The following is a 57,671-nucleotide window of genomic DNA, read 5'->3' as shown; positions in this document are numbered from 1 at the left end:
GTCCGCGGTCTCCTCGGCGTACAGCGCCTCGTACCAGGTGGCGTGTCCCTCGTTGAGCCACAGGTCGGACCAGGTGCCGGGGCTGACGCTGTTGCCGAACCACTGGTGGGCCAGCTCGTGCACCATGATCGACTCGACGTACCACTTGGGGTAGGCGGGCTCGGTGAACAGCTCCCGTTCGAAGAGGGAGAGCGTCTGGGTCTCGAGTTCGAAGCCGGTGGTGGCGTCGGCCATGAGCAGGCCGTACGTCTCGAAGGGGTAGCGCCCGACCTTCCGCTCCATCCACGCGATCTGGTCCGGGGTCTTCTCCAGCCACGGTTCGAGCGCCGCGCGGTGCTTCGTCGGCACGACGTCCCGGACGGGCAGTCCGTGCGGCCCCGCGCGGTGCAGCACCGTGGAGCGGCCGATGGAGACCTGGGCCAGCTCGGTGGCCATGGGGTGCCCGCTCCGGTAGGTCCAGGTGGTCGAGCCGCCGGTGCGGTCCACGCCCGTCGGCAGGCCGTTCGCGACGGCCGTGAGCCCGTCGGGGGCGGTGATGTGGAACGTGAACCGTGCCTTGTCGGAGGGGTGGTCGTTGCAGGGGAACACCAGGTGGGCGACGTCCGCCTGGTTGGCCATGGCGAGGCCGTCGGCGGTGCGCACCCAGCCGCCCTGGCGGTCCTCGGGGTACACGGGGTCACTGCTGTGCCGCACGGTGATCCGCGTCCACTCGCCCTCGTCGAGCGCGTCCTCGGGCGTCACGACCAGGTCCTCACCGGCGGTGGCGAAGGCGGCGGGCTCGCCGTCGACCTCGACGGAGTCGACCTTGCCGTGGGCGAAGTCGAGGTTGAGCCGGTCCAGGTCGGCGGTGGTCCGGGCGTCGATGGTGGTGACGGCCTTCAACGGTGCGCTGTTGCTGCCGGAGTAGGTGAAGGAGAGGTCGTACGCCGTCACGTCGTAACCGGGGTTGCCCAGCTGCGGGAAGAGGCGGTCGCCGACACCCAGCGGAGTCGGCGGGGCGCTCGCGGCGACCAGGCAGACGGAGACGGCGGAGGCGAGCAGCGCCGCGGCCCTGAGCCGGCGCCGGGAACGGGTGCGGGGTCGCGGAGTCGGGGGGTGAGGGGTGTGCAGCATCCCTCACGGCTATCAGCGCGCGCCCGCCCCGCGGCGACGGCGCGCGCCCGGGACACCCGAACGGGTTCCCGCACGGCGCCGCGGTTCAGGCCCCGGCCGGCTGCGGCTGGGCCCGGCTGACGTCGTACACGCCGGCCACGTCGCGCATGGCCCGCATGAGGGCGGGCAGCCGGGCGGCGTCCGGGAGCACCACGGTGTAGCTGTGCCGGACCCGCTGGCGGTCGGGTGGCTCGACGGTCGCGGAGACGATCTCGGCGCCTTCGAGGGCCATGGCCTCGGTGAGGTCGGCCAGGAGGTGCGGGCGGCCGAACGATTCGGCGAGGAGGGTCACTCGGCATCCGGTGCTCTCGCCCCAGCGCACACCGACCTCCGCGCGCCCGGCGCCTTTCATGCGCGCCACCACGGCGCACTGGGCGCGGTGCACGGTCACCACTCCCCCGCGCACGGCGAAGCCGGTGATCTCGTCCGGCGGTACGGGGGTGCAGCAGCCCGCCAGCCGCACGGTGGCGCCCGGCGGATCGACGAGGACGTCGGCGGAGGCGGGGCGCGCGGCCGGGCGCGGGGCGCCGGGGTGGGCCTCGGGTGCGGCGGGGCCGCGGGCCGGCTCCTCGACCTCGGGCGCCGGCTCCGGGTGGGCCGCGAGCCGGCGCTGGATGGCGATCCGCGCGGTGGGGGTGTGGGCGTGCTCCAGCCAGTCCCTGGACGGCTCGGAGGCGGGGTCCTGTCCCATCAGGAGCTGCACGGTGTCGCCGTCCCGCAGCACGGTGCTCATGGTCGCCAGGCGGCCGTTGACCCGGGCGCCGATGGTCGCGTGCGCGTCCTCGCCGTACTGGGCGTAGGCGGCGTCGACGCAGGTCGCGCCCTCGGGGAGGCCGAGGGTGCCGCCGTCGGGGCGGAAGACGGTGATCTCGCGGTCCTGGGCGAGGTCCGCACGGAGGGTGGACCAGAAGGTGTCGGGGTCGGGGGCGCCGCGCTGCCAGTCGAGCAGCCGGGACAGCCAGCCGGGCCGGGTCGGGTCGGCGCGCTCGCCGTCGCCCGGGCTCTGCTCCTCGGACGGCTGGGCGTACGGGTTGCCGAGCGCGACCACACCGGCTTCGGCGACCTTGTGCATCTGGTGGGTGCGGATGAGGACTTCGACGACCTGGCCGTCCTCCGTGCGGGCGACCGCCGTGTGCAGCGACTGGTAGAGGTTGAACTTGGGGACGGCGATGAAGTCCTTGAACTCCGAGACGACGGGCGTCATACAGGTGTGGAGTTCACCGAGCACGGCGTAGCAGTCGGCGTCCTCCTGGACGAGCACCAGGAGGCGGCCGAAGTCCGCGCCGCGGAGTGTGCCGCGCTTGCGGGAGACGCGGTGCACGGAGACGAAGTGGCGCGGGCGGATGAGGACCTCGGCCTGGATGTCGGCCTCGCGCAGCACCTCGCGCACCTCGTCGGCGACCGCGGCGAGCGGGTCGTCCGCGCGGGCGGCGTTCTCCTGGACCAGCTCCCGCGTGTGCGCGTACTCCTCGGGGTGCATGACCGCGAAGACGAGGTCCTCCAGCTCGGACTTGAGCGCCTGGACGCCGAGCCGTTCGGCGAGCGGGATGAGGACGTCGCGGGTGACCTTGGCGATGCGTTCCTGCTTCTCGCGGCGCATGACGCCGAGGGTGCGCATGTTGTGCAGCCGGTCGGCGAGTTTGATCGACATCACGCGGACGTCGTTGCCGGTGGCGAGGAGCATCTTGCGGAAGGTCTCGGGTTCGGCGGCGGCGCCGTAGTCGACCTTCTCCAGCTTGGTGACGCCGTCGACGAGGTAGCGGACCTCGGCGCCGAACTCCTCGCCGACCTGGTCGAGCGTCACCTCGGTGTCCTCGACGGTGTCGTGCAGGAGCGAGGCGGTCAGGGTGGTGGTCTCCGCGCCGAGTTCGGCGAGGATCAGGGTGACGGCGAGGGGGTGGGTGATGTACGGCTCGCCGCTCTTGCGCATCTGGCCGCGGTGCGAGGACTCGGCCAGGACGTAGGCGCGGCGCAGCGGGTCGAGGTCGGCGTCGGGGTGGTGGGCGCGGTGGGCCTCGACGACGTGGCCGATGGCGTCGGGGAGGCCCCGGCTGCGGGTGGCGGAACCGAGCAGGGCGGCGCGGCCCAGCCGGCGCAGGTCGATCCGGGGGCGGGCCTTCCTGCGGGGCGCCGGCGTGACGGCACCGGTTGCCGCGGGCGGCACGGGGCCCGGGGTCGCTGGATTCACGGCCTCCGCGTTCATGGGCACCTCCGGCTGCGCGGACCGGCGGACGGGGAATCCCAGGGCGGACACGGCTCAGGGGATGCTGTCGTTCCCCCGTCCGGGCCGGTGCTTGATGCTATCGAGCCCATCACGTGCGGCCGACCGCCTCTCGCCGAGCGTGAAACGGATCACCCATTCGAGCGATGGTCCGAGGGTTTACGTTTTCGTACTGAGTGTCATGGACCGGGCTGTGGTTCACCTCGGCCATGGTCACCGGGTCCTCGTTCAGGCGCGTACCCCCTCCAGCCAGGCGGAGTCGAACTCGCCCTCCGCGACGATCACCGCGGGCCCGGTCATCTCGATCTCGCCGTCCGGACGCTCGGTGATCACCAGGGTGCCGCCGGGCACGTCGACGGTGTACGTGGCCGGGGTGCCGGTGACCGCCGGGTCGACACCGTCGCGGCGGGCGGCGGCGACGGCGACGGCACAGGCGCCGGTGCCGCAGGAGCGGGTCTCACCGGAGCCGCGCTCGTGGACGCGCATCGCGACGTGGCCGGGGCCCCGGTCGACCACGAACTCGACGTTGACCCCGTCCGGGTAGGCGCCGGCGGGCGCGTGGGACGGCGGGGTGTACAGGTCGCCGGCGTGGGCGAGGTCGGCGACGAAGGCGACCGCGTGCGGGTTGCCCATGTTCACGTTCCGCGCGGGCCAGGTGCGCTCGCCCACGCGCACCTCGACGTCCCCCTCGGGCAGCAGCGCGCGGCCCATGCCGACGGTGACGTCGCCCGCGGCGGAGCCGCCCCCGGAGGGGGACTTGGCGATGTGCACGCGCTTCACTCCCCCGCGCGTCGCGATGGCGAGGTCGCCCTCGGCGGCGTGCCCGGCACGTTGGAGGTAGCGCGCGAAGACCCGCACGCCGTTGCCGCACATCTCGGCGACCGAGCCGTCGCCGTTGCGGTAGTCCATGAACCACTCCGCCTCGGCGGCCATGCCCCGGGCCTCGGGGTGCGCCGCGGACCGCACCACGTGCAGCAGTCCGTCCCCGCCGAGCCCCGCGCGGCGGTCGCACAGGGCGGCGACGGCGGCGGGCGGCAGGTCGACGGCGTTCTCCGGGTCGGGAACGATCACGAAGTCGTTCTCGGTGCCGTGACCCTTGAGGAAGGCGATCCGCGTGCTCATTCCTCGATCGTACGGGGTGGACGCGGTACGACGACGAGGGGCGGAGGACCCCCCCGGGCGCAGGGCGCCGTCAGCCCCGCAGGCGGGCGACCCGCCACACGGCCAGGACGACTACCGCGGCGACCGCCAGGGCGTACACCAGGATCGTCCGCCAGTCGGCACGGCGTCCCGACCCGCGCTGGGGCAGGCCCGGCCAGGTGTATCCGACCCGGCGGGCGGCCATCATGCCCCAGCCGGCCGCGCAGGAGCAGATCAGCAGGCCCAGCATCGCGATCACGGCGCCGCTGTCGCCGAAGTCGAAGGCGAGCGGGAAGGCGAACATCAGGGAGCCGAGCGCGGCCAGGCACACGATGGGGGCGAGCTGCCAGATCCGCAGGCGCCGCTGGGGACGCAGTTCGACCTCGACCTCGTCCCCGTACATCTCGTCGGGCGCGGGACCGTCGGCTGCGACGCCCTCCGGCGTCTCGTCGGGGCCGTCGGGGCTCAGGGCGCCGCCGTCGGGCTCCGGTCCGCCGGGGTCGGCGGTGCCGTGCTCGGTGCTCCGTGCGGTGTCGCGAGGGCCGGCCTCCATCGCCACGCGCCCTCCCAACTAGGACTCACTCGGTCGATCGAAGCTCGATGATGGCACGCCGCCGAAGGCCCGGATGACGGCCGGGGCGTCCCGATGCCATCACGTGATCAGGCTGTAACCGGTCGTTCGACCAACGACAGGGCGAGCTGCGGAAGTTCCGTGCGATCCGCCACACCCCCACTCAGCCAATGCACCCGCGGGTCGCGCCTGAACCACGAATCCTGACGGCGCGCGAAGCGCTTGGTGGCACGGACGGTCTCGGCGCGCGCCTCGTCGAGCGTGCACTCACCGGCGAGCGCCGCGAGGACCTGCTGGTAGCCGAGCGCGCGCGACGCCGTACGCCCCTCGCGCAGCCCCCGCGCCTCCAGCGCCCGGACCTCCTCGACCAGACCGGCCTCCCACATCCGGTCGACGCGCAGGGCGATGCGCTCGTCCAGTTCGGGGCGCGCCACGTCGACGCCGATCTGCACGGTGTCGTAGACGGAGTCGTGACCGGGGAGGTTGGCCGTGAAGGGCCTGCCGGTGATCTCGATCACCTCGAGGGCGCGCACGATCCGGCGCCCGTTGCTGGGCAGGATGGCCCGCGCCGCCTCCGGGTCGGCGGCGGCCAGGCGGGCGTGCAGCGCACCGGAGCCGCGCAGTTCGAGTTCCCCCTCCAGGCGGGCCCTGATCTCGGGGTCGGTGCCGGGGAACTCCAGGTTGTCGACGGCCCCGCGGACGTAGAGACCGGAACCGCCGACCAGGACCGGCCAGCGTCCCTCACCCAACAGCGCGTCGATCCGCTCCCGCGCGAGGCGCTGGTACTCGGCGACGGACGCGGTGACCGTCACGTCCCAGATGTCCAGCAGGTGGTGCGGTACGCCACCGCGTTCCTCGGGCGTCAGCTTGGCGGTGCCGATGTCCATCCCACGGTAGAGCTGCATGGAGTCGGCGTTGACGACCTCACCGCCGAGTCGCTCGGCCAGGAAGACGCCCAGATCGGACTTTCCGGCCGCGGTGGGTCCGACTACGGCGATGACGCGGGGGGCGGGGGGTGCGCTGCTCACCGCACCAGTCTCGCAAACCTCTCACCTCGCCCTCGAACGAGTTACGTGACGGTCCGCGTCCGGGGTCGTTGCCCGTTGCGAGGTTCCCGCTCCCCGGACCACCGGGTCATGGCCCCGGCCACGCAAACGGACGCACCGGATGCCGCGGGATTTCGCCCGCACGAGTAACGTATGGAGTTGATATGGGCGTTTTTGCACGGCTTTTTCGGAGGTCGAAGAACACCGAGGAGACGTCGGGCGCGGAGACGCGGACCGGCACCCCGGACACCGAGGGCGCGGCGGAGGTGAAGGCGACCGAGGCCGTGGAGACGGGCGAGACCGTGGCGACGGCCGAGGCCGGTCCCCGGAACACGGCGGAGACCGACGAAGCCGACGGGGCCGCCGCCGAGTCCGGCGACTCGGAGAGCGTCGGCATCCCCAAGCAGCAGTCCGCCGGGGAGGCCGTCGACAACGAGGCCGACAAGGGCGCCCGCACCTGACTGCCCCGTGAGGGAAGGCGAACCATGGGTCTCCTGGACAACTTGAAGGCCAGACTCGAACCGGCGAAGGGCAAGGTCTCCGACCTCGCGCAGCAGCACGGCGACAAGATCGATCGCGGTCTCGACAAGATGGCGCGGACCGTCGACGAGCGGACCAAGGGCAAGTACAGCGACCGGATCCAGACGGGCACGAGCAAGGCCAAGGGCGCCATGGACCGCCTCGCGCACAAGGACGACAAGGGCAGGGAAGGAGACGGCGACACGCCCGGCGGAGCACCCGGCGGCCCCCCTCCGGCGGGACCGCCCCCGGCCTCCTGACCGGGCGCACACCGTCGTGGGACGGCCTCGGAGCCGGAACGGTGGATCGACTCCGGGCCGTCCGCGGACTGAACGGCAGACCGGCTCGGACCGGCTCGGGACGGTCCGGGGTGCCGGACCGGTGGCCGCCCGCGGGCGCCTTGCCGCCTGGTCGTCATGACCAGGCGGCCGCGACGTACCCGACCCCGTAGGGCGCGTCCTCGTACAGCAGGGTGCCGGCGAGGTCCGTGTCCCCGGCCGCGCCCGCGAGGACCTGCCAGGGCGCCCGGCCGGACGCCTTGAGCTCGCGGGCCAGTACGACGTCCAGCGCGGCGAGCGCGGCCGGGTCCGCCGCTCCCAGGGCGCGGCCCACCTCCGCGTCGAAGGGCGCCGCCCGCTCGTCGAGGTAGCCGGGCGCCTTCAGCGAGCGGCACGCGCTGGCGTCGCCCAGCACCAGCAGCGCCGTCCGCCCGGCCCGCGCGGCGATGTCCCGGCCGAGGGCGGCGCAGCGCTCGGCGGACAGCGCGTCCCCGACACCGATGCCGTCGACGGGGACGCCGGTCCAGTCGGTCCGCCCGAGCAGCCAGGCGCCCACGGCGAACCCGTAGGGCAGCTCGGTCCCGTCCGCGTCGCCGCTGTCGGCGCTGTCGGCGCTGTCGGCGCTGTCGGCGCCCAGATACACGTCCAGGTCCACGCCGAAGCCGCGGAAGGAGCCCCGCGCCCCCTGCGGGTAGACCTCGGGCCCGGCGGAGTCGGCGGGTCCGACGACCACCAGCCGGTCGGGCCGGGACGCGGCGAGCACGCCCAGCGCGTCCGTGCACGCGACGCGCGCGGCGTCCAGCTCGGGTGCGGCACCCGCGGCGACCTCCGGTACGAGGAGCGGCGGGCAGGGGCAGACGGCGGCGGCGACAAGCATGATCGGCAGCGTATCCCCGTACCGCCGCCCCCTGCGGCAGCCCCCGCGGTCAGTCGCAGCCGCAGCCGCTCGCCACTGCCGGCTGGGGCTCGGGGACGCCGATCTTCGGCAGGCCGAGGAGCACACCGGCCGGCTTGGCCTGCTCGGCCGTGTTGCGCTTCTCCCAGGCGTCGCCCGCGCGCGTGCGGCGCACGTCGAGCACCGCGCCCTCGGCGAGGAGGTGGTGCGGCGCGGCGTAGGTGACCTCGACCGTCACCACGTCGCCGGGGCGGACCTCCTGGTCGGGCTTGGTGAAGTGCACCAGGCGGTTGTCGGGGGCGCGGCCGGAGAGGCGGTGGGTGGCGCCGTCCTTGCGGCCCTCGCCCTCGGCGACCATCAGCTCCAGGGTGCGGCCGACCTGCTTCTTGTTCTCCTCCCAGGAGATCTCCTCCTGGAGGGCGACCAGGCGCTCGTAGCGCTCCTGGACGACCGCCTTGGGGATCTGGCCGTCCATCTCGGCGGCCGGGGTCCCGGGCCGCTTGGAGTACTGGAAGGTGAAGGCCTGGGCGAACCGGGCCTCGCGCACCACGTGCAGGGTCTGCTCGAAATCCTCCTCGGTCTCGCCCGGGAAGCCCACGATGATGTCGGTGGTGATCGCGGCGTGCGGGATGGCGGCCCGCACCTTCTCGATGATGCCGAGGTAGCGCTCCTGGCGGTAGGAGCGGCGCATCGCCTTGAGCACCGGGTCGGAGCCGGACTGGAGCGGCATGTGCAGCTGCGGCATCGCGTTCGGCGTCTCGGCCATCGCGGCGATGACGTCGTCGGTGAAGTCGCGCGGGTGCGGGGAGGTGAAGCGGACGCGCTCCAGACCGTCGATGTTCCCGCAGGCGCGCAGCAGCTTGCTGAACGCCTCGCGGTCGCCGATGTCGGAGCCGTAGGCGTTGACGTTCTGCCCGAGCAGGGTGATCTCGCTGACGCCCTCGGCGACCAGGGCCTCGACCTCGGCGAGGATGTCGCCGGGCCGGCGGTCCTTCTCCTTGCCGCGCAGCGCCGGGACGATGCAGAAGGTGCAGGTGTTGTTGCAGCCGACGGAGATGGACACCCAGGCCGCGTACGCGCTCTCGCGCCGGGTGGGCAGCGTGGACGGGAACGCCTCCAGGGACTCGGCGATCTCGACCTGCGCCTCCTCCTGCACGCGGGCGCGCTCCAGCAGCACCGGGAGCTTGCCGATGTTGTGGGTGCCGAAGACGACGTCCACCCAGGGGGCCCTCTTCACGATGGTGTCGCGGTCCTTCTGCGCCAGGCAGCCGCCGACCGCGATCTGCATGCCGGGGCGGCTCGCCTTCTTGGGGGCGAGGTGGCCGAGGTTGCCGTACAGCTTGTTGTCGGCGTTCTCCCGTACGGCGCAGGTGTTGAAGACGACGACGTCCGCGTCGCCGTCGGCGCTCTCGGGGGCTCGGACGTAGCCCGCGTCTTCCAGCAGACCGGACAATCGCTCGGAGTCGTGGACGTTCATCTGGCACCCGTAGGTGCGTACTTCGTAGGTGCGCGTGCCGCCCACTGCCTGGCTCCGGTCGATGCTGCTCATGGCAACAAGAGTAGGCGGTCACGATCGCGCCCAGTGCCGCGCACATATTGACAGTACACCGTCAGACCCGCTCTCCTGTGGTGGGAGCGCTCCCATATGCCGTGTGGCGCTCACGCATTCCCTCTCCCGCACTGGAGGCACCCTGTGCGCACCCGAGTTCTCCGATTACTGCGCCGGCCCTGGACCGCGGCGGTGGCCGCCGTGGCGCTGGTCGTGTCGGTCCTGGTGGCGATGCCCGCGAGCGGTGCGGCGGCTGCCGCCTGCCGGGTCGACTACACCGTCGACGCGTGGGCGGGCGGCTACACCGCCCGGGTGCGGGTCACCAATCTCGGCCCCGCGGTGAACGACTGGCGTCTGACCTGGACCTACACCGGCGATCAGCAGGTGACGTCGGCGTGGAACGCGGCCGTCACGCAGTCCGGCGCGTCCGTCGTCGCGGTCAACACGGACTGGAACGGCACGCTGTCCACCGGCGGCACCGCCGAGTTCGGGGTGCAGGGGACCTGGCGGTCCGCCGATCCCGCGCCGGACGACTTCGCGCTCAACGGCTCCTCCTGCGGCGACGACGGGACACCGCCCACCACCACACCGCCGACCGGCACGCCACCGCCGACCACGCCTCCCGCCACCACTCCGCCGCCCTCCGCGGAGTGCGGGGACGCCGTGATCTGCTCGGGCTTCGAGGACCAGGCCGGCCCCGAGCCGTCCGGCGACTGGCGGTTCACCGCGCCCGACTGCCAGGGCACGGGCACGGTCGCCGTCGACTCGGCGGTGTCGCACGCGGGCGGCAGGTCGCTGCGCGTGGACGGCCGGGCCGGGTACTGCAACCACGCCTTCGTCGCCCATGCCGCGGACCTGTCGTCGGTCGGGCCCGTGCTGTACGGACGCATGTGGGTCCGGCACACCACCGCACTGCCCACCTCGCACGTCACCTTCGTGTCGATGCCGGACTCGGCGCAGGGCGGCCGGGCGCTGCGCGTGGGCGGCCAGAACGGCGCGCTGCAGTGGAACCGGGAGAGCGACGACGCCACCCTGCCCGCGCAGAGCCCGGCCGGGGTCGCGCTGAGCAGGCCGCTGCCGACGGACGGCTGGCAGTGCCTGCAGTTCGCGGTCGACACCTCGGCCGGTCACCTGGACACCTGGCTCGGCGACGAGCAGGTTCCGGGCCTGCACGCCGACGGGGTGCCGACGCAGGACGTCGACCAGCAGTGGCTCGCCCGCGGCAGCGCGCCCCGGCCGACCGCGCTGCGACTGGGCTGGGAGAGCTACGCGACGGGCGACGACACCCTCTGGTTCGACGACGTGGCCGTGGGCTCCGCGCCGATCGGCTGCTGACCGCCGGTGCGGGCGCCGGGTGCGCGGCTCACGGCTCGATGAGCCCCGCGCGGATCGCGTACCGGGTGAGTTCCAGCCGGTCGCGGACGCCGAGCTTCTGCAGGAGGTTCGCGCGGTGGCGTTCGACGGTCTTGGCGCTGATGAACAGCAGCTCGCCGATCTCCTTGGAGGTGTGGCCCTCGGCGACGAGCTTGAGGATCTCCTCCTCGCGCTCGGTGATCGGCCGCTCGGGCAGGCCGCCGCCGCCCTGCACGCGGTCCAGGTAGGAGCGGACGAGGGCCCGTTCGGCGCCGGGGTAGATGAAGGGCTCGTCGCGCACCGCGGCCCGGCACGCCTCGACCAGGTCGCGGTCGGCGACGGACTTGAGGACGTATCCGCAGGCGCCCGCCTTGAGGGCCTCGAAGAAGTACTGCTCGTTGTCGTACATGGTCAGGATCAGGATGCGCAGCTCGGGCAGGCGGCGGGAGAGTTCGCGGGCCGCCTGGAGGCCGGTCATGCGGGGCATGGCGACGTCCAGGACGGCCAGGTCGACCTCGGTGGCACGCGCGGCCGCGACCGCTTCGGCACCGTCACCGGCCTCGGCGAGCACCGTCAGATCGGGTTCGCCGTCCAGGATGAGGCGGACTCCGCGGCGTACGAGGGTGTGGTCGTCGGCGAGCAGGACGCGGATCGGGGGCCGTTGGGACATCAGGGGCTGTCTCCGGTTCGGTCTGCGGAACGGTCCCCGGGCGGCGCGGGGACGCGCAGGCGTACGTCGGTGCCCCCTCCGGGGGCGGGCTGGAAGTGGATGTCGGCTCCTATCAGCAGGGCCCGCTCCCGCATCCCGCGGATGCCGGCGCCCTCGGCGGCCGTGCCGAGGCCGGTGCCGTCGTCGCGGACGAGCAGTTCGACACCGCCGCCCTCGGACGGCGGCAGTGGGCGCAGCGTGAGCGCGGCGCGGGCGGCGGAGGCGTGGCGGGCGGTGTTGGTCAGGCCCTCCTGGGCGACCCGGTAGAGCACGAGTTCGGCCTCCGGGGCGAGCGGGGGCAGGTCACCGGGGATCTGGTGCTGGACGGTCAGTCCGTGGTGGGTGAACTCGGTGGCGAGCGAGCGCAGGGCGCTGGCCAGGCCGAGTTCCTCCAGGACGCCGGGCCGCAGGCGGCGCGCGATGCGGCGGATCTCGTCGAGTCCGGCCCGAGTGGCCTCCTGGGCCAGGGTCACCTCGTCGCGCAGGTCGCCGGGGACGCGGTCGGCGACGCGTTTGAGCTGGAGGAGGACGGCGGTGAGGGTCTGGCCGACCTCGTCGTGGAGTTCGCGCGCGATGCGGTGCCGTTCGCGTTCCTGGGCCTCAAGCGCCCGGCCGGCACCGGCGGCGCGTTCGGCCTGGAGCCGGTCCAGCATCGTGTTGTACGTCGCGATCAGCTGCGCCGCCTCGGCCGGTCCGGAGACCGTGGGCCGGGTTCCGGGCACCAGCAGGTCGGCGGTGGACATGGCCCGGCCCAGCCGGTGCAGCGGGGTGAGTCCGATGCGCAGGACGACCGCGTTGCCGACCAGCAGTGCCGCGAGGCCCGCCAGCAGGACGAGGGCCTCCCCGGCCAGCACGGGGGTCGACACGGTGACCGGTCCCAGCAGCAGTGCGGTGGCGACGACCAGGCCGGCGGCGTTGAGCGAGAAGATCCGCCAGAACAGCGACACGTTCCTCTTTCCGCTCCTCCCGGCCCGCTCGCACGACACCCCCGCGGCCAGCTTCGCCGACCGCGACCGGCTGCGTATATCCGTCACGACACCCATATCGCCACCGTACGTGCGGATGGCAGCATGGCGAGGTCGCGAGCACGGCACCCACGTGCACAGACGCAGCAAAGGGCAGCGAGCGACGCGGCAGCCAGCGCAGGACGAATGAGGGGAAAGCACGTGTCAGCTCCACGCCTGAGGGCGACGCCGCTCCCGGGTATCGGGGTCCAGTACGACCTGGTGACCCGCGAACACCGCCACCTGTCGGTGGTGGCCCACCGCGACGGCGCCCGCACGGTGAACGTGTACCGGTCCGACGATCCCGATTCCTGCGCCCACTCGCTACGGCTGAGCGGCCCCGAGGCGGGCGTGCTGATCGACGCGCTGAAGCCCTCCCACCACAGCGCGAGCCTGCTCTACACCACCGATCTGGGGCTGGTCGCCGAGCGGGTCGAGGTGGCCGCCACCTCCCGCTGGAACGGACGACTGCTGGGCGACACCCGGATGCGGACCGACACGGGAGCCTCGATCGTGGCGGTGCTGCGACGGGCCGAGGCGATTCCCTCGCCGGCCCCGGACTTCCGGCTCGTGGGTGGTGACACCTTGATCGTCATCGGCACCCGTGAGGGCGTCGACGCCGCCGCGGCGATACTCGGGCAGGAGTGAGCCGGTGCACTCCGCGGTTCTGCTGATCGAGTTCGGTTCCATCATCCTGGGGCTCGGGCTCCTCGGCCGGTTCGCCGGCCGTTACCGCCTCTCCCCCATCCCGCTGTACCTGCTGGCCGGTCTGGCCTTCGGCGAGGGCGGCCTGCTCCCGCTCGGCGCGAGCGAGGAGTTCGTCGCGACCGGCGCCGAGATCGGCGTCATCCTCCTGCTGCTGATGCTGGGCCTGGAGTACACGGCGAGCGACCTGGTCACCAACCTCAAGTCCCACTATCCGGCCGGCCTCGTCGACTGCGCGCTCAACGCGGTGCCGGGCGCGGTGGCGGCGCTGCTGATGGGCTGGGGTCCGGTGGCCGCCGTGGTGCTGGCCGGCGTGACGTGGATCTCGTCGTCCGGTGTGATCGCGAAGGTCCTCGGCGACCTGGGCCGGGTCGGCAACCGCGAGACGCCGGTGATCCTCAGTGTGCTGGTCCTGGAGGACCTGGCGATGGCGGTGTACCTGCCCATCGTCACGGCCCTGGTCGCCGGTGCCGGTCTGATGACCGGGAGCATCACGCTGGCGGTCGCGCTGGCCGCGGCGGGACTGGTGCTGTTCGTGGCGGTGCGCTACGGCCGGCTCATCTCCCGTTTCGTCTCCAGCGACGATCCCGAGAAGCTGCTCCTGGTGGTGCTCGGCCTGACGATCCTCGTCGCCGGTGTCGCACAGCAGCTCCAGGTGTCGGCGGCGGTGGGCGCCTTCCTGGTGGGCATCGCGCTGTCCGGGGAGGTCGCGGAGGGCGCGCACACGCTGCTGAGCCCGCTGCGGGACCTGTTCGCGGCGGTCTTCTTCGTCTTCTTCGGCCTGCACACGGACCCGGCCAGCATTCCGCCGGTCCTGCTGCCCGCGCTGGCGCTGGCCCTGCTGACCGCCGTGACGAAGATCGCCACCGGGTACTGGGCGGCGCGGCGGGCCGGGATCTCCGTCAAGGGCCGGTGGCGGACGGGCGGCGCGCTGGTGGCGCGCGGCGAGTTCTCCATCGTCATCGCGGGCCTCGCGGTCTCGGCCGGCATCGAGCCGTCCCTGGGGCCGCTGGCCACGGCGTACGTCCTCATCCTGGTCGTCCTCGGCCCTCTCACCGCGCGCTTCACCGAGCCGCTGGCGATGCGCCTCTTCCGGCCCCGCGACAACCCCGACCGTCCCGGCCCCGCCGAGGGGGCGCCCCGGGCGGCGGAGGCGGAGGCGTCGGTCGGCGACTGACCCCGGTGCCGGCGGCGTCCGCGCGCCCGGTGCCGGGTGCCGCGCGGTGCCGTGGTGCCGCCGTGTGAGCCCGGCCCTGGTCAGTGCGGGTGCCGCCTGGCAGGATCGCCCCCATGTCCACGCTGCTCTCCCGTATCGGCAGGCGCCGGGCCGTCCGGGGCGCGGTCGCCGGTGCCGTCGTGCTCGGGCTGCTGCTGTGGTGGCTGCTGCCGCTGGGCGAGAAGCCGCCGAGCGGGACGATCACGTTCAGCACGGGCACCCGCGCGGGCGTCTACCAGAAGTACGGCGAGCTGCTGCGCGCCGAGCTGCGCAAGGACATGCCGGACCTGAACGTGCGGCTGATCACCAGCGCGGGCTCGCAGGAGAACGTCGAGCGGGTGGCGTCCGGGAAGGCCGACTTCACCATCGCCGCGGCCGACGCGGTCGAGACGTACAAACTGGCCGGCAACCCGGGTGCCGAGGGACTGCGCGGGGTCACCCGGCTCTACGACGACTACGTGCAGCTGGTCGTGCCGAGTGACTCGGACATCCAGTCGGTGGCCGACCTGCGCGGCAAGCGGGTGGCCATCGGGCTGCCCAACTCGGGGGTGCGGCTGATCGCCACCCGGCTGCTGAAGGCCGTGGGCATCGACCCCGAGACGGACATCACGCCCCGGGCGGACGGGATCGACACCGGCCCCGGACGGCTCGGCGACGAGCTGGACGCGTTCTTCTGGTCCGGCGGCGTGCCGACGGACGGCCTCAAGAAGATAGCGGAGAGCTCCGCCTTCCGGTTCGTACCGATCGGCGACGACCTGGTCACCAAGCTGCACGAGTCGGGCGGCGCGACCCGCTACTACCGCACCACCAACATGCCGGAGTCGGCCTACCCCACCGTCCAGAACGGCGCGGTGGTGCCGACGATGGCGGTGTCCAACCTGCTGATGACCCGCGCGGACGTCGATCCGCGGCTCACCGAGTGGCTGACCCGGACCGTGCTCGACAGCCGCGACGGCATCGGCGCGCACGTGCACTCCGCCCAGCTGGTGGACCTGCGCACCGCGATCTACACCGACCCGCTGGAACTGCACGAGGGCGCCCGACGCTACTACCGGTCGGTCAAACCCTAGGGCCGCGGCTGCCGCGGCTCCGTCGGTGCCGTGCCGGTCCTGGGCACGGTGACCGTGACCCGCAGTCCGTGCGGCTCGTGGTGGCCGAAGGAGATCGAGCCGTCGCCCGCCGCGAGCAGTGCCCGGCAGATGGACAGGCCCAGGCCGGAGCCCTTGATGTTCTGGTGCCGGCCGCTGCGCCAGAAACGGTCGCCCACGCGCGCGAGCTCCTCGTCGGTGAGTCCGGGACCGTTGTCGGTGACGACGACGGTGGCGGCGTCCCCCGTGGAGGACACCACGAGCCGGACGGTCTCGCCGCGCGGCGTGAACTTCACCGCGTTGTCGATGACCGCGTCCAGGGCACTCGACAGACTCACCGGGTCGGCCCAGCCCGTGGTCGGCGGGCAGTCGCCGACCAGCCGTACGCCCTTGGCCCCGGCCGTCGGCGCCCAGGCCGCCACCCGCTCGGCGGCCAGCGCGCCGATGTCGGTGACCTTCAGGTCGGCCTGGCTGTGCTCGGCCAGCGCCAGGTCGAGCAGGTCGTCCAGGACCCGGGCGAGGCGTTTGCCCTCGGTCTGGACGGAGGCGATCTCCGGGTTTCCCTCGGGCAGTTCCAGGGCGAGCAGCTCGATGCGCAGCAGGAGTGCGGCGAGCGGGTTGCGCAGCTGGTGCGAGGCGTCGGCGACGAAGGCGCGCTGCTGCTCCAGCACGTCCTCCACGTGGTCGGCCATCTCGTTGAACGACCGGGCCAGGCGTCTGAGCTCGGGCGGCCCCCCGGACGGCGCGACCCGGGACTTGAGCCGCCCGGTGGCGATGTCGTGGGTGGTGGCGTCGAGCACCCGCACCGGCCTGAGCACCCAGCCGGTCAGCCGCAGGGCGGCACCGACGGCGAGCAGCATCGCGGCGAACTCCCCGGCGCCGATGACCAGCCAGCCGCGCAGGGTCCCCGAGCGCATCGAGTCGGTCGGCGACTCGGTGACGACGACGGCGACCACGTCTCCGTCCCGGATGACCGGCGAGGCCACCACGAGCCTGCCGTCCTGCCAGGGCCACACCTGCGCGGGGTCGTGGCTGCGGCGGCTGAGCAGCGCCTCGTCGAAGGAGTCGCGGACCTCGCCGGTCTGCGGCAGGAACCACGTCGTGGGCGCGTTGGCCATCGGGATGTGGTTGCGGTAGAAGACGCCCGCCTTGATGCCGTAGACCTCGTAGTAGCTGGTCAGCTCGGTCTGCAGGGTCGCCAGCCGCTCGTCCGTGTCCGTCTGGCGTGAGCCGCCCGTCCCGTCCTCGGTGACGAACTGGGCGAGCGCGGCGAAGCGTGCCGTGTCGTCGATGCGGTCGATGACGACCTGCTGCTGCTCCGCGCGGGCGACGCTGACGCCGAGCGGGACGCCGAGCGCGAGCAGTACGGCCGCCATCAGGACGATGAGCAGCGGGAGCAGGCGTGTGCTCACCCGGCCCCGCTAGGCGGTCGGGGCGACGAGGCGGTAGCCGACGCCGCGGACGGTCTCGATCAGCGCAGGCATGTGCAGTTTGGACCGCAGGGAGGCGACGTGCACCTCCAGGGTGCGCCCGGTCCCCTCCCAGCTGGTGCGCCAGACCTCGCTGATGATCTGCTCGCGGCGGAAGACCACACCGGGGCGCTGGGCGAGCAGGGCGAGCAGATCGAACTCCTTGCGGGTGAGTTGGACGACCGAACCGTCCACGCTGACCTGGCGTGTCGACAGCTCGATACGCACGGCGCCGAGGCGGACGACGGTCTCCGTGCCCCCGTTGGCCTCCTCGTGCACGGTGCGCCGGCTGACGGCGTGGATCCGGGCGAGCAGTTCCCCGGTGTCGTACGGCTTGACCACGTAGTCGTCGGCGCCGAGATTGAGGCCGTGGATGCGGGAGCGCACGTCGGAGCGCGCGGTGACCATGATGACCGGAGTGCTGGTGCGCTTGCGGATCTTGCCGCAGACCTCGTAGCCGTCCTGGTCGGGCAGTCCCAGGTCGAGCAGGACGACGCCGAAGCCGTCGACCTCGGGGACGAGCGCCTGGAGCGCCTCCTCGCCGCTGCGCGCGTGGGTGACGTCGAAGCCGTGCCGAGCCAGGATCGCGGACAGGGCGGCGGCCACGTGGTTGTCGTCCTCGACGAGCAGCAGTCTCATCCGGGCTCCCTTCGGTTCATCGGCCGTACGCTCGGCACGGGTAGAAATCGGGACGGGTCAGGGACGGGCACGCGCGCGTGCGTCCTGTGCAGTGACGCCGATGGAGGGGGACGGCGTCAAGAGGCTTCGGGTTGCGGCCGCTCGAAGTTATCCGGCCGATATGCGCCCAGCTCACAAGTGCTACGACTCGTGTCCGATTGCTATCGGATCGTGATGCTCAGATCTCGCTCAGATGTAGAGACGCGACGTGTCCCGGGTCACTACTGTCCTGCGAAACCCAGGAGGACGGAGCCCGAGAGCGATGACCGAAGTATCGGTGGCCAAGGAAGACAAGGCTGGGACCGGCGAACTGGTCGTCCTGAAGAGTGTCAACAAGCACTTCGGCGCGTTGCACGTACTCCAGGACATCGACCTGACGATCCACCGCGGCGAGGTCGTCGTGGTCATCGGACCCTCGGGGTCCGGTAAGTCCACCCTGTGCCGCACCATCAACCGTCTGGAGACCATCGACGACGGGTCGATCACGATCGACGGCAAGCCGCTGCCGGCCGAGGGCAAGGAGCTGGCCAGGCTGCGGGCCGACGTCGGCATGGTCTTCCAGTCGTTCAACCTCTTCGCGCACAAGACGGTGCTCGAGAACGTGACGCTGGGCCAGGTCAAGGTCCGCAAGGTCGACGCCAAGAAGGCCGAGGAGAAGGCCCGCGCCCTGCTCGACCGGGTCGGCGTGGGCGCCCAGGCGGACAAGTACCCCGCGCAGCTCTCCGGTGGTCAGCAGCAGCGCGTCGCCATCGCGCGGGCGCTGGCCATGGACCCGAAGGTCATGCTCTTCGACGAGCCGACGTCGGCCCTCGACCCCGAGATGATCAACGAGGTCCTGGAGGTCATGAAGCAGCTCGCCGAGGACGGGATGACCATGATCGTGGTCACGCACGAGATGGGCTTCGCCCGCTCGGCCGCCAACCGCGTCGTGTTCATGGCGGACGGCCGCATCGTCGAAGAGGCGACGCCGGACCAGTTCTTCAGCAATCCGCGCAGCGACCGTGCCAAGGACTTCCTGTCGAAGATCCTGCACCACTGAGACTTCGGAGCGGCTCCGGCGCCCCGCGCCGACCGCACCGGCGGCCCGCTCCCGGCGGCCGCATCTGATCGCCTGATCCTCTGATCGTCCGATCGCAGCTCGATCACAGCCAAAGGATGTTCACCATGAAGCTTCGCAAGGTCTCCGCCGCCTCGGCCGCCGTGCTCGCCCTCGCCCTGACCGCCACCGCGTGCGGCGGCGACGACAAGGACAGCGGCTCGTCCGGTGGTGGCGACGGCAAGAAGATCACCATCGGCATCAAGTTCGACCAGCCCGGCCTCGGCCAGAAGACCCCGGACGGCTACGCGGGCTTCGACGTGGACGTCGCCACGTACGTCGCGAAGAAGCTCGGCTACACCGAGGACCAGATCGAGTGGAAGGAGTCGAAGAGCGCCGACCGCGAGACCATGCTGCAGCGCGGTGACGTCGACTTCATCGCCGCCACCTACTCGATCACCCCGCAGCGCCAGGAGAAGGTCGACTTCGCCGGCCCCTACCTGCTCGCCCACCAGGACGTGCTGCTCCGTGCCGACGACGACAAGATCAAGTCGCCGGAGGACCTGAACAACGCGAAGCTCTGCTCGGTCACCGGTTCGACCTCGGCCCAGAACGTCAAGGACAAGCTGGCCCCCAAGGCGCAGCTGCAGCCGTACCCGACGTACTCGGCCTGCCTGCCCGGCCTGCAGAACGGTGCCATCGACGCGCTGACCACGGACGACTCGATCCTCGCCGGTTACGCCTCCCAGGCGCAGTTCAAGGGCAAGTTCAAGCTCGGCGGCTTCAAGCTGACGAACGAGAACTACGGCATCGGCGTCAAGAAGGGCAGCGACCTCAAGGACAAGATCAACAAGGCCCTTGAGGAGATGGTCGCGGACAAGACGTGGGACAAGGCCGTCAAGGACAACTTCGGCCCGGCCAACTACAAGAACGAGCCGGCGCCGAAGATCGGCGACATCAAGAGCTGAGGCCGGGCCTGACGAGGTGCGCCGCCCCACGGCAGGGGCGGCGCACCGGGGCGGGCATCCCTACACGCGGAAGCGCGGGAGATCGTGTTCGACTTTCTTCAGGATTACGACCTGGCGGGTGCCGTCTGGACGACAGTGCAGCTTGCTGTGCTCTCGGCCATCGGCTCCCTGATCTGGGGCACCATGCTGGCCGCCATGCGGGTCGGCCCGGTTCCGTTGATGCGCGCTTTCGGAACCGCGTACGTGAACATCGTGCGGAACATCCCGCTGACCGTGATCATTCTGTTCGCGTCGCTGGGACTGAACCAGACGTTGGGGGTCACCCTCGGCGGGGGGAACGACTTCGAGACGATCAACTTCCGGCTCGCCGTCCTGGGCCTGATCCTCTACACGTCGTCGTTCGTGTGTGAGGCGCTGCGCTCCGGCATCAACACGGTGCCGGTCGGCCAGGCGGAGGCGGCCCGGGCCCTCGGCCTGAGCTTCAGCCAGGTGCTCCGGCTGGTGGTTCTCCCGCAGGCGTTCCGCTCGTCCGTCGTTCCGCTGGCGAACGTGCTGATCGCGCTGATCAAGAACACCACGGTCGCCGCCGCCATCGGTGTGGCGGAAACGGCGCTGCTGATGAAGGAGATGATCGAGAACGAGGCTCAGCTGCTGCTCATCTCCGCGGTCATCGCTCTCGTGTTCGTGGTGTTGACGCTGCCGACCGGCCTGATCCTCGGCTGGGTGGGCAAGAAGGTTGCGGTGAAGCGATGAGCTCGATCCTCTACGACGCCCAGGGCCCCCGCGCCAAGCGTCGGAACATCCTCTTCACGGTCGTCTTCCTGGTCGCCCTCGCCGCCGTGCTGTGGTGGGTGTTCAGCACCCTCAACGACAAGGGCCAGCTGGAGTGGGCGCTGTGGAAGCCCTTCTTCACCGGTACCGAGGCGTGGTCGACGTACATCTGGCCGGGTCTGCAGAACACCCTGAAGGCCGCGGTCCTCGCGGTGGTCATCGCCCTGCCGCTCGGCGCGGCACTGGGCATCGCCCGGCTCTCCGACCACAAGTGGGTCCGGGTACCGGCCGCGGTCGTGGTCGAGTTCTTCCGGTCCATCCCCGTGCTGGTCCTGATGATCTTCGGTCTCGCGCTGTTCGCGGAGTACACGAACGTCAGCTCGGACGACCGCCCGCTCTACGCCGTCGTCACCGGCCTGGTGCTGTACAACGCCTCCGTCCTCGCCGAGATCGTCCGGTCCGGCATCCTGGCCCTCCCCAGGGGGCAGGCGGAGGGCGCGATGGCGATCGGGCTGCGCAAGGGCCAGGTCATGCGGCTGATCCTGCTGCCGCAGGCGGTCACGGCCATGCTGCCGGCCATCGTCAGCCAGCTCGTCGTGATCCTCAAGGACACCGCGCTCGGCGGCGCCATCCTCACCTTCCCCGAACTGCTCGCGTCGGCCAACACGATGAGCGGCTACTACGGCGCCAACGTGATCGCCAGCTACACCGTGGTCGCCGTGATCTACATCGCGCTCAACTTCGCCCTCACGAGCTTCGCGAGCTGGCTGGAGCGCCGGCTGCGGCGGGGGAAGAAGTCGACCGGTGCGGTGCTCCGTGCGGACGACGTCGAGACCGCCGACGCCGGAGCGGTCGGCAAGATCTAGCACATCTGACACACGGTCATCTCGTATGACCATCGACGGAGGCCGTGGCATGATCGCCACGGCCTCCGTCGCTTGACGCAAGCAGCGGCAATAGGTTGCATACGTTCTGTGACCGTGCACCCTGCTCCAATGTCCTGTTCACCCACGTCCCCCGGGACACCGCCACGGGCAGGGGGCGCCGCACCGTGGACCCGGTGATCATCACCGGAGCGGGGCCCGTCGGGCTCACGCTCGCCCTGGCGCTGGCGCGGCAGGAGGTGCCCTGTGTCGTCCTCGACGAGGGGCCGGGCAAGGACGAACCGCGCCCCGCGCGCACCGTCGTGCTGCGCGAGGAGGCCGTCGCGCTCGTCGAGCGGCTGACCGGCACACCGCTGACGGGGCTGGGTTCGCGTTGGGCCGGATGGCGGTCGGTGCGGCGCAAGCAGGTGACGCGCGAGGTCGTGTTCGGCGACGCCGATCCGGCGCCCCTGCACATCGCCCAGCACGAGCTGACCGGCGCCCTGCGCACGGCGCTCACGCGTGAGCGGCTGGTCAGGATCGCCGTGGACAGCCGGCTGGACGGCATCGAGCAGGAGAAGTCCGGCGTCACGGCCCACACCCGCGGCCCGGCCGGTACCTGGTGGCGCGGCAGTTACCTGGTCGGCTGCGACGGCCCCCGCTCCACCGTCCGCAAGCTCCAGGACATCCGCTTCCCCGGCCGTACGGCGGTGGAACGATACGCCGTCGCCGCACTGCGCACCGAACTCCCGTGGTCCGACGAGGCGCTGCTCCACCGCATGCCGCCGTGGCGGACGACCGGTCCGTGGGCCGGTGAGGTGGTCGGCCGCCCGCTGCCGGACAGCGTGTGGCGCCTGGACTGGCTGCTGCCGCCCGGCAAGGACCTGGTCACGCCCGAACTGCTCGTGAACCGGGTCCGCGAGACCCTCACCGGATGGGCCGAGGGCTCGACCCCGGCGTACGAGCTCCTCGACACCGGCGTCCACACGGTCCACCACCGCCTCGCCCGCCGCTGGCGGGCAGGCCGCGTGCTGCTCGCCGGGGACGCGGCGCACCTGCTGGGCGCGCTGGGTACGCAGGGCCTCGAGGAGGGGCTGCTCGACGCCGACAACCTCGCCTGGAAACTGGCCCTGGCCTGGCACCACGGGCCGCGCGAGGCGCTGCTGGACAGCTACCAGGAGGAGCGGCGGTCCGCGATCTCCGCGCGGCTGCGCGCCGCCGACCAAGTGCTCCCGCTGCTGCGCGGCGGCGGCGGACTGCGTTCCTACGTCCCCGGCGCGGCCCGCGGCAACGACGCGCTGCTGACGGACGGTCACCTCGGGCGCGGGACGCTGGGCGCGCCGGGGACGTACGCCGACTCGCCCCTCGCGCCCGAGAACCTCGCCGGTGAGGTGCCCGTGGGCACACCGCCCGGGACGCCCGTCACCGATGTGCGGGTCACGGCGGAGGACGGCACCTTCGTACGGCTGCGCGACCGGCTGGGGCGCGGGGCGCTGCTGGTGGTGCTGATCGCGCCGGGTACCGGGGTGTGGGAGCGCAAGCACTGGGTGACGGCCGGGATCATGCCCAGGCTGGCGGCCGCGGTGACGGCGCTGCCCCACCGTGCCGAGCTGCTGGTCACCGAGAGCTATCCCGGTGCCGCGGCGCACACCGTGCTGCTGGTGCGGCCCGACGGCCACCTGGTCACGGCGCTGAACGGGGTACGCCCGGCCGACCTCTACGCGGCCGCGGAGAGCGCGCTGGGCGGGGCGACGGCAGGGGCGGCGAACGAGGCCGAGGAGGGGGCGGGAGCGGCGGCCGGGTCGCGTTGAGCGGGCCGCCGCGCCGCCCGGCCGACCGCCGCCGGTCCCTCCTCTCCCGCCCCCGGTCGCCGGGGGCGGGACGTGCACTGTCCGCATGGTGACGCTGAGTTGACCGGCCGGCACCGTCATGGTCTACTCCGGATCGTGACCGACACCCATGTGCGCCTGTGGCGGAGGGTCCATATGGACCTCGTCCGCTATGCGGGCTGCGTGTGTCGTCCGTCCTGCTGAATTCGCCTTCCCTCTTCTTCGCGCGCGCCGCCGCTCGGACGTGCCGCCGCGCGCTCCCTCGCGAACTCCCAGGACGGTACCCGTGTCCCTCCCCTCCCTTTCTGCGGCCTCCGCCGCCCCTGCTTCCACGGCCGCCCCGACGCAGGCCGAGCTCCTCGACTTCGTACGGCGTGCCGCGGCCGACGCCGAACTGATCGCCTCGCTGCCGCTCGACCCCGAGGGCCGCACCTGGGTGCGGCTGGCCGGCCCGGGCGGCAGCGAGGCCTGGCTGATCGGCTGGCCGCCCGGTACGGGCACCGGCTGGCACGACCACGCCGACTCCGTGGGCGCCTTCGTCACGGCCGCGGGCGAACTCAAGGAGAACGCGCTCGCCGCCCGTCTGCCCACCGACGGCTGGAAGACCCTCGAACTCAGCGACGGTGTGGACCGGGAGCGCCGGCTGACCGTCGGCAAGGGGCGCGCGTTCGGCCGGCACCACGTGCACGAGGTCCTCAACGAGTCGACCGACCGCCACGCCGTCTCCGTGCACGCCTACTACCCGCCCCTGCCGCAGATCCGCCGCTACAGCCGCAGCGGGCAGACCCTGCGCCTGGAGCAGGTCGAGCGCCCGCAGGACTGGCAGTGAGCGGGCCCACGGGCATCGACGCCCTGCTGGAGCGCGTACGCGCCGGATACCGGCGGACCGCACCGGAGGAGGCGTACGACGCGGCCGAGGCAGGCACGGCGCTGCTGGTCGACATCCGGTACGCCGCTCTGCGTGAGCGGGACGGTGTGATTCCGGGCGCCCTGGTGGTCGAGCGCAACGAACTGGAATGGCGTCTGGACCCGCAGGGCAGCCACCGCCTCCCCGAGGCGGTGGACCACGACGTGCGGGTGGTCGTGGTGTGCGACGAGGGCTACGCCTCCAGTCTGGCGGCGGAGTCGCTGCACCGTCTGGGTCTGCACCGGGCCACCGACCTGATCGGCGGCTTCCAGGCCTGGCGCGCGGCGGGCCTGCCGGTGGCCGCCACCCGGTCCCAGTAGTCGGCGGGGCGGTCCACGGGGGCCGTGTCAGGACCCGGGATGACGAACGTCACGCGGGGCGGGGCGCCGGGCCTGGACGTCGCGGAGAGGCGCCCGTCCTTCAGCGCGACGAGGATCTCTTCGGTGCCATGGACCGTCACGATCGCGACGGTCAGCCCCGGCCACGTCGAAGGCCTGGTCGGCGGTGATTTCGCGCGGTCCTCGTCCGCCTGCCCGCCTGCCGGGCCGGTCCCCGAGTGCCCTCGGGCCGGGCACCGGCTCAGAACCCCTCGTCGCCGAGGTACTCCGTGTCCTCGCCCTCCTCCTCCAGCGCCTGGCGGACCACCCGCAGGGCCATGCCCTCGGGGTAGCCCTTGCGGGCCAGCATGCCCGCGAGGCGGCGCAGCCTCTTGTCGCGGTCCAGGCCCCGGGTGGCGCGCAGCTTGCGGGCGACCAGGTCGCGCGCGGTCTCCTCCTCCTGCTCGGTGTCCAGGCGGGACACCGCCGCGTCGATGAGCGTGGCGTCGACGCCCTTGGTGCGCAGCTCTCTGGCGAGGGCGCGCCTGGCCAGCCCGCGGCCGTGGTGCCGTGACTCCACCCAGGCCTCCGCGAAGGCCCCGTCGTTGATGAGGCCGACCTCCTCGAACCTGGACAGCACGTCTTCCGCGGCCTCGTCCGGGATCTCCCGCTTGCGCAGGGCGTCGGCCAGTTGCCTGCGGGTGCGCGGGGTCCCGGTGAGCAGGCGCAGGCAGATCGCCCGTGCCTGCTCGACCGGGTCCCGCGGAGGCTCCCCCTTCTCGGCCCTCGACGAGGAAGTGGCACCTCCGTCCTCGGCGGACGGCTCCGCCCGCTCGCGCCTGCCGCGCCCGCGCGCGCCGCCCGCTCCGCGGCCCCGCCCCCCGCCGCGGCGCGCCTCTCCGTCACCGTGGCGCGCCGTGCCGTCCTCGGGGGGACCCACGGCGGAGGGGTCCGTCTCGTACGAGGCCGCAGCCGCCCCGTACGCGTCGTCGCCCGGCCCGGCGGAGCCGCTCGTGTACTCGGCCCAGTCGGTTCGTCGGGTCACGGGTCAGCTCTTGGCTGCCGCGGCCTTGGACTTGGTGGCCTTGGCGGTCGTGGGCGCGGGCACCGCCGGTGCGGCGTCGGCCGGGGCGGCGGAGGCGGCGTCCGCGCCGGGCTCGGTGACCGGCTCCTCGGGACGCACGCCGACGCCCAGCTTCTCCTTGATCTTCTTCTCGATCTCGTTGGCCAGGTCGGGGTTGTCCTTCAGGAAGTTGCGCGCGTTCTCCTTGCCCTGGCCGAGCTGGTCGCCCTCGTACGTGTACCAGGCGCCGGCCTTGCGGACGAAGCCGTTCTCCACGCCCATGTCGATCAGACCGCCCTCGCGGCTGATGCCCTGGCCGTAGAGGATGTCGAACTCGGCCTGCTTGAAGGGCGGCGCGACCTTGTTCTTGACGACCTTGACGCGGGTGCGGTTGCCGACCGCGTCGGTGCCGTCCTTCAGCGTCTCGATGCGGCGGATGTCGAGTCGCACCGAGGCGTAGAACTTCAGCGCCCGGCCACCGGTCGTGGTCTCCGGAGAGCCGAACATCACGCCGATCTTCTCGCGGAGCTGGTTGATGAAGATCGCGGTGGTCTTGGACTGGTTGAGCGCGCTGGTGATCTTCCGCAGGGCCTGGCTCATCAGACGGGCCTGGAGACCGACGTGGCTGTCGCCCATCTCGCCCTCGATCTCCGCGCGCGGGACGAGCGCGGCGACGGAGTCGATGACGATGAGGTCGAGGGCGCCGGAGCGGACCAGCATGTCCACGATCTCCAGGGCCTGCTCGCCGTTGTCCGGCTGGGAGAGGATCAGGTTGTCGATGTCGACGCCGAGCTTCTTCGCGTACTCGGGGTCGAGGGCGTGCTCCGCGTCCACGAAGGCGACCTGGCCGCCTGCCTTCTGCGCGTTCGCCACCGCGTGCAGCGTCAGGGTCGTCTTACCGGAGGACTCCGGGCCGTACACCTCCACCACACGGCCACGCGGCAGGCCGCCGACGCCGAGGGCGACGTCCAGTGCGGTCGACCCGGTGGGGATGACCTCGATGGGCTCGTTCGGTCGCTCGCCGAGGCGCATCACGGCGCCCTTGCCGAACTGCCGTTCAATCTGTGCGAGCGCGGCGTCCAGGGCCTTCTCGCGGTCGGTTCCTGCCATGGGTTCCACCCGGTTTGCTTGATTCGATCGCTTCACGTCAAAGACGCTAATGCCTGCCACTGACAATGGGCCTCGATGCGGCTCCGGCCTGTGGATAACTCGGGTGCATCTCCCCCCGAACCCACTCGAATCACCCGCCACGAGCCCCGCCGGAGCCTCCATAAGAATGGATGTTCGATTTTCGTGTCAAGCGCACCACGCGGCACTTCCGAGCGTACGTCCCCGGCCCGGCGAGCCAGGTGGTTGGATGCGGATGCGGCACCGGGAGCGGGGACGAGAGGGGAACACCGTGGCCAAGGTCAGCATCAGTCTCGACGCCGAACTGGTGGTGGAAGTGATGGTGCTGGCCGGTGTCGGCTCGCCTCAGGACGCCGTCGAGGCGGTGGTGCGGGACTACATCGCCCGCGGTCACCGCACCGAGACGCGCACGGACTTCAAGGACCGCGGCCTGCGGGAGATCGACGCCAAGCCCCAGGAGCCTCAAGGCTGACCCTGCTCCCGCCGGCGTACGGGGAGCGTGCGCCCGTGCCTCAGGAGGAGGTGCCGCGGTCCCCGGGGCCCTCCGAGCCCTCTCCCTCCGGGCGGCGCCCCTGCTCCTGGCGCCGGGCCCACAGCTTGCGCAGGCGCGTGGACGTTCCGGACACCGCCCGGCGGTCCCGGCGCCCGTGGACGCGCGGATCGTCCGTGACGTCGTAGCGCTTGACGTACGCCCCGAGGAACGCCTGCAGCGTGGCGACCGCCGGGATGGCGATCAGCGCGCCGACGGCGCCGAGCAGGGCGGTGCCCGCGATGACGGAGCCGAAGGCGACCGCGGGATGGATGTCCACGGTCTTGGACGTCAGTTTGGGCTGCAGCACGTAGTTCTCGAACTGCTGGTAGACCACCACGAAGATCAGCACCCACAGCGCGTACCAGGGGTTGACCGTGAAGGCGATCAGCATGGGCAGGGCGCCCGCGAGATAGGTGCCGATGGTCGGGATGAACTGCGACACCAGGCCCACCCACACGGCGAGCGCGGGCGCGTAGGGCACCTCGAGGATCTCCAGGAGGATGTAGTGCGCGATGCCGGAGATCAGCGCCATCAGCCCGCGTGAGTACAGGTATCCGCCGGTCTTGTCCACGGCGATCTCCCACGCGCGCAGGACCTCGGCCTGGCGGGCGGGCGGCAGGATGGAGCAGAGTCCGCGCCGCAGCCGGGGGCCGTCGGCGGCGAAGTAGAACGAGAACAGCACGACCGTCAGCAGCTGGAAGAGGCCGCCCAGGACCTGGGCCGACACGTCCAGGACACCCGTCGCGCTGTTCTGCACGTAGTTGCGCAGCCAGTCGGAGCGGAGCAGGCCCTCCTGGATGTCGACCCGCCGCAGTTCGGTGTGGAAGTGGCCGTTGACCCAGTTGATGACGGAGTCGAGGTAGTCCGGGAAGTCCTCGACCATCTTGACGATCTGCCCGGCGAGCATGGAGCCGAGCAGCGTGACGAACCCCGCGGCGGCGATCAGGACGCCGAGGAAGACGAGGAAGGTGGCGAACCCCCGGCGCATGCCGCGCCCCGCCATCCAGCTCACCGCCGGTTCGATGGCCAGGGCCAGGAAGAAGGCGATGAGGACGTTGATCAGCAGCCCGGTGAGCTGGTGGAAGGCCCAGCTGCCCAGCTGGAAGGCGGCGATGAGCGCGAGGGCCAGCACCATGGCGCGCGGCAGCCAGCGCGGCATGCGGGCGCCCGGCCCGGCGACGGCCGCGTCGGCCGGGGGGCCGGTGGGCGGCGTGGTGCCGGCCTGGGATGCGTGCCGGGCGGTCTGCCCGGTCTCGTCAGTGGATGCCACGGAGCAAGTCTCACCCACGCCACGGACGGAGGAGCACGGTACGGCGATCTCCGTGAACCGTCACCGCTGTTCCCGCGGCACGTTCATGACGGTGCAGACCACTCGCCACACGTCCTTGGCGTCCCAGCCGGCGTCCAGCGCCTCGTGCACCGTACGCCCGCCCAGCTCCGTCATCACGTGATCGCGCGCGAAGGTGTCGGCGTATCCCGGACCGAAGTGATCCGTCATCCGCTCCCAGAAGACCGTCAACCGCATGCCCCCAGTATCCCGCCCCTGAGAGTGGGCCCTGAGCCGGGACCACCTGCCGGAACCGCTTTCCGGCCTACGGTCTGTCCCATGGCCGAAACCGGAGCGTCCCCACTCCCCGCGATCCCTCCGCCCGCGCCTCCGCGCACCCCGGACACGCGTGCACCGCTCGCGCGCGCGGAGCACTTCGTCTGGCTCACCGCGCGCGTACTGGAGCAGCGGTTGTTCGCGTACCACTTCCGCGGTGGGGACCCCGGCCCGGTGGAGACCGCGCTGGAGGCCTACCGCAACGAGGACGGCGGGTACGGCCACGCGCTGGAGCCCGATCTGCGCGGCCCGGCCAGTCAGCCCCTGCACACCGCGTGTGCCCTGCGCGTCCTGGACGCCGTCGGCCGCTGCGGCGGGCAGCGGGCCGAGCGGGTCTGCCGCTATCTGACCTCCGTGTCCACGCCCGACGGCGCCCTGCCGGTGACCCGTGCCAGCCGGGACGGGAACCCGGCCGCGCCCTCGGTGCCGGTCGCGGCCGCCCCTCCCGGGGAGCTGCTCGTCACCGGCCCGGTGGTCGGACTGCTGCACCGCAACGAGGTCTGGCACGCCTGGCTGTTCCGGGCCACGGACTTCTGCTGGCAGGCGGCCGAGTCGCTGGCGTCCCCGCACCCGTGCGAGGTCGAGGCCGCCGTGGCCTTCCTGGACAGCGCTCCGGACCGTCCGCGCGCGCAGGCCGCGGCCGACCGGCTGGGTCGTCTGGTGCGCGAACAGCGCCTCGCCGTGCTGGACCCGGGCGATCTCGGCGCGTACCGGGTCCCGCCGGGCCACGTCCGGGGCGAGCAGCGCTTCCCGCACGACTACGCGAGGGATCCGCGTTCGCTCGCGCGCGCGTGGTTCACGGACGACGAGATGGCCCGCTCTCTCGACTTCCTCGCCGCCGGGCAGGAGGACGACGGCGGCTGGCCGTCGCGCCGGCGCCGGGCACCCGTCCCGGCGCTGGAGGTCCGCGCCCGGGTGACGCTGGAGGCCCTGTGCACCCTCCGGGCGTACGGCCGTCCCCTCGGCTGACCGCGCGTGCGGCTGACCCGCCGCCTCAGCCGCCCACGGCCCGTACGCCCGCGGTGACCACCACGGCCGCCGCGACGACGAGCAGGAACGGCGCGCGCAGCAGCAGCGCGACGGCGGCCGCGGCGACCCCGGCGGCCCGCGCGTCCAGCACGAGCGTCTGCCCGTCGGCGAAGGTCTGCTGGGCGGTGAGCGCCGCGAGGAGGGCGACGGGCAGCAGCGCGGCGAGCCGTCGGACCAGCGGCCGTTCCAGGGCGCCCGCGGGTACCAGCAGCCCGAGGAGCTTGACCGCGTAGCAGCCCACCGCGGTGACGCCGATCGCAATCCACACGCTCATCGCTCGCCCTCCCCCTCGGCGGCCCCACGGACCGCGCCGTCCTCGGCACCGCCCGCGCGGCGTCCGCGCGCCCACAGGACGAGCGGCGCCGCCAGCGCGGCCACCAGGACGGGCACGCCCGCGGGCAGCACGGGCAGCAGGCCGAGGCCCAGGAGGACGGCCAGGGCGGCGACCGCGCGCTCGGTGGTGTTCTTGAGCATCGGCGCGAGCAGCGCGAGGAAGACCGCCGGACCGGCCGCGTCCAGACCCCACGCGTCGGTGTCCCCGATGGCCTCCGCGCCCAGTGCGCCGAGCAGCGTGGTGAGGTTCCACAGGACGTACAGGGTGAGCCCGGTGACGGTGAACCCGATCCGGACGGCGCGCCGGGTGGGCTGTGCGAGCGCCACGGCCGTCGTCTCGTCGATGACCCACTGCGCGGCGAACGGCCGTACCGCGCACGGGAGGGCCAGCAACTGCGACAGGCGCAGCCCGTAGAAGGCGTTGCGCACGCCCAGGAAGAAGGCTCCAGCCGCCGCGGTGAGCGGGTTGCCGCCGGCCGCGAGGGCGCCGACGAGCGCGAACTGGGACGCCCCGGTGAACACCAGGAGGCTGAGGGCGCAGGTCTGGGCCAGGGTGAGTCCGCTGCCGGCCGAGGTCACCCCGAAGGCGAACCCGGACAGTCCGACGGCGACTCCGACCCCGAGGGCGTCCCGTACGACGGCGGCGTCCGGCTTGGTGTCGGCCTCCGTGCCGGGAGCACCGGGAAGGGCTGTCTGTTCTGTCACGCCTCGAACGGTAGGAGCAGCCCTCGCCGCGCGTCTTGTACGTTCTTGCGCTCGCGCTGGTAGGCACCGGGCGGCACGCCGACGATCCGCGCGAAGTGCCGGTTCAGGTGCGGCTGGTCGGTGAAGCCGACGGCGACGGCGGCCTCGGCCGGGGAGGTCCCCGTGTCCAGCAGCCGCCGCGCCCGGCGCACCCGGGCGTCCGTCAGCCAGGTGTGGGGCGGCATGCCGTAGGCGTCCCGGAAGGCCCGCAACAGCGCGAACGGGCTGCTCCCCAGCTCCCCGGCGAGCCGCTCCAGGCTCGGCGGGTCGGCCATCCGCTCCTCCAGCACGGCCCGCGCGCGTGCCGCCGTCCTCGCCCCGGCCGTACGCACCCGGCGCCGGGGCAGCGGGCCGCCGTTCAGCCGCAGCAGCCGGGTCACGGCCACCCGCAGCAGGGTGTCGGCGGCGAGCGCGTTCCCGTCGTCGGCGGCCCGCAGCACGCGGTGCACCAGCTCGACGGTGTACGGGTCGTCGAGCACCGGCCGGACGAACCCGGGCGCCCCGCGCAGCGTCGTCGTCTCCGCCGCGATCCCGGCCACCAGCTCGGGCGCCGGGTAGACGGCCCCGTACCGCCATCCCTCCGGCACTCCGGCCCGCCCCGTGTGCGGGGTGTCCGGGTTGACCAGGGCGAGCGAGCCGGCCCCGGCGTACTGGTCGCTCCCGCCATGGTGGAAGACCTCCACACCGTCGGCGATGGCGGCGATGACGAAGTGCTCGTGCGTGTGGCGCACGAAGGTCTTCCGTATGTACTGGGCGCGGAGCAGGTCGACGTCGGGCAGCTCCGCGTACCGCCAGTGCCGCGCCCGTTCGCCCGATCCCGTCATGCCCCCATTCTCCGCCACGCCCGCACCGCCCCACCTCGCCCCCGGTGACGGCCCCGGGTCGGCCATCCGGGCGGCGGGCTCGACGACCGGCCCGGACGCCCCATGACGACCGGCCCGGACTGCCGACGGGGCCGACCGGTCTGGACGACCGGCGCGACCGCAACCCACGGCTGCCCGGCTCCGGCCACCGTCCTGGCGACCGAGCTCGGGACGCGCGGCGCACGCCCGCGACGCGTGGGGAGCCCGGGGCATGGTGGGCGCGGGGGGCGTGCGCCCCGCCCCCGGCTCGGGCAGCGTCGGTACCGGCCTCCGGCGGCAGCCCGGACGGCTCTCCGGCCGCCCCGGACGACCTGCCGACCACCGGCCTTGACTGTCCGGCTCCCGGCCGCGACGCGGCTCTGCTCGACGCGGATCGGCTCGGCTCGGACACCCGCGCGCGCCCGGCTCGCACGAGCAGTCCTACGTCCGGCCGGTCGGCGCCCGGCACCGACGAGGGCCGGCCGGTCCGCCCGGCTCGGGCCGATTGTCAGTGGTCGGGTGCACGATGGATCCATGGTCAGCTCCGCACACCGAGCCCTGGACGGCTTCTCACCCGCGACCCGCGGCTGGTTCACGGGGGCCTTCTCCGCGCCCACCTCCGCCCAGGCGGGTGCGTGGCAGGCCATCTCGCAGGGTTCGGACGTGCTGGTGGTCGCCCCCACCGGCTCGGGCAAGACGCTGGCCGCCTTCCTCGCCGCGCTGGACCAGCTGACCTCGACGCCCCCGCCCGCCGACCCCAAGAAGCGCTGCCGCGTCCTGTACGTCTCCCCGCTCAAAGCCCTGGCCGTCGACGTCGAGCGCAACCTCCGCAGCCCGCTGACCGGCATCCGGCAGGAGTCCGTCCGCCTCGGCCTGCCCGAGCCCGAGGTCAAGGTCGGCATCCGCTCCGGCGACACCCCGGCCGCCGAGCGCCGCGCCCTGTCCACCCGGCCGCCGGACATCCTGATCACCACCCCGGAGTCCCTGTTCCTGATGCTGACGTCGGCCACGCGCGACGCGCTGACCGGCATCGAGACGGTGATCCTGGACGAGGTGCACGCGGTCGCGGGCACCAAGCGCGGCGCCCATCTCGCGCTCACCCTGGAGCGGCTGGACGAGCTGCTGCCGAAGCCTGCCCGCCGTATCGGTCTGTCGGCGACGGTCCGCCCCGTGGACGAGGTCGCCCGCTTCCTCGCCCCGCGCGGCAAGGTCGAGATCGTCCAGCCGGAGTCGGGCAAGGAGTTCGACCTGTCCGTCGTCGTCCCGGTCGAGGACCTCGGCGAGCTGGGCGGCTCCCCGGTCGCGGACGGCAACGAGGGCGCGGAACGCCCGTCGATCTGGCCGCACGTCGAGGAGCGGATCACCGACCTGGTCCAGTCGCACCGCTCCACGATCGTCTTCGCCAACTCCCGGCGGCTGGCCGAGCGCCTGTGCAACCGGCTCAACGAGATCGCGTACGAGCGGGCCACCGGCGAACCCCTGGACGAGCACCACTCCCCCGCCGAGCTGATGGGCGGCTCGGGCGCCGCCCAGGGCGCCCCGCCCGTGATCGCCCGCGCCCACCACGGCTCGGTCTCCAAGGAGCAGCGCGCCCTCGTCGAGGAGGACCTCAAGGCGGGCCGGCTGCCCGCGGTGGTGGCCACCTCAAGCCTGGAGCTGGGCATCGACATGGGCGCCGTCGACCTCGTGATCCAGGTCGAGTCGCCGCCCTCCGTGGCCTCCGGCCTCCAACGCGTCGGCCGCGCGGGGCACCAGGTCGGCGCGGTCTCCACGGGCGTGGTCTTCCCGAAGTACCGCGGCGACCTGGTGCAGTCGGCCGTGGTCACGGAGCGGATGCGCAGCGGCGCCATCGAGGCCCTGAGGATCCCCGCCAACCCGCTGGACGTGCTGGCCCAGCAGCTGGTGGCGATGACCGCGCTGGACACCTGGCAGGTCGACGACCTCCTCGCCACCGTCCGCCGCGCCGCGCCCTTCGCCTCACTGCCGGAGTCGGCCTTCACCGCCGTCCTGGACATGCTCGCGGGCCGCTATCCCTCCGACGCCTTCGCCGAGCTGCGCCCGCGCGTGGTGTGGGACCGGATCGCCGGTACGGTCACCGGCCGCCCGGGCGCCCAGCGGCTCGCCGTGACGTCCGGGGGCACGATCCCCGACCGCGGGCTCTTCGGGGTGTTCCTGGCCGGTGCCGACCCGAAGAAGGGCGGCGGCCGGGTCGGCGAACTGGACGAGGAGATGGTGTACGAGTCCCGCGTGGGCGACGTCTTCACGCTCGGCACCAGCTCCTGGCGGATCGAGGACATCACGCGCGACCGGGTCCTGGTCTCCCCGGCGCCGGGCGTGCCGGGCAGGCTGCCGTTCTGGAAGGGCGACCAGCTGGGCCGCCCGCTGGAGCTGGGCCGCGCGCTGGGCGCCTTCCTGCGCGAGGTCGGCTCCCTGTCCAAGGAGGACGCCCGGCTGCGCCTGGTCACCGCGGGCCTGGACGCCTGGGCCGCGGACAACGTGCTGTCGTACCTCGACGAGCAGCGCGAGGCCTGCGGCCACGTCCCCGACGACCGCACCATCGTCGTCGAGCGTTTCCGGGACGAGCTGGGCGACTGGCGGGTGGTGGTCCACTCCCCCTTCGGCGCCCAGGTCCACGCCCCCTGGGCCCTCGCCCTCGGCGCCCGCCTGTCGGAGCGGTACGGCATGGACGCCCAGGTCATGCACGCCGACGACGGCATCGTGCTGCGGCTGCCGGACGCCGACCTGATGGGCCTGGACTTCCTCGACCAGGACCCCGCGAAGCCGGGCCTCGAGTACGACGCCGAGAAGGCGCCGGTGGGCGCGGCAGACGTCGTCTTCGACAAGGGCGAGGTCGACCGGGTCGTCACCGACCAGGTGGGCGGCTCGGCGCTGTTCGCGTCCCGGTTCCGCGAGTGCGCCGCCCGCGCGCTGCTGCTGCCGCGCCGCAGCCCGGGCAAGCGCACCCCGCTGTGGCAGCAGCGCCAGCGCGCCGCGCAGCTGCTGGAGGTGGCGAGCGAGTACGGCTCGTTCCCGATCGTCCTGGAAGCCGTCCGCGAGTGCCTCCAGGACGTCTTCGACGTGCCCGGACTGGTCGAGCTGATGGGCGACCTGGAGGCCCGCAAGGTCCGCCTGGTCGAGGTCACCACCCCGGAGCCGTCCCCGTTCGCCCGCTCGCTGCTCTTCGGCTACGTCGCCCAGTTCCTGTACGAGGGCGACTCACCGCTCGCCGAGCGCCGGGCCGCCGCCCTGTCCCTGGACTCGCGGCTGCTGGCCGAGCTGCTCGGCCAGGCGGAGCTGCGCGAGCTGCTCGACGCGGAGGTGCTCACCGAGCTGGAGCGCGAGCTGCAGTGGCTCACCGAGGACCGCCGCATCAAGGACGTCGAGGGCGTCGCCGACCTGCTGCGGGTGCTCGGCCCGCTGACGGACGCGGAGCTGGCCGAGCGGGGCGCGGAGCCGCGGTGGGCGCCCGAGCTGGCCGCGGCCCGCCGCGCGATCAGGGTGCGGATCGCCGGCGCCGACCACTGGGCGGCGATCGAGGACGCGGGCCGGCTGCGCGACGCGCTGGGCACGGCGCTGCCCGTCGGTGTGCCGGAGGCCTTCACCGAGCCGGTCAAGGACCCGCTCGGCGACCTCCTCGCCCGGCACGCCCGCACCCACGGGCCCTTCACCTCGGTCACCGCGGCGGCCCGCTTCGGTCTGGGCGTGGCGGTCACCGAGGGCGCCCTGCAACGGCTCGCGGGGACGGGGCGGGTCGTCCAGGGCGAGTTCCATCCGGCCGGCATCGGCCAGGAGTGGTGCGACGCGACCGTCCTGCGCAGGCTGCGCCGCCGTTCCCTGGCCGCGCTCCGGCACGAGCTGGAGCCGGTGGCGCCGGCCGCACTCGGCCAGTTCCTCCCCCAGTGGCAGCACATCGGCAAGGGACACACGCTGCGCGGGATCGACGGGCTGGTCCGCGCCGTCGAGCAGTTGCAGGGCGCCTCCGTGCCCGCCTCCGCCCTGGAGAAGCTGGTCCTCCCCTCCCGCGTGGCGAACTACAACCCGGCGATGCTGGACGAGCTGACGGCCGCCGGTGAGGTGGTCTGGGCCGGAGCGGGTTCACTGCCCGGCAAGGACGGCTGGGTCTCCCTCTACCTCGCGGACGCGGCCCCGCTGCTCCTGCCGCCCCCGCATCCCCTGGAGACGACCGCCCTGCACGAGTCCGTCCTGAGCACTCTCTCGGGCGGGTACGGCCTGTTCTTCCGCCAGATCGCCGACCAGGTCCGCGCCACCACCCACCCGGAGGCCACCGATCCGCAGCTGGCCGACGCCCTGTGGGACCTGGCCTGGTCCGGACGGCTGACGAACGACACGCTGGCGCCCCTGCGCTCCCTGCTGGGCTCCGGGCGCACCGCGGGCTCCACGGCCCACCGTGCCAAGCGCGCGGTACCGCGCGGACGGTACGGATCGCTGACGGCCGCCGCCCGCCCGGCGTCCCGCACCGGCCCGCCGACGGTCGCGGGCCGCTGGTCGCTGCTCCCGGCCCGCGAGGCCGACGGCACGGTGCGGGCCCACGCCCTGGCCCGCACGCTCCTCGACCGGCACGGCGTGGTGACCCGCGGTGCCGTCGCCGCGGAGGGCGTCGAGGGCGGCTTCTCCGCGGTGTACCGGATCCTGGCCGCGTTCGAGGACAGCGGCCAGGCCCGGCGCGGCTATGTGGTGGAGGGGCTCGGGGCGGCGCAGTTCGCCATGGAGGGCGCCGTGGACCGGTTGCGCGCGGTGGCGAACGCCCGCGAGCGCGGAGACGGCCGGGCGGGACCGGAAGAGTTCACCCGCGACGCCTCCGCGGACCGCCCCGCACCCGGCCGCTCCGCCGAAGCGCCCGGCGACTCCCCCCTCGGCACCCTCGGCCCGCTCAATCCCCTGGACCCCTTCGGCGACCCCGCGTCCAGCGGCCCCGGGCGACCCGACGACGCCCCGGACCCCTTCGCCGACTTCGCCCCCGGCAGCCCGGGAGGCCCCGGAGGCCCGGCGCCCTTCGACGACGTCTTCGCCGACCCCGACCGCCTGGGCCGTTCACCCTCCCGGGGCGACTACATCTCACCTCGCGACTATGCCGAACCCGGCGCCGGCGGCCCGCGCGGAGGTGGCGCGCACGGGGGCCTCCAGGGCCCGCGCGGCCCGTACGACGCCGGATTCCCCGGCCGTCGCGGCCACGGCGCCGCCGGTCCGCGGGCGGTGGTGCTGGCCGCCGCCGACCCGGCGAACGCGTACGGTGCGGCCCTCGGCTGGCCCGAGCCGCCCAACGGTGCCACGCACAAGCCGGGCCGCAAGGCGGGCTCCCTGGTGGTGCTCGTCGAGGGCGAACCGGCGCTCTACATGGAGCGCGGCGGCAAGACCCTCCTGCTGTGGCCCTCCGACCCCGACCGGCTGCCCACCGATGACCCGCGACTGCGAGCCGCCGCCGAGGCGCTCGCGGAGGCGGCCCGCGCCGGTTCCCTCGGCACGGTCACGGTGGAGCGCGTCAACGGCACGGCGGCCCTGACGTCCCCCTTCGGCCCCCTCCTGGAGGGAGCGGGGTTCATCGCCACCCCGCGCGGTCTGCGCATCAGGGCGTGACCCTGTCACCCTTGAGCCATGCCCGAAGGAGACACGGTCTGGCAGGCGGCGCGACGGCTGCACGACGCCCTCGCGGACAAGGTGCTGACCCGCAGCGACTTCCGCGTCCCCCGGTACGCCACGGTCGACCTCACCGGCCGCACCGTCCTGGACGTCACCCCGCGCGGCAAGCACCTGCTCACCCGGGTCGAGGGCGGCCTGACGGTCCACTCGCACCTGCGGATGGACGGTTCCTGGAAGGTGTTCGCGCCCGGACAGCGCTGGAGCGGCGGCCCGGCGCACCAGATCAGGGTGATCCTCGGCACCGCCGACCGCACGGCCGTCGGCTACCGTCTCCCGGTGCTGGACATCCTGCGCACCGCCGACGAGCAGCGCGCGGTCGGCCATCTCGGCCCCGACCTGCTCGGCCCCGACTGGGACCCGGCCAGGGCGCTGGACAACCTGTGCGCGAACCCGGCCCGTCCGCTCGGTGAGGCCCTCCTGGACCAGCGCAATCTCGCCGGTATCGGCAACGTCTACAAGAGCGAGCTGTGCTACCTGCTCGGCGTCACGCCCTGGCTGCCGGTCGGCGAGCTGCCCGCCGACCGGGCCTCGCTGCTGCCCACGCTCGCGAAGAAACTCCTGGAGGCCAACCGCGACCGCCCGGTCCGCCGCACCACGGGCCTGCGCGGCCAGGACCTGTTCGTGTATGGCCGGGCCCCCCGCCCCTGCCTGCGCTGCGGCACGTCCGTCCGGGTGGCCGACCAGGGTGACGGGGCCCGCGAGCGCCCCACGTACTGGTGCCCGGTCTGCCAGCGCGGGCCCGCGCCGCGTCCGGGCGGCGTCGCGGGGGCCCGGACACGGCACTGAGGAATCCGCCGACGAGAGCGCCGAGGAAGCTGGGGGGCGTGCTCAGCCGGCGGCCGGCAGAGCGTCCATCTGGCCGACCGCCGCAGGCCCTGCTCCACGACCGCCGCACGCAGGCCCTCCTCCACGACCGCCGCACGCAGGCCTTCCTCCATGCCGGCGGTCCCCACCAGCGCTCCCCCGTGACACCGGACAGGTCGTCCCGCACACGGCGCCGCAGGACATCACCCGCACCTCCGCGGAGGGATCAGCGCCGGTCCGGGCGAGTCGGGGCCGGTCCTCGCCCCGCCCCGCGCAGGGCCCGGCGCCACCGCCCCGCGCCCAGGGCCCCCGCGGCCCGGCGTCGCGGCACACAGTGCACCGGCAGCACGCTCAGCCCCCAGCCGCCGACCGCGACCGCTCCTTCGAGCACCCCGGCACCGGGCTCCAGCGCCAGGCACAGCACGGCCCACCACCACAACACGCCGAGGCCCAGCGCGGCCGCCCGGCGAGCCGTCCGCGCCGAGGCCATCCCGCGTCATCCGTTTTCGGCCTGGAACATCCAGTGCTGCTTCTCGAGATCGGCCGTGATCTGGATGAAGATGTCCTGGCTCACGGGGTCGGGGTCACCACTCGCCGCGATCCGCTCGCGCATCCGCCCGATCACCGCGCCCAGCGCGTCCACGATGGTCTGTACGGCGGTGGTGTCGTCCACCCAGCCCTCGGGGGTCACGTCGATGCCGCTGCCGACGGCGACCGTCGCGGCCCGCCCGTCGGGGGAGACGCCGAGCGCCGAGGCCCGTTCCGCCACGGTGTCCGAGTGGGTGCGGGCGGTGCCGACCAGTTCGTCCAGCTGGAGGTGTACGGAGCGGAAGCGTGGGCCGACCACGTTCCAGTGGATCTGCTTTGCCACCAGGGCCAGGTCGACCAGGTCGACGAGGGCGCCCTGCAACGCCTCCGAGACGGTCTTGAGGTCCGCGTCGGACAACGGGCTCTTCACGACGTACATCCACGCCTCCGTCGGTTCGCCCCCCGGCCATCTCCCTCCACGATGACCGCACCCCCACGGACCGGCAAACGGGGCGCCCGCCCCGCCGACGGCGCCCACGCTCCCGCGGACGCCCCCGCGGAGGGGGACGCCAGGGCATGCGAAAACCCCGGCCTCGTCCCTCCGGTCTCCCGGAGCGACCCCGGCCGGGGTCTCACACGCACACGTTCTCGGGCGCTCAGGCGGCGACGACGTCCACTGCCTCGGCGGGCGCCTTGATGGTCACCCGCTCCGGTGGCACGCCGGTCACCGAGACGGAACCCAGCATCGGGCGCACCGGTGCCGGTACGGTCTCGCTGGGCGTCGCCGCAGCGGACCGGGCCAGCTCGGCGAGGGCGAGTTCGTCGCTCACTTCCCGCATGAGCTCGGACATCCGTACGTCCAGCGCGTCGCAGATGGCGGAGAGCAGCTCGGAAGAAGCCTCCTTCTGCCCCCGCTCCACCTCGGAAAGATAGCCGAGTGACACTCGGGCGGACGAGGAGACTTCGCGCAGAGTACGGCCCTGGCGTTGGCGCTGCCGACGCAGCACGTCACCCAGCAGGCGACGGAGCAGAATCATCGGTGGCTCCCTCCTCGGACCGTGTAACCGCATCCTTCACGCCCCACCGTACCGCCTCGCGCCGCGGCCGTGCGGGGAGCGATGTCGTGTTCACTCAGGGCTGCAAACATCAAAACCCCCCGTTCCGTTCCGTATCCTGTGCCCGCTCATTCCTGGTCTGTTCGCTCGCAAGCTCCCTCAGAAGAAGCGCGAGTACGCTCCGTACACTCTCCATACGAATTTCCGCGCGGTCGCCGTTCAACCGCAGCGCCTCCACTTTTCGGCCATCGGTGCAACCCTGCCCGGCCCCGGAGGGCCCGTCCACGGCCACGAAGACGGTCCCCACAGGCTGCCCGTCCTGCGGGTCCGGGCCGGCGACGCCGGTCGTCGCGATGCCCCAGTCGGCACCCAGCGCCGTGCGTACGCCTGCCGCCATCTGGGCGGCGACCTGCGGGTCCACGGCTCCGCGCGCCGCGAGGAGCCCGCCGTCGACGCCGAGCAGCTCCTGCTTCAGTTCCGTCGCGTAGGCGGTGACGGAGCCCCGGAATGCCTTGGACGCTCCCGGGACCGCCGTGAGCGCGGCAGCGACCATTCCACCGGTCAGTGACTCGGCGACCGCGAGGGTCTCGCCCCTGACGGTGAGTAGTCGCAGCACGTCGGCGGCCGTGGAACTCAAGCTTCCGTCCCCTTCAACGCCGCTCTGCGTTCGGCGATTCCCCGGCGGCGCAGCACAATGGCCTGCTTCACATAGTCCAGTCCGGTCGCCACGGTCAGGACGACCGCCGCGGCCATCACCCAGAACCTCAGGGTGGCCAGGGGCCCCGTCAGCGCCAGGACATACATGCCGACGGCGATGCCCTGGGTGAGCGTCTTGAGCTTGCCGCCCCGGCTCGCGGGGATGACGCCGTACCGGATGACCACGAAACGCAGGACGGTGACACCGACTTCCCGGCCGAGGATGACGGCCGTCACCCACCACGGCAGGTCGCCCAGCGCGGACAGGCAGATGAGCGCCGCACCCATGATCGCCTTGTCGGCGATGGGGTCGGCGATCTTCCCGAAGTCGGTGACCAGGTCGTAGGTGCGTGCCAGATGCCCGTCGAAGAGGTCGGTGATCATGGCGACGGCGAAGGCGGCCCAGGCGAAGGAGCGCCAGGCCGGGTCGTACCCGCCGTTGCCGAGCATCAGCGCCACGAAGGCCGGCACGAGGAGCAGCCGGAGCATCGTCAGCAGATTGGCGACGTTCCAGACGCTCGCCTGGTTGACGGCCGCAGCCGCGATCTTGCCACCGCGCCCGGCCGCACCGCCCTCGGTCGCGCCCCGTTCCGCCGCGCCCCGGTCCGCCGTGCCCCGGTCCACGGCGCCCCCCGGGCCCGTACACTCGCCCGGCTCCTGTGCCGCGCCCGAGGCGCCGCGCGGGCCGGCCCTGCGCGCACTGGAGGAGCCGCCCGCCGCGGACGCCGGGACTCCGGTCATCTGCCGGCCTCCTCACTCCACTCGGGCGAGCCCAGCAGCGGTTCGGCCACCAGGTCGACACCCTCCGTACCGACCACCTTCGCGTCGACCATACGACCGACCGTCAGGCCTTCGCCGCTCGTGAGCAGCACCTGGCCGTCGGTCTCCGGGGCCTGGTGCTCCGCACGGCCGCGGACACCGTCCCCGTCGTCGGCGGACGCCACGGACTCGACGAGTACCCGCACGGTCGCGCCGACGCGCTCGTCGGCCCGCTGCGAGACCAGTTCCTCCGCCAGGCGGGAGACACGTGCCAGCCGCTCGGCGACGACATCCTCGTCCAGCTTGTCGCCGTAGGTCGCCGCCTCGGTGCCCTCCTCGTCGGAGTACCCGAAGACGCCGATGGCGTCCAGCCGGGCGTGGTTCAGGAACCGCTCCAGCTCGGCGAGGTCAGCCTCGGACTCGCCGGGGAAACCGACGATGAAGTTGGAGCGGACGCCCGCCTCGGGCGCCTTGCTCCGGATGGTGTCCAGGAGCTCCAGGAAGCGGTCGGTGTCGCCGAAGCGGCGCATCGCGCGCAGCACGTTCGGCGCGGAGTGCTGGAAGGAGAGGTCGAAGTAGGGCACGACCTTCTCGGTGGAGGTCAGCACGTCGATCAGACCGGGGCGCATCTCGGCGGGCTGGAGGTAGCTGACCCGCACCCGCTCGATGCCGTCGACGTCGGCGAGGTTCGGCAGCAGGGACTCCAGGAGCCGGATGTCGCCGAGGTCCTTGCCGTAGGAGGTGTTGTTCTCGGAGACCAGCATGATCTCCTTGACGCCCTGCTCGGCCAGCCACCGCGTCTCGTTCAGCACGTCGCTGGGGCGGCGCGAGATGAAGGAGCCGCGGAAGGACGGGATGGCGCAGAAGGAGCAGCGCCGGTCGCAGCCGGAGGCCAGCTTCACGGAGGCGACCGGGGAGCCGTCCAGCCGGCGGCGCAGGGGCGCGCGCGGCCCGGAGGCGGGGGCGACGCCTTCGGGCAGGTCGGTCGGGCCGTGTCCCGGCAGGGCGACCGCGGCTCCGGCCTCCTGCCGCTCGGCGGGGCTGATCGGCAGCAGCTTGCGCCGGTCGCGCGGGGTGTGGGCGGCGTGGATGCCGCCGTTCAGGATGGTCTGCAGGCGGTCGGAGATGTCGGCGTAGTCGTCGAAGCCGAGGACGCCGTCGGCCTCCGGGAGGGCGTCGGCCAGCTCCTTGCCGTACCGCTCGGCCATGCAGCCCACCGCCACGACGGCCTGCGTTCTTCCGTGGCCCTTGAGGTCGTTGGCCTCCAGGAGGGCGTCCACGGAGTCCTTCTTGGCGGCCTCGACGAAGCCGCACGTGTTCACGACGGCGACGTCCGCTTCCTCGGCGTCGTCGACGAGCTTCCAGCCGTCCGCCTCCAGACGGCCGGCGAGCTCCTCCGAGTCCACCTCGTTACGGGCGCAGCCAAGGGTGACGAGTGCGACGGTACGGCTTTCAGGCATGGGCTCAAGACTACTTCGTCCCGCCGACAGCCCATGTCGACGGGGTTGGCCGATCCCGGCCAACCCCGTCCCGACTCGTTCCCCCCGTCCCCTATCCGACCTGCGGGTCGCCCTTCGTGTACGTGAGGCGCTCGACGGCGCCGGGCCGGAAGTCGTCCTCGATCTTCTTGCCGTTGACGTAGAGCTGGATGGCTCCGGCGTCACCGAGGACGAGCTTGACCTTCTCGTTGTCCTGGAAGGTCTTGGAGTCGCCCTGCTTGAGCAGTCCGTCGAAGAGCAGCCGGCCGTTGTGGTCCTGGGCGGAGATCCAGCTGCGGCCCTCGGTGGCGCTGACCTTGACCGTCACCTTGTCCGCGGGCGCGGCGGCGATGGCGCTGTCGCTCGGTTCCGGCTTGGGGTCGGCGGGCTTGTCGGGCTTGCCGCTCGACGAGGCGGACTCGCCGGACGACGGCTGGGCCCCCTCGGCGACGCTCGCCTCGTTGCCGCCGTCGTCGCCGCCCTTGACGAAGGTGAAGCCCACGAAGCCGATCACCGCGACGATCGCGGCGACCATGGCGGCGGTCCAGTTGGGTCCGCGCCGCTCCGGACGGATGCGTTCCGCCTCGAACAGGGGCGCGGCGGGGGTGGGCTCCGGGCGCCCGCCGTGCTCGGCGTCGAACCGCGCGAGCAGTTCGGCCGGGTCGAGCCCGACGGCCTTGGCCAGGGTGCGGATGTGACCGCGCGCGTAGACGTCGCCGCCGCAGGGCGCGAAGTCGTCCGCCTCGATGGCGTGCACGATGGCGATGCGGACCCGGGTGGCGGTGGTGATGTCGTCGACGGTCAGCCCGGCGGCGATCCGGGCCTGCTGCAGGGCGCGGCCCACCGAGGGGCGGGCTTCCTCGGGAACGTCTGCAGGGGCGTCGTGGGACACGTCTTCGATCGGACGCTCGTCTTCGGGGGAGTTGCCGTTGGACACGGGGGCGCCTTTCGAGCGTTTAGCCGCCTGTGCTGGGCGTTCAGTCTAGGGGGGGTGCAAACGGGTGGGGCAACCGGGCGGTACGACCTTTACGCCATCGGAATGGCCCGGCACCCCGATGGTGGACTACCTGTTTGTCACTTCCCTCAACTTGACGTAGGGCCTGGGGAAACGGTTGTTCAATGCTCCCTAACGGGTGAGTCACGATCGGCCGCCCGGCCGTCGTGACCCTCCGTCGGGGTCACTCTTCGCTTACCCGGCCCTACCCTTCAGACTCCCCACGGATCAGCGCGAGCACGCCGTCCAGCTCGTCAGGCTTCACAAGAACGTCACGGGCCTTCGAGCCTTCGCTCGGCCCGACGATGCTCCGCGACTCCATCAGGTCCATCAGCCGCCCGGCCTTGGCGAAGCCGACACGCAGCTTGCGCTGGAGCATCGACGTCGACCCGAACTGCGTGGAGACGACCAGCTCGGCCGCCTGGCACAGCAGGTCGAGGTCGTCGCCGATGTCCTCGTCGATCTCCTTCTTCTGCTTGGTCCCGACGGTGACGTCGTCCCGGAAGACCGGCGCCATCTGGTCCTTGCAGTGCTGGACGACGACTGCGACCTCCTCCTCGGTCACGAACGCGCCCTGCATACGGGTCGGCTTGTTCGCGCCCATCGGCAGGAAGAGACCGTCGCCCTTGCCGATCAGCTTCTCGGCGCCGGGCTGGTCGAGGATGACCCGCGAGTCGGCGAGCGAGGAGGTGGCGAAGGCGAGCCGCGAGGGCACGTTGGCCTTGATCAGACCGGTGACGACGTCCACGGACGGCCGCTGGGTGGCGAGCACCAGGTGGATGCCGGCCGCGCGCGCGAGCTGCGTGATCCGCACGATCGCGTCCTCGACGTCGCGCGGCGCGACCATCATCAGGTCGGCCAGCTCGTCCACGATCACCAGCAGGTACGGGTACGGCTGGAGTTCGCGCTCGCTGCCCTCGGGCGGCTTGACCTTGCCCTCGCGCACCGCGCGGTTGAAGTCGTCGATGTGCCGGTAGCCGTAGGCGGCGAGGTCGTCGTAGCGCAGGTCCATCTCGCGCACGACCCACTGGAGCGCCTCGGCGGCCCGCTTGGGGTTGGTGATGATCGGCGTGATCAGGTGCGGGATGCCCTCGTACGCGGTCAGCTCGACGCGCTTGGGGTCGACCAGGATCATCCGGACGTCCTCCGGGGTCGCCCGCATCATGATCGAGGTGATCAGGCAGTTGATGCAGGACGACTTGCCGGAGCCGGTGGCGCCGGCGACCAGCATGTGCGGCATCTTCGCCAGCGAGTGCATGACGTAGCCGCCCTCGACGTCCTTGCCGAAGGCGACCAGCATCGGGTCGTCGTCCTCGGCGGACTCGGCCAGGCGCAGCACGTCGCCGAGGTTGACCATCTCCCGGTCGGTATTGGGGATCTCGATGCCGACCGCGGACTTGCCGGGGATCGGGCTGATGATCCGCACGTCGGGGCTGGCGACGGCGTAGGCGATGTTCTTGGTCAGCGCGGTGATCCGCTCGACCTTCACGGCGGGACCCAGCTCGACCTCGTACCGCGTGACCGTCGGGCCGCGGGTGAAGCCGGTGACCGCGGCGTCGACCTTGAACTCGGTGAAGACGGTGGTCAGCGAGGCCACTATGGCGTCGTTGGCGGCGCTGCGCGACTTGCCGGGGCCGCCGCGCGTGAGGAGGTCGAGGGCGGGCAGCGCGTAGGTGATGTCGCCGGAGAGCTGGAGCTGCTCGGCGCGCGGCGGCAGGTCCCGCTCCTTGGGCAGCGGCGTCTTGGTGAGATCGGGGACCGCGCCGCCCGCCGGTTCCCGTCCGGGCGCCTCGGCGGCGTCCTTCTTGAGCTTCCCCGGCTGCGGCCGCGCGGCCGGCACGGGCGTGGGCGTCGGGGTCGTGGACTCGCGGTCCCCCGTGCTCACGCCCTGGGTGAGGTCGGCGACCAGCGGCGAGGGCGGCATCCCGTGCAGTACGGCGCCGTCGAGCGCGGCGGCGGCGGCCGCGGCGACGTCCACGGCGTCCATCGGACGGTTCATCTCGGGCTGGGGCACGGCGGACCGCCGGGGCCTGCCGCGGCGCCGGCCGAGCGCCTCCTGCTCGGCCGCGTCGGGGTCGTAGGGCTCGGCGGCCGGTGCCCCGCGCTTGCGGGGCCGGGCGGGCAGCGCCTCGCGCCACTGCTCGTCGTAGCGTTCGTCGTCGTCCGGGAACGCGTCCGCCTGCGGGTCGTCGACCACGCCGAGCCGCACCCCGAGCTGCCGCAGCCGCTGCGGGATCGCGTTGACCGGGGTGGCCGTGACGACGAGCAGCCCGAAGACGGTGAGCAGCACGAGCAGCGGCACGGCCAGCACGTCGGTCATCGTGTACGACAGCGGGGTCGCCGCGCCCCAGCCGATGAGGCCGCCGGCGTCCCGTATGGCCTGCATGCCCTCGCTGCGGGCCGGTGAGCCGCAGGCGATGTGCACCTGGCCGAGCACGCCGATGACCAGCGCGGACAGGCCGATCACGATCCGTCCGTTGGCCTCGGGCCTTTCGGGGTGCCGGATCAGGCGTACGGCGATGGCGCCGAGCAGGATCGGCACCAGCAGGTCGAGGCGGCCGAAGGCGCCGGTCACGAGGATCTCGACGAGGTCGCCGACGGGGCCCTTGAGGTCGGCCCAGGTGCCCGCGGCGACGATCAGCGCGACGCCGAGCAGCAGCAGGGCGACGCCGTCCTTGCGGTGGGCCGGGTCGAGGTTCTTGGCGCCCTGCCCTATGCCGCGGAAGACGGCGCCCACTCCGTGCGCGAGGCCCAGCCAGAGCGCGCGCACCAGGCGGTAGACGCCTCCGGTGGGACTCGGAGCCGGTTTGGGCGCGGGCTTCTTCGCCGCGGCCTTCTTGGCGGGGGCCCTTTTCGCGGGTGCCTTTTTCGCGGCGGCCTTCTTGGCGGGACCCTTCGCGGGAGCGGCCGCCTTCTTCGCGGGCTGCTTCTTGGCTGCGGAGGGACGTGAGGCCATGGGTGTGAGGTTACCGGGGGAGACGGCGGTCGACACGTGTGCCTACCGCTTCACCCGTTCGTGTCGCCCATGCGCACGGGCGGAACTGACGCTTCCACTACAGCCCCTGACAAGTCCTCACGGACCGCCGCACAGGCCGCATCACGGACGGCCACTCGGTGCGACCCGGCGAGACGCCCAGCACTGGGGGCACTCGCGGCGTCAGTTGACGGCGGCCTGGCCTCCGGACGAGCCCGGCTCCAGGGCGTCCAGCGCCCGCCGCAGCCCGGTGAGCTTGCGCTCCAGGTGGGCGGCCGTCGCCACCGCCGCCGCGTCCGTCGACTCGTCGCCGAGCTGCTTGGACAGCGCCTCCGCCTGCTCCTCCACGGCCGCCAGCCGCGCCGACAGCTCGGCGAGCAGTCCCGCCGGCTCCTTGGCCTCGCCGGCCTCGGCCTTGCCGTTGCCCTCCAACTGGAGCCGCAGCAGCGCCGCCTGCTCGCGCAGCTGGCAGTTCTTCATGTACAGCTCGACGAAGACCGAGACCTTGGCGCGCAGCACCCAGGGGTCGAACGGCTTGGAGATGTAGTCCACCGCGCCCGCCGCGTACCCGCGGAAGGTGTGGTGCGGGCCGTGGTTGATCGCGGTGAGGAAGATGATCGGGATGTCCCGGGTCCGCTCCCGTCGCTTGATGTGCGCGGCGGTCTCGAAACCGTCCATGCCCGGCATCTGGACGTCCAGCAGAATGACCGCGAAGTCGTCCGTGAGCAGTGCTTTGAGCGCTTCCTCCCCGGACGATGCCCGCACCAGCGTCTGATCGAGCGCCGAGAGGATCGCCTCCAGCGCCAGCAGATTCTCCGGCCGGTCATCGACCAGGAGGATCTTGGCCTTCTGCACCATGGCCCGCCCTCCTCGCCCCGGCGTGGGGCCTCCCCTGTCCACAGGACTTGGCACGGCACCGGCGGGTGCCGCCCCGGGGGACGGCTCCCTTGCGCCGTCCGTCCTTGTGCCGGTCATCGTAGCCGCACCCCGCCTGTCGCCACACCCTGTCACCGTGATGTCACTGTGCTCGTAGCAGAAACGCGGCGGGGGACCAGAAGGTTCCCCGAATCCCGTACTCCTACACGGCTTCGGGCACGCTGAGTCAGCGACTCCGCGTGAACTCCGAAGGTTCCCGCCGTACACACACCCCACGTTCGCACACCGCCCGAGCGGACCGCACGGAAGGTGCCCGTACGTACGAGGACACCGTGCCCGAACCTACTACGGGCCCGGGTCCCGACGTACCGGCCGCTTCCCGCGCTCACTCCTCGCGCATCCACTGCCGCATCACCGTCAGCAGGTGGTCGGGGTCGACCGGCTTCGTCACGTAGTCGGACGCGCCGGACTCGATCGCCTTCTCCCGGTCGCCCTTCATCGCCTTCGCGGTCAGCGCGATGATCGGCAGACCGGCGAACTGGGGCATCCGGCGGATCGCCGTGGTCGTCGCGTACCCGTCCATCTCCGGCATCATGATGTCCATCAGGACGACCGCCACGTCCTCGTGCTGCTCAAGGACCTCGATGCCCTCGCGCCCGTTCTCGGCATACAGCACGGACAGGCCGTGCTGCTCCAGGACGCTGGTGAGGGCGAAGACGTTGCGGATGTCGTCGTCGACGATCAGCACCTTCTGCCCGCCGAACCGGATGCCCCGGCTCGCCTGCGGTGCCGGCTCCTGCCCGGCTCCCTGCTGCCGCTCCCGCGGCTCGGGCCGGTCCTCGGTCTTCGCGGCCGCCTTGTGCCGGCGCCGGAACAGCGCCGCCGCACCGTTCTGCGAGTCCTGGTACGACCTCACCTCGGCCGGGGCTTCGAACTCCGCGCCCGACAGCTCGCCCGCACCGCCCGAGGACGCCGGCAGCTCACCGGCCTCCACGGAGGGCAGCGGCTGCTGGTAGCCGTGCGGGGGCAGCTCGCTCGGGTGCAGCGGCAGGTAGAGCGTGAACGTCGACCCGCGGCCCGGCTCGCTCTGCGCGTGGATCTCACCGCCGAGCAGCTGCGCGATCTCCCTCGAGATCGACAACCCGAGGCCCGTACCGCCGTACTTGCGGCTGGTGGTGCCGTCGGCCTGCTTGAACGCCTCGAAGATCACCCGCATCTTGCTCGCCGCGATCCCGATGCCGGTGTCGCTCACGGAGAACGCGATCAGCTCCGCCTCCGGGTCGGACATCGAACCGGCTTCCAGCAACTGCTCCCGGATGCCCTGCGGAATATCGTCCCGGGCCGGCCGGATGACCAGCTCGACGGCGCCCGAGTCGGTGAACTTCACGGCGTTGGACAGCAGGTTGCGCAGCACCTGGAGCAGCCGCTGCTCGTCGGTGTGCAGCGTGGCGGGCAGCTCGGGCGACACCCGCACCGACAGGTCCAGGCCCTTCTCCGCGGTCAGCGGCCGGAAGGTGGCCTCCACGTAGTCGACGAGCTGGACGAGCGCGATGCGCGTCGGGGAGACGTCCATCTTGCCCGCCTCCACCTTCGACAGGTCGAGGATGTCGTTGATCAGCTGGAGCAGGTCGGATCCTGCGCCGTGGATCGTCTCGGCGAACTCGACCTGCTTCGGGGTGAGGTTCGCGTCGGCGTTGTCGGCGAGCAGCTTGGCCAGGATCAGCAGCGAGTTGAGCGGCGTACGCAGCTCGTGCGACATGTTGGCCAGGAACTCGCTCTTGTAGCGCATCGAGACCGCGAGCTGCTCGGCGCGCTCCTCCAGGACCTGCCGCGCCTCCTCGATCTCGGTGTTCTTCACCTCGATGTCGCGGTTCTGCTGCGCCAGCAGCTCGGCCTTCTCCTCCAGTTCGGCGTTGGACGACTGGAGCGCCTTCTGCCGCTGCTCCAACTCCTCCGACCGTTCACGCAGTTGCTCGGTCAGCTCCTGCGACTGGCTCAGCAGCACCTCCGTCTTGGTGTTGACGGAGATGGTGTTGACGCTCGTCGCGATCATCTCGGCGATCTGGTTGAGGAAGTCCTTCTGGATCTGCGTGAACGGGGTGAAGGACGCCAGCTCGATGACGCCGAGCACCTGCCCCTCGAACAGCACCGGCAGGACGATCACCTGCGCGGGCGGGGCCTCCCCGAGCCCGGAGGAGATCTTCAGGTAGCCGCTCGGCGCGTTCTCCACCAGGATCGTGCGCTTCTCCTCGGCGGCCGTGCCGACCAGCGCCTCCCCCGGCCGGAACGAGGTGGGCATGGAGCCCATCGAGTAGCCGTACGACCCGAGCATGCGCAGCTCGTACGCGTCGCCCTCGGCACCCGCCTGCTCCTGGCCGTCGACCAGGGGCATCGCGAGGAAGAACGCCCCGTGCTGGGCGGAGACGACGGGGGTCAGCTCGCTCATGATCAGCGAGGCCACGTCCTGGAGGTCCCGGCGCCCCTGCATCAGCGCGGAGATCCGGGCCAGGTTGCCCTTGAGCCAGTCCTGCTCCTTGTTGGCGATCGTGGTGTCGCGCAGGTTGGCGATCATCTTGTTGATGTAGTCCTGCAGCTCGGAGATCTCACCCGAGGCGTCCACGTCGATCTTCAGGTTCAGGTCACCGCGCGTCACCGCGGTCGCCACGCGCGCGATGGCACGCACCTGCCGGGTGAGGTTCCCGGCCATCTCGTTCACGGACTCGGTCAGGTCCCGCCAGGTGCCGTCGACGTCACGCACGCGTGCCTGCCCGCCGAGCTGGCCCTCGGTGCCCACCTCGCGGGCCACGCGGGTGACCTCCTCGGCGAAGGACGACAGCTGGTCGACCATCGTGTTGATGGTCGTCTTCAGCTCCAGGATCTCGCCGCGCGCGTCGATGTCGATCTTCTTGGTCAGGTCGCCCTTGGCGATGGCCGTGGTGACCATGGCGATGTTGCGCACCTGACCGGTCAGGTTGGACGCCATCTGGTTCACCGACTCGGTGAGGTCCTTCCAGGTGCCGGCCACCCCGGGAACCTGCGCCTGGCCGCCGAGGATGCCGTCGGTGCCCACCTCGCGGGCCACCTTGGTCACCTGGTCGGCGAAGGACCGCAGCGTCCGCACCATGGTGTTGAAGGTGTCGGCGAGCTGCGCGACCTCGCCTCGGGCCTCAATCGTCACCGTCCGCGTCAGGTCACCGTTGGCGACGGCCGCGGCCACCTGGGAGATGTTCCGCACCTGAACGGTCAGGTTCTTGGCCATCAGGTTGACGTTGTCGTTGAGGTCCTTCCAGATGCCCACCACACCGGGCACGCTCGCCTGACCGCCGAGGATGCCCTCCGTGCCCACCTCACGAGCCACCCGCGTGACCTGCTCGGCGAAGGACGACAGCTGGTCCACCATCGTGTTGACGGTGGTGACCAGTTCGAGGATCTCGCCCTTGGCGTCGACGGTGATCTTCTTCGACAGGTCGCCCTTGGCGACGGCCGTCGTGACCTCGGCGATGTTGCGGACCTGCATGGTCAGGTTGTTGGCCATGCCGTTCACGGACTGCGTGAGATCCTTCCAGGTGCCGGAGACGCCCTGCACCTCGGCCTGGCCGCCGAGGATGCCCTCGGTGCCCACCTCGCGCGCGACGCGCGTGACCTCCTGGGCGAACGACGACAGCTGGTCCACCATCGTGTTCAGGGTGTTCTTCAGCTCCAGGATCTCCCCACGCGCGTCCACGGTGATCTTCTGGGACAGGTCACCGCGCGCCACCGCCGTCGCGACCTGCGCGATGTTGCGCACCTGCGCGGTGAGATTGCCGGCCATGCCGTTCACCGAGTCGGTCAGGTCACGCCACACCCCGGCGACGCCGGGCACCTGCGCCTGACCGCCGAGGCGACCCTCCGTACCCACCTCACGGGCGACCCGGGTGACCTGCTCGGCGAAGCTGGAGAGCTGGTCCACCATCGTGTTGATGGTGTTCTTCAGCTCCAGGATCTCGCCGCGCGCGTCGACGTCGATCTTCTGGGACAGGTCGCCGCGCGCCACCGCCGTCGTCACCTGCGCGATGTTGCGCACCTGTGAGGTGAGATTGCCGGCCATGGAGTTGACGGAGTCCGTCAGCTCCTTCCAGGTCCCCGAGACACCGTCGACCCGGGCCTGGCCGCCGAGGCGGCCCTCCGTGCCCACGTCCCGGGCCATCCGCGTGACCTGGTCGGCGAAGCTGGAGAGCTGGTCCACCATGGTGTTCACGGTGTTCTTCAGCTGGAGCATCTCCCCGGAGACGTCCACGGTGACCTTCTGCGACAGGTCGCCGTTGGCCACCGCCGTCGTCACCTGGGCGATGTTCCTCACCTGACCGGTGAGGTTGCGGAAGGCGGTGTTGACGGAGTCCGTCAGGTCCTTCCACGTCCCCGCCGCCCCCGGCACCTGCGCCTGGCCGCCCAGCTCGCCCTCGACACCGACCTCACGGGCCACCCGCGTGACCTCGGCACCGAAGGAGGAGAGCTGGTCCACCATCGTGTTGACGGTGTTCTTCAGCTCCAGCATCTCCCCGGCCACGTCCACCGTGACCTTCTGCGACAGGTCGCCGCTGGCCACGGCGGTCGTCACCGCGGCGATGTCCCGCACCTGGGTGGTCAGGTTCCGGAAGACGGTGTTGACGGAGTCCGTCAGGTCCTTCCAGATACCGGCCGCGCCCGGCACGTTCGCCTGGCCGCCGAGCTGCCCCTCGCCGCCGGTCTCGTTGGCCACGCGGGTGACCTCGTCCGCGAAGATCCGCAGCGTCTCGGTCATCTGGTTGATCGTCTCGGCGAGCTGCGCGACCTCGCCGCGGGCCGGGACCGTCACCTTCTTCGACAGGTCGCCGTTGGCCACCGCCGTCGTCACGTGGGAGATCTCCCGCACCTGGGCCGTCAGGTTCCCGGCCATGGTGTTGACGGAGTCGGTCAGCTCCTTCCACACCCCGGCCACGCCCGGCACCTGCGCCTGCCCGCCCAGAGCGCCCTCGGTGCCCACCTCGCGGGCGACGCGGGTCACCTCGGACGAGAACGCGGAGAGCTGGTCCACCATCGTGTTGACGGTGTTCTTCAGCTCCAGCATCTCCCCGGCCACGTGCACCGTGACCTTCCGGGAGAGGTCGCCCTTGGCCACCGCCGTCGTGACCAGCGCGATGTCCCGCACCTGGGCGGTGAGCCGGTACGCCATGGTGTTGACGGAGTCCGTCAGGTCCTTCCACGAACCGGACATTCCGCGTACCCGGGCCTGACCGCCCAGCTTGCCCTCGGTGCCGACCTCGCTGGCCACCCGCGTGACCTCGTCCGTGAACGTCGACAACTGGTCGACCAGGTTGTTCACGGTCCGGCCGACCTTCAGGAACTCACCGCGCAGCGGCTGCCCGGTGCCCTCGTCGTTCTGCGTGCGCAGCTCCATGCGCGGCGACAGATCACCGTCCGCCACCGCCGACAGCACCCGGCTGACCTCGGAAACAGGCCGTACGAGATCGTCCACCAGCGCGTTCGAGTGGTCGATCGCGGCCGCCCAGGACCCCTCGCAGGCCCCGGTCTCCAGCCGTTCCGTGAGTTTTCCCTCACGTCCGACCACGCGCCGCACCCGCGCCAGCTCACCCGTGAGGTGCAGATTGCGGTCGGCCACCTCGTTGAAGACCGCCGCGATCTCCGCCATCACGCCGTCGCCGGACACCGTGAGCCGCCGGCGGAAATTCCCCTCGCGCATGGACACCAGCGCCGCGAGCAGCCGGTTCAGCGCGGCCGTGTCCACCGTCGTACTGCCGCTCCGCGCGCCGCCACCCCGCGATGTGCCCTGGTTACTCAGGGACTGTCCGCCTTTCGCGCGCGTCTTCGTGGCCCGCGTCGCTGCGCCAGACTCCACTGTGTCCCTCCCGCAGGGGTCGACCGATACCGCTGTGCCCGGCCGCCCACACTCGGCGGACCGGTTTCTGCCGCTTGTTTCCCGTACTGCCCGGCGGTCCGACCCGGCGCGCCGGACCGCTTCCAGGGCTGCTGCCCATCCGGCTCGGCGCGCATTCACCTGCCCGGACCTTCACAAGCAGCTTGCCCAGTGTTTCACCCCGGCCGAACCAGGCCATAACAGTTCGGCAGCTTCGCACATCGTCCGCACACCCTCTGGGCGGAAACACTGCAGACCGGCCTCCGGATGGACGGCGAAGGTAAGTAACCTTGCATACGGCTGTCCAGCCAAACCGGTCCGTCCGGTCTGGGCGGTGGCACGGAGACGAGCGGGCATCGGAGGGGCGGCCGGAATGACCACCGGACTGATCCCGGGGGAGCAGCCCCCGGATTCCGGGCCGACGGGTGGACTGCCGCAGCAGCGGCACGAGCCGGTCGGCCATGCGGCCGTGCACGGGCAGAGAGGGTCGAGGAGTTCTGTGATCACCGCGCGCGCGGCCGCCAGCTTCGAGCCCGTCGGACGGTCCGTGGCGAGCGCCCGGTCCTTCGTCCGCGACACGCTCCAGGGCTGGGGCCATGCCGACATCGTCGACGACGCCGTGGTGCTCACCAGCGAACTGGTGACCAATGCCGTGGTCCACGCCGGCACCACCGCCGACGTCCTGTGCCTGCGCAGCGACGACGGCGTACGCATCGAGGTCGCCGACCACTACCCGGAACGCGAGGTCCCCCTCCAGGGCTCCCCCGCCGACATGGGCAGCCCCGACCGCGAGGGCGGACGCGGCCTCCAGCTGTGCGCGGCCCTGGCCGACCGCTGGGGCGTGGAGTACACGCCCACACTGAAGAACGTCTGGTTCCACCTCCATCTGCCCGAGCGCCAGGTCGGCACCCGCGCGGCCGGCCCGTCCCTTCCGGCCGCCCTGCTGCCGCTCGCCGACGGCCGGGTCCGCGTCGCCGTCGTCCAGATCGACCGCACCGGCGCGGTCACGTCGTGGAACGAGGACGCGGAGGAGCTCTTCGGCTACGCCGCCGACCAGGTCACGGGCAAGCCCCTGACCGACCTGGCCGCCTGGCCGCACACCCCCGGCACCAGTACCGGTATCGCCGAGGCACTCCGGCTCTCCCGCTGGGAGGGCAGCTACGGCATGCGGGGTGCCAACGGCCGGGTCACCCCGGTCTACGCCTCCCACCTGCGCGTCCGCGACGCCGACGGCGAGCCCTCCACGGTCTGCCTCCTCGTCCGCGACCACGAACGCGCGGTGCTGCAGACCCCGTTGCGCGGGCCGGCCGCCGACTCCCCGTCCTCGGAGGGCCAGAGCGCGGACCCCTTCGAGGTGTTCATCGGCTCCCCCGCCCCGGACGACCTCGACGGGCTCCTCCAGCGCACGGTCGAACGCGCCCGCGACATGCTCGACGCCGACGCCGCCTTCCTGCTCCTGGCGACCGACGACGAGACGGAGTTGGAGGTCCGCGCCTCCACCGGCCTGCCCTCCGCCCGCCAGCGTTTCGCCCGCGTCCCCGTCGAGGCCGGACCCGGCCGCTACGGCTCGGCGCGCATGCCCGCCGTCCACGACGACCTCGAGTCCGTCCCCGGCGCGGTCCCGCTGCTCAACGGCACGGGCATGCGCTCGGTCGTCACCGTGCCCCTCAAGGTCGAAGGGCGCCTGACCGGCTCCCTGGGCGTCGCCGCCGAGGCCCCCGGCCGGTACTCCAACGAGGAGGCGCTGCGCCTCCAGTTCGCGGCCGACCGCATCGCGCTGGCCGTGGAGTCGGCGCGCCTCGGCGAGCTGGAGCGGCTGCGCCGCGGCTCGCTCAGCTTCCTCGTCGAGGCCTCCGACCTCCTCGCCGGCACCCTGGACCGCGACCAGACGCTGGCCCTGATGGCCCAGATGACGGTCCCCACGCTGGCCACCTGGTGCGCCGTCTACACGATCGCCGACCAGGCCTCGGACCCGTACCTCTCCTACGTCCTGCACGAGGACGAGGAGCTCATCGACGGCATCAAGTCCCTGCTGTCGAAGATCGCTCCGCCCGACCCGGTCCCCACGCCGGGCGCCCGGGTGTGGACGGCCCCCGCCGAGATGGCCCACCAGGCGGCACTGCGCTCCTCCATGCGCGACCTCGGCCTCAGCGGCGGCGCCTCCCAGCCGATGAACACCGGCATCGGCCCGACCCTCGCCACGGCCTCCGCGGTCGGCGGCGAGACCGTCGTCCTGCCGCTGGTCGCCCGCAACCGCGTCATCGGCATGCTCACCCTCGGCAAACCCACCGACGACCACTTCCGCCAGGAGATCCTCGAACTCGCCGAGGACCTTTCCCGCCGGGCCGCCCTGGCCCTGGACAACGCCCGGCTGTACTCGGAGCGCACGGCCATCAGCCAGTCCCTCCAGCGCAGCCTCCTGCCCCCGGAGCTGCCCGTCATCGACGGCGTCGAGGTCGAGGTCATCTACCGCGCGGCCGGCGAGGGCAACGAGGTCGGCGGCGACTTCTACGACCTCTTCCCCATCAGCGACGACGCGTACGGCTTCGCCATCGGCGACGTCTGCGGTACGGGCCCCAACGCGGCCGCGGTCACGGGCCTCGCCCGGCACGCCCTGCGCCTGCTCGCCCGCGAGGGCCTGAGCGGCCCGGCGGTCCTGGAGCGCCTCAACTCCGCCATCCTCGACGAGGGCGCCCGCAGCCGCTTCCTCACGCTGCTGTACGGCGAGATGCGCCCGCAGGAGGACGGCAGCGCGGAGCTGAAGGTGGTCTGCGCCGGCCACCCGCTCCCGCTCCGCCTGCGCCAAAACGGCACCGTGGAGCCGGCCGCCGAACCGCAGCCCCTCCTCGGCGTCATCGAGGACCTGGAGCTGTACGAGCAGACGGTCACCCTCGACCCGGGCGACGTCCTGCTCTGTGTCACGGACGGCGTCACGGAACGCCGGGAGGGCACCCGCATGCTGGGCGACGACGGCCTCGCCGACGTCCTGACGACCTGCACGGGCCTGACGGCCGGCGCGGTGGCAGCCCGCATCATGCGCGCGGTGGAGCGCTTCGCGTCCGACGCCCCGTCCGACGACATGGCGATTCTCGCGATGCGGGTCCCGGAGCCCCAGGCGGACTAGCCTGCGGGCCCCGGGACTTGGCCCGGCCGTCCGGCCCCGGACATGCGAAAGGCCCCGCCCATTCGGGCGGGGCCTTTGTGCTGGAGCCCCCAAACGGAATCGAACCGTTGACCTTCTCCTTACCATGGAGACGCTCTACCGACTGAGCTATAGGGGCCTGTCGCTTTTCGAGGTTTCCCCCGCGGCAACGGAATAGATCATACCCCGAACAAGCGAGTGCTCCCAACTGCGGACTATCTCTCAGTACGCGGGTTGCAGCAGCCCACCGAGCGCATTGCAGGCGGACACGATCCGCTGCATGTCCCGCTTGGTCAACGCCGCTTCAACCGGCAGCGCAAGGGTCTCGTCGACGGCCCGCTCCGTCTCCGGCAGGGACACACACCGCCGGAATCCGGGCATCCGGTGCACGGGCGTCTTCACCGGCACCCGGCACTCGACTCCCCTCCCCCGCACGGCGCGGGCGAACGCGTCACGATCCGGCCGTCCGTTCCCCGGCACTCGCACCACATACTGCTGATAGGTGTGTCCGTCACCCCCGTCGGGGGTCCGAACGCCCCTCAACTTCCCGTCCAGGTAGGCCGCCCGCTGCCTACGCCGCGCTATCTCCTCGTACGGCACCTCGGACTCGCCCCGCTCCAGCACGAGCAGCCCGTGCCGCTGCCCGATCCGGTGCAGAGAGCCCATGTCCGCCGGCCGCCCGAACCGGTGCACGACGACGACCGCGGCGGTCCGAGGCGTCAGTGCGGCCTCCACCACAGAGGCGTCCAGACAGTACGTCGCGGGATCTATGTCGGCGAAGACCGGCAACGCGCCCACCTGGGCCACGGCCTCGGCGACTTCCACGTTCCCGAAGGCAGGTACGACGACTTCGTCGCCGACGCCCACGCCGGCGGCCCTGAGCATTGCTGCAGTACCCATATGTGGGATGGTCGGGGCGCAACGTGAACTCGAAGTGACGGAAAGCAAAAAAGGGCTGGTCCAGAAACCGAAGTTCCTGGACCAGCCCTTTCAATGATTGTTCGGCGGCGTCCTACTCTCCCACAGGGTCCCCCCTGCAGTACCATCGGCGCTGTAAGGCTTAGCTTCCGGGTTCGAAATGTAACCGGGCGTTTCCCCTACGCTATGACCACCGAAACACTATGAAACAGACAACCAACCGGTGACCAACACGGTCTGATTGTTCGTGGTTTCAGAACCAACACAGTGGACGCGAGCAACTGAGGACAAGCCCTCGGCCTATTAGTACCGGTCACCTCCACACCTCACGGTGCTTC

General features: G+C 72.2%; 47 protein-coding genes, 1 tRNA gene, 1 rRNA gene and 1 pseudogene (1 of these 50 running past the window's edge). 19 read left to right on the top strand and 31 right to left on the bottom strand.

Going from position 1 to position 57,671, the window contains the following annotated elements:
• The 5 genes and pseudogenes from BZZ08_RS05900 to miaA all read right to left on the bottom strand — a co-directional run.
• A pseudogene (locus BZZ08_RS05900) lies at positions 1-1,113 on the bottom strand (M1 family metallopeptidase) (it extends 413 nt beyond the left edge of the window).
• 85 nt (positions 1,114-1,198) lie between these two features.
• The gene (locus BZZ08_RS05895) at positions 1,199-3,355 is read right to left on the bottom strand and encodes a RelA/SpoT family protein (protein WP_104631154.1); all 2,157 of its coding nucleotides are present in this window, start codon (positions 3,353-3,355) and stop codon (positions 1,199-1,201) included.
• A gap of 246 nt (positions 3,356-3,601) precedes the next feature.
• Positions 3,602-4,495 (bottom strand): diaminopimelate epimerase, encoded by an 894-nt coding sequence (gene dapF / locus BZZ08_RS05890; RefSeq protein WP_104631063.1) that lies wholly within the window; start codon positions 4,493-4,495, stop codon positions 3,602-3,604.
• Between the two features lie 70 nt (positions 4,496-4,565).
• Positions 4,566-5,066, bottom strand: coding sequence for a hypothetical protein (locus BZZ08_RS05885; RefSeq protein ID WP_198601317.1), 501 nt, complete (start codon positions 5,064-5,066; stop codon positions 4,566-4,568).
• A 107-nt stretch (positions 5,067-5,173) separates the two neighbouring features.
• Positions 5,174-6,112 (bottom strand): tRNA (adenosine(37)-N6)-dimethylallyltransferase MiaA, encoded by a 939-nt coding sequence (gene miaA / locus BZZ08_RS05880; RefSeq protein WP_104631061.1) that lies wholly within the window; start codon positions 6,110-6,112, stop codon positions 5,174-5,176.
• Positions 6,113-6,294: 182 nt separating this feature from the next.
• On the opposite strand from miaA, the gene BZZ08_RS05875 reads away from it, so the two are divergent.
• Both BZZ08_RS05875 and BZZ08_RS05870 read left to right on the top strand, forming a co-directional pair.
• Entirely contained in the window at positions 6,295-6,591 is a 297-nt protein-coding gene (locus BZZ08_RS05875) for a hypothetical protein (protein ID WP_104631060.1), read from the top strand.
• A gap of 24 nt (positions 6,592-6,615) precedes the next feature.
• Complete coding sequence (locus BZZ08_RS05870) at positions 6,616-6,909, top strand: antitoxin (protein ID WP_104631059.1); 294 nt, start codon at positions 6,616-6,618, stop codon at positions 6,907-6,909.
• Between the two features lie 154 nt (positions 6,910-7,063).
• On the opposite strand, the gene BZZ08_RS05865 is transcribed toward BZZ08_RS05870, so the two are convergent.
• Positions 7,064-7,804 carry a class III extradiol dioxygenase subunit B-like domain-containing protein gene (locus tag BZZ08_RS05865; protein ID WP_104631058.1) on the bottom strand — a complete coding sequence of 247 codons (741 nt, stop codon included), beginning with the start codon at positions 7,802-7,804 and terminating at the stop codon, positions 7,064-7,066.
• Positions 7,805-7,853: 49 nt separating this feature from the next.
• Positions 7,854-9,371: a tRNA (N6-isopentenyl adenosine(37)-C2)-methylthiotransferase MiaB gene (miaB, locus tag BZZ08_RS05860; RefSeq protein WP_104631057.1), complete on the bottom strand. Its 1,518-nt coding sequence runs from the start codon at positions 9,369-9,371 to the stop codon at positions 7,854-7,856.
• Positions 9,372-9,515: 144 nt separating this feature from the next.
• On the opposite strand from miaB, the gene BZZ08_RS05855 reads away from it, so the two are divergent.
• Positions 9,516-10,706 carry a cellulose-binding domain-containing protein gene (locus tag BZZ08_RS05855; RefSeq protein WP_104631056.1) on the top strand — a complete coding sequence of 397 codons (1,191 nt, stop codon included), beginning with the start codon at positions 9,516-9,518 and terminating at the stop codon, positions 10,704-10,706.
• Between the two features lie 28 nt (positions 10,707-10,734).
• On the opposite strand, the gene BZZ08_RS05850 is transcribed toward BZZ08_RS05855, so the two are convergent.
• Positions 10,735-11,394, bottom strand: a complete 660-nt coding sequence (locus tag BZZ08_RS05850; protein ID WP_104631055.1) for a response regulator — start codon at positions 11,392-11,394, stop codon at positions 10,735-10,737.
• Positions 11,394-12,476 carry a HAMP domain-containing sensor histidine kinase gene (locus tag BZZ08_RS05845; protein ID WP_104631054.1) on the bottom strand — a complete coding sequence of 361 codons (1,083 nt, stop codon included), beginning with the start codon at positions 12,474-12,476 and terminating at the stop codon, positions 11,394-11,396. Before BZZ08_RS05845 ends, BZZ08_RS05850 begins: the two co-directional genes overlap by 1 nt.
• A gap of 123 nt (positions 12,477-12,599) precedes the next feature.
• Between BZZ08_RS05845 and BZZ08_RS05840 the strand changes: the two genes are divergently transcribed.
• The 3 genes from BZZ08_RS05840 (at position 12,600) to BZZ08_RS05830 (ending at position 15,428) form a co-directional block, all read left to right on the top strand.
• A complete protein-coding gene (locus BZZ08_RS05840) occupies positions 12,600-13,085 on the top strand; it encodes a cation:proton antiporter regulatory subunit (RefSeq protein WP_104631053.1) in 486 nt (161 codons plus the stop codon).
• 4 nt (positions 13,086-13,089) lie between these two features.
• Positions 13,090-14,319, top strand: coding sequence for a cation:proton antiporter (locus BZZ08_RS05835; RefSeq protein WP_104631052.1), 1,230 nt, complete (start codon positions 13,090-13,092; stop codon positions 14,317-14,319).
• 113 nt (positions 14,320-14,432) lie between these two features.
• Positions 14,433-15,428 carry a TAXI family TRAP transporter solute-binding subunit gene (locus BZZ08_RS05830; protein ID WP_104631051.1) on the top strand — a complete coding sequence of 332 codons (996 nt, stop codon included), beginning with the start codon at positions 14,433-14,435 and terminating at the stop codon, positions 15,426-15,428.
• Here the strand turns inward: BZZ08_RS05830 and BZZ08_RS05825 are convergent.
• Together BZZ08_RS05825 and BZZ08_RS05820 are read right to left on the bottom strand one after the other, a co-directional pair.
• Entirely contained in the window at positions 15,425-16,858 is a 1,434-nt protein-coding gene (locus tag BZZ08_RS05825) for a HAMP domain-containing sensor histidine kinase (RefSeq protein ID WP_104631050.1), read from the bottom strand. The two genes, BZZ08_RS05830 and BZZ08_RS05825, sit on opposite strands and share 4 nt — an antisense overlap.
• 9 nt (positions 16,859-16,867) lie before the next feature.
• The gene (locus tag BZZ08_RS05820; RefSeq protein ID WP_104631049.1) at positions 16,868-17,554 is read right to left on the bottom strand and encodes a response regulator transcription factor; all 687 of its coding nucleotides are present in this window, start codon (positions 17,552-17,554) and stop codon (positions 16,868-16,870) included.
• 301 nt (positions 17,555-17,855) lie between these two features.
• On the opposite strand from BZZ08_RS05820, the gene BZZ08_RS05815 reads away from it, so the two are divergent.
• The 8 genes from BZZ08_RS05815 (at position 17,856) to BZZ08_RS05785 (ending at position 24,287) form a co-directional block, all read left to right on the top strand.
• Positions 17,856-18,632 carry an amino acid ABC transporter ATP-binding protein gene (locus tag BZZ08_RS05815; protein ID WP_076976639.1) on the top strand — a complete coding sequence of 259 codons (777 nt, stop codon included), beginning with the start codon at positions 17,856-17,858 and terminating at the stop codon, positions 18,630-18,632.
• A 125-nt stretch (positions 18,633-18,757) separates the two neighbouring features.
• A complete protein-coding gene (locus BZZ08_RS05810; protein WP_104631048.1) occupies positions 18,758-19,597 on the top strand; it encodes a glutamate ABC transporter substrate-binding protein in 840 nt (279 codons plus the stop codon).
• Between the two features lie 84 nt (positions 19,598-19,681).
• Positions 19,682-20,350 (top strand): amino acid ABC transporter permease, encoded by a 669-nt coding sequence (locus tag BZZ08_RS05805; RefSeq protein WP_104631047.1) that lies wholly within the window; start codon positions 19,682-19,684, stop codon positions 20,348-20,350.
• Positions 20,347-21,234, top strand: coding sequence for an amino acid ABC transporter permease (locus tag BZZ08_RS05800; RefSeq protein WP_104631046.1), 888 nt, complete (start codon positions 20,347-20,349; stop codon positions 21,232-21,234). The genes BZZ08_RS05805 and BZZ08_RS05800 overlap by 4 nt, the downstream gene beginning before the upstream one ends.
• Before the next feature lie 185 nt (positions 21,235-21,419).
• Entirely contained in the window at positions 21,420-23,042 is a 1,623-nt protein-coding gene (locus tag BZZ08_RS05795; protein ID WP_104631045.1) for an FAD-dependent monooxygenase, read from the top strand.
• Between the two features lie 72 nt (positions 23,043-23,114).
• A complete protein-coding gene (locus tag BZZ08_RS40070; RefSeq protein WP_446750234.1) occupies positions 23,115-23,264 on the top strand; it encodes a putative leader peptide in 150 nt (49 codons plus the stop codon).
• A gap of 82 nt (positions 23,265-23,346) precedes the next feature.
• Positions 23,347-23,889, top strand: coding sequence for a cysteine dioxygenase (locus tag BZZ08_RS05790; RefSeq protein ID WP_104631044.1), 543 nt, complete (start codon positions 23,347-23,349; stop codon positions 23,887-23,889).
• On the top strand, positions 23,886-24,287 hold the full coding sequence (locus BZZ08_RS05785) for a rhodanese-like domain-containing protein (protein ID WP_104631043.1): 402 nt from the start codon (positions 23,886-23,888) through the stop codon (positions 24,285-24,287). The genes BZZ08_RS05790 and BZZ08_RS05785 overlap by 4 nt, the downstream gene beginning before the upstream one ends.
• A 259-nt stretch (positions 24,288-24,546) precedes the next feature.
• Here the strand turns inward: BZZ08_RS05785 and recX are convergent, their stop codons facing one another.
• Positions 24,547-25,329 carry a recombination regulator RecX gene (gene recX / locus BZZ08_RS05780; RefSeq protein ID WP_198601310.1) on the bottom strand — a complete coding sequence of 261 codons (783 nt, stop codon included), beginning with the start codon at positions 25,327-25,329 and terminating at the stop codon, positions 24,547-24,549.
• 3 nt (positions 25,330-25,332) lie between these two features.
• Positions 25,333-26,457, bottom strand: a complete 1,125-nt coding sequence (gene recA, locus BZZ08_RS05775) for a recombinase RecA (RefSeq protein WP_104631042.1) — start codon at positions 26,455-26,457, stop codon at positions 25,333-25,335.
• A gap of 289 nt (positions 26,458-26,746) precedes the next feature.
• On the opposite strand from recA, the gene BZZ08_RS05770 reads away from it, so the two are divergent.
• Positions 26,747-26,947: a DUF2191 domain-containing protein gene (locus BZZ08_RS05770; RefSeq protein ID WP_104631152.1), complete on the top strand. Its 201-nt coding sequence runs from the start codon at positions 26,747-26,749 to the stop codon at positions 26,945-26,947.
• Between the two features lie 40 nt (positions 26,948-26,987).
• Here the strand turns inward: BZZ08_RS05770 and BZZ08_RS05765 are convergent, their stop codons facing one another.
• Both BZZ08_RS05765 and BZZ08_RS05760 read right to left on the bottom strand, forming a co-directional pair.
• A complete protein-coding gene (locus BZZ08_RS05765) occupies positions 26,988-28,277 on the bottom strand; it encodes an AI-2E family transporter (protein ID WP_198601309.1) in 1,290 nt (429 codons plus the stop codon).
• A gap of 60 nt (positions 28,278-28,337) precedes the next feature.
• The gene (locus tag BZZ08_RS05760; RefSeq protein WP_003973258.1) at positions 28,338-28,532 is read right to left on the bottom strand and encodes a DUF3046 domain-containing protein; all 195 of its coding nucleotides are present in this window, start codon (positions 28,530-28,532) and stop codon (positions 28,338-28,340) included.
• 81 nt (positions 28,533-28,613) lie between these two features.
• Here BZZ08_RS05760 and BZZ08_RS05755 point away from each other — a divergent pair, with 81 nt between their 5' ends.
• A complete protein-coding gene (locus tag BZZ08_RS05755) occupies positions 28,614-29,579 on the top strand; it encodes a hypothetical protein (protein WP_198601308.1) in 966 nt (321 codons plus the stop codon).
• A gap of 25 nt (positions 29,580-29,604) precedes the next feature.
• Here the strand turns inward: BZZ08_RS05755 and BZZ08_RS05750 are convergent, their stop codons facing one another.
• Genes BZZ08_RS05750 through BZZ08_RS05740 form a run of 3 tightly spaced genes read right to left on the bottom strand, consistent with a single transcriptional unit; the run spans position 29,605 to position 31,540 of the window.
• Positions 29,605-29,913, bottom strand: a complete 309-nt coding sequence (locus BZZ08_RS05750; RefSeq protein ID WP_104631040.1) for an AzlD domain-containing protein — start codon at positions 29,911-29,913, stop codon at positions 29,605-29,607.
• Positions 29,910-30,677, bottom strand: a complete 768-nt coding sequence (locus BZZ08_RS05745) for an AzlC family ABC transporter permease (RefSeq protein ID WP_104631039.1) — start codon at positions 30,675-30,677, stop codon at positions 29,910-29,912. The genes BZZ08_RS05750 and BZZ08_RS05745 overlap by 4 nt, the downstream gene beginning before the upstream one ends.
• The gene (locus BZZ08_RS05740) at positions 30,674-31,540 is read right to left on the bottom strand and encodes an AraC family transcriptional regulator (RefSeq protein WP_104631038.1); all 867 of its coding nucleotides are present in this window, start codon (positions 31,538-31,540) and stop codon (positions 30,674-30,676) included. Before BZZ08_RS05740 ends, BZZ08_RS05745 begins: the two co-directional genes overlap by 4 nt.
• Before the next feature lie 552 nt (positions 31,541-32,092).
• On the opposite strand from BZZ08_RS05740, the gene BZZ08_RS05735 reads away from it, so the two are divergent.
• Together BZZ08_RS05735 and BZZ08_RS05730 are read left to right on the top strand one after the other, a co-directional pair.
• Positions 32,093-37,153, top strand: a complete 5,061-nt coding sequence (locus BZZ08_RS05735) for an ATP-dependent helicase (RefSeq protein WP_104631037.1) — start codon at positions 32,093-32,095, stop codon at positions 37,151-37,153.
• A gap of 18 nt (positions 37,154-37,171) precedes the next feature.
• Complete coding sequence (locus BZZ08_RS05730) at positions 37,172-38,002, top strand: DNA-formamidopyrimidine glycosylase family protein (RefSeq protein ID WP_104631036.1); 831 nt, start codon at positions 37,172-37,174, stop codon at positions 38,000-38,002.
• 244 nt (positions 38,003-38,246) lie between these two features.
• Here BZZ08_RS05730 and BZZ08_RS05725 read toward each other — a convergent pair whose 3' ends face one another.
• The 10 genes from BZZ08_RS05725 to BZZ08_RS05680 form a co-directional block, all read right to left on the bottom strand.
• Positions 38,247-38,510 (bottom strand): hypothetical protein, encoded by a 264-nt coding sequence (locus BZZ08_RS05725; RefSeq protein WP_104631035.1) that lies wholly within the window; start codon positions 38,508-38,510, stop codon positions 38,247-38,249.
• Positions 38,511-38,516: 6 nt separating this feature from the next.
• Entirely contained in the window at positions 38,517-38,987 is a 471-nt protein-coding gene (locus BZZ08_RS05720) for a Dps family protein (RefSeq protein WP_104631034.1), read from the bottom strand.
• A 217-nt stretch (positions 38,988-39,204) separates the two neighbouring features.
• Complete coding sequence (locus BZZ08_RS05715; RefSeq protein WP_003973269.1) at positions 39,205-39,585, bottom strand: helix-turn-helix domain-containing protein; 381 nt, start codon at positions 39,583-39,585, stop codon at positions 39,205-39,207.
• Positions 39,586-39,694: 109 nt separating this feature from the next.
• Positions 39,695-40,240, bottom strand: coding sequence for a CinA family protein (locus BZZ08_RS05710; RefSeq protein WP_104631033.1), 546 nt, complete (start codon positions 40,238-40,240; stop codon positions 39,695-39,697).
• Positions 40,237-41,040: a CDP-diacylglycerol--glycerol-3-phosphate 3-phosphatidyltransferase gene (pgsA, locus tag BZZ08_RS05705; RefSeq protein WP_104631032.1), complete on the bottom strand. Its 804-nt coding sequence runs from the start codon at positions 41,038-41,040 to the stop codon at positions 40,237-40,239. The genes BZZ08_RS05710 and pgsA overlap by 4 nt, the downstream gene beginning before the upstream one ends.
• Entirely contained in the window at positions 41,037-42,518 is a 1,482-nt protein-coding gene (gene rimO / locus BZZ08_RS05700) for a 30S ribosomal protein S12 methylthiotransferase RimO (RefSeq protein ID WP_104631031.1), read from the bottom strand. The genes pgsA and rimO overlap by 4 nt, the downstream gene beginning before the upstream one ends.
• 91 nt (positions 42,519-42,609) lie before the next feature.
• A complete protein-coding gene (locus BZZ08_RS05695) occupies positions 42,610-43,473 on the bottom strand; it encodes a helix-turn-helix domain-containing protein (RefSeq protein WP_104631030.1) in 864 nt (287 codons plus the stop codon).
• Between the two features lie 262 nt (positions 43,474-43,735).
• Positions 43,736-46,486, bottom strand: coding sequence for a DNA translocase FtsK (locus BZZ08_RS05690; protein ID WP_198601307.1), 2,751 nt, complete (start codon positions 46,484-46,486; stop codon positions 43,736-43,738).
• A 201-nt stretch (positions 46,487-46,687) separates the two neighbouring features.
• A complete protein-coding gene (locus BZZ08_RS05685) occupies positions 46,688-47,362 on the bottom strand; it encodes a response regulator (RefSeq protein WP_104631028.1) in 675 nt (224 codons plus the stop codon).
• Positions 47,363-47,765: 403 nt separating this feature from the next.
• The gene (locus BZZ08_RS05680) at positions 47,766-53,255 is read right to left on the bottom strand and encodes a HAMP domain-containing protein (protein ID WP_104631027.1); all 5,490 of its coding nucleotides are present in this window, start codon (positions 53,253-53,255) and stop codon (positions 47,766-47,768) included.
• A 391-nt stretch (positions 53,256-53,646) separates the two neighbouring features.
• Here BZZ08_RS05680 and BZZ08_RS05670 point away from each other — a divergent pair, with 391 nt between their 5' ends.
• A complete protein-coding gene (locus BZZ08_RS05670; RefSeq protein ID WP_104631026.1) occupies positions 53,647-56,397 on the top strand; it encodes a SpoIIE family protein phosphatase in 2,751 nt (916 codons plus the stop codon).
• 81 nt (positions 56,398-56,478) lie between these two features.
• Here BZZ08_RS05670 and BZZ08_RS05665 read toward each other — a convergent pair.
• The 3 genes from BZZ08_RS05665 to rrf form a co-directional block, all read right to left on the bottom strand.
• A tRNA-Thr gene (locus tag BZZ08_RS05665) sits at positions 56,479-56,554 on the bottom strand.
• 83 nt (positions 56,555-56,637) lie between these two features.
• Complete coding sequence (locus tag BZZ08_RS05660) at positions 56,638-57,300, bottom strand: DegT/DnrJ/EryC1/StrS family aminotransferase (RefSeq protein ID WP_198601316.1); 663 nt, start codon at positions 57,298-57,300, stop codon at positions 56,638-56,640.
• Positions 57,301-57,414: 114 nt separating this feature from the next.
• A 5S ribosomal RNA gene (gene rrf / locus BZZ08_RS05655) occupies positions 57,415-57,531 on the bottom strand.
• Positions 57,532-57,671: the final 140 nt, after the last annotated feature.

Source organism: Streptomyces sp. MH60 (genome assembly GCF_002939385.1).
In the GTDB taxonomy this organism is placed as follows: domain Bacteria; phylum Actinomycetota; class Actinomycetes; order Streptomycetales; family Streptomycetaceae; genus Streptomyces.
The sequence above is the reverse complement of the archived record's forward strand: the minus strand, read 5'-3'. Positions and strand labels throughout refer to the sequence as shown.

Bases quoted from the DNA above. Each gene is read 5' to 3' on its own strand.
- BZZ08_RS05895 (WP_104631154.1), bottom strand. From the start codon at position 3,355: ATGAACGCGGAGGCCGTGAATCCAGCGACCCCGGGCCCCGTGCCGCCC.
- dapF (WP_104631063.1), bottom strand. From the start codon at position 4,495: ATGAGCACGCGGATCGCCTTCCTCAAGGGTCACGGCACCGAGAACGAC.
- BZZ08_RS05885 (WP_198601317.1), bottom strand. From the start codon at position 5,066: ATGGAGGCCGGCCCTCGCGACACCGCACGGAGCACCGAGCACGGCACC.
- BZZ08_RS05875 (WP_104631060.1), top strand. From the start codon at position 6,295: ATGGGCGTTTTTGCACGGCTTTTTCGGAGGTCGAAGAACACCGAGGAG.
- BZZ08_RS05870 (WP_104631059.1), top strand. From the start codon at position 6,616: ATGGGTCTCCTGGACAACTTGAAGGCCAGACTCGAACCGGCGAAGGGC.
- BZZ08_RS05865 (WP_104631058.1), bottom strand. From the start codon at position 7,804: ATGCTTGTCGCCGCCGCCGTCTGCCCCTGCCCGCCGCTCCTCGTACCG.
- miaB (WP_104631057.1), bottom strand. From the start codon at position 9,371: ATGAGCAGCATCGACCGGAGCCAGGCAGTGGGCGGCACGCGCACCTAC.
- BZZ08_RS05850 (WP_104631055.1), bottom strand. From the start codon at position 11,394: ATGTCCCAACGGCCCCCGATCCGCGTCCTGCTCGCCGACGACCACACC.
- BZZ08_RS05845 (WP_104631054.1), bottom strand. From the start codon at position 12,476: ATGGGTGTCGTGACGGATATACGCAGCCGGTCGCGGTCGGCGAAGCTG.
- BZZ08_RS05830 (WP_104631051.1), top strand. From the start codon at position 14,433: ATGTCCACGCTGCTCTCCCGTATCGGCAGGCGCCGGGCCGTCCGGGGC.
- BZZ08_RS05820 (WP_104631049.1), bottom strand. From the start codon at position 17,554: ATGAGACTGCTGCTCGTCGAGGACGACAACCACGTGGCCGCCGCCCTG.
- BZZ08_RS05815 (WP_076976639.1), top strand. From the start codon at position 17,856: ATGACCGAAGTATCGGTGGCCAAGGAAGACAAGGCTGGGACCGGCGAA.
- BZZ08_RS05810 (WP_104631048.1), top strand. From the start codon at position 18,758: ATGAAGCTTCGCAAGGTCTCCGCCGCCTCGGCCGCCGTGCTCGCCCTC.
- BZZ08_RS05800 (WP_104631046.1), top strand. From the start codon at position 20,347: ATGAGCTCGATCCTCTACGACGCCCAGGGCCCCCGCGCCAAGCGTCGG.
- recA (WP_104631042.1), bottom strand. From the start codon at position 26,457: ATGGCAGGAACCGACCGCGAGAAGGCCCTGGACGCCGCGCTCGCACAG.
- BZZ08_RS05760 (WP_003973258.1), bottom strand. From the start codon at position 28,532: ATGCGGTTGACGGTCTTCTGGGAGCGGATGACGGATCACTTCGGTCCG.
- BZZ08_RS05755 (WP_198601308.1), top strand. From the start codon at position 28,614: ATGGCCGAAACCGGAGCGTCCCCACTCCCCGCGATCCCTCCGCCCGCG.
- BZZ08_RS05750 (WP_104631040.1), bottom strand. From the start codon at position 29,913: ATGAGCGTGTGGATTGCGATCGGCGTCACCGCGGTGGGCTGCTACGCG.
- BZZ08_RS05740 (WP_104631038.1), bottom strand. From the start codon at position 31,540: ATGACGGGATCGGGCGAACGGGCGCGGCACTGGCGGTACGCGGAGCTG.
- BZZ08_RS05735 (WP_104631037.1), top strand. From the start codon at position 32,093: ATGGTCAGCTCCGCACACCGAGCCCTGGACGGCTTCTCACCCGCGACC.
- BZZ08_RS05730 (WP_104631036.1), top strand. From the start codon at position 37,172: ATGCCCGAAGGAGACACGGTCTGGCAGGCGGCGCGACGGCTGCACGAC.
- BZZ08_RS05725 (WP_104631035.1), bottom strand. From the start codon at position 38,510: ATGGCCTCGGCGCGGACGGCTCGCCGGGCGGCCGCGCTGGGCCTCGGC.
- BZZ08_RS05720 (WP_104631034.1), bottom strand. From the start codon at position 38,987: ATGTACGTCGTGAAGAGCCCGTTGTCCGACGCGGACCTCAAGACCGTC.
- BZZ08_RS05715 (WP_003973269.1), bottom strand. From the start codon at position 39,585: ATGATTCTGCTCCGTCGCCTGCTGGGTGACGTGCTGCGTCGGCAGCGC.
- pgsA (WP_104631032.1), bottom strand. From the start codon at position 41,040: ATGACCGGAGTCCCGGCGTCCGCGGCGGGCGGCTCCTCCAGTGCGCGC.
- rimO (WP_104631031.1), bottom strand. From the start codon at position 42,518: ATGCCTGAAAGCCGTACCGTCGCACTCGTCACCCTTGGCTGCGCCCGT.
- BZZ08_RS05690 (WP_198601307.1), bottom strand. From the start codon at position 46,486: ATGGCCTCACGTCCCTCCGCAGCCAAGAAGCAGCCCGCGAAGAAGGCG.
- BZZ08_RS05685 (WP_104631028.1), bottom strand. From the start codon at position 47,362: ATGGTGCAGAAGGCCAAGATCCTCCTGGTCGATGACCGGCCGGAGAAT.
- BZZ08_RS05670 (WP_104631026.1), top strand. From the start codon at position 53,647: ATGACCACCGGACTGATCCCGGGGGAGCAGCCCCCGGATTCCGGGCCG.
- BZZ08_RS05660 (WP_198601316.1), bottom strand. From the start codon at position 57,300: ATGCTCAGGGCCGCCGGCGTGGGCGTCGGCGACGAAGTCGTCGTACCT.